Origin of the sequence: Paenibacillus typhae (assembly GCF_900099765.1) — a bacterium.
GTDB classification, from domain to species: domain Bacteria; phylum Bacillota; class Bacilli; order Paenibacillales; family Paenibacillaceae; genus Paenibacillus_AQ; species Paenibacillus_AQ typhae.
The window spans coordinates 1-57,671 of record NZ_FNDX01000002.1 but is presented as its reverse complement, the minus strand read 5'-3'; the positions used below and the strand labels follow the sequence as shown (position 1 = coordinate 57,671).

The 57,671-nt window shown below is 50.0% G+C and carries 50 protein-coding genes and 1 riboswitch (1 of these 51 running past the window's edge); of the genes, 8 read left to right on the top strand and 42 right to left on the bottom strand.

Features of this window, described 5'->3' with window-relative positions:
• The 3 genes from deoD to BLR64_RS01880 form a co-directional block, all read right to left on the bottom strand.
• On the bottom strand, positions 1-388 hold the 5' portion of the coding sequence (gene deoD, locus BLR64_RS01890; protein ID WP_090711676.1) for a purine-nucleoside phosphorylase. It extends 332 nt beyond the left edge of the window; only the first 388 of its 720 coding nucleotides appear in the window; it begins with the start codon at positions 386-388; its stop codon lies off the left edge, out of view.
• Positions 389-456: 68 nt separating this feature from the next.
• Positions 457-556, bottom strand: a riboswitch (purine riboswitch).
• 41 nt (positions 557-597) lie between these two features.
• Complete coding sequence (locus tag BLR64_RS01885; RefSeq protein ID WP_090711673.1) at positions 598-1,413, bottom strand: AAA family ATPase; 816 nt, start codon at positions 1,411-1,413, stop codon at positions 598-600.
• A gap of 25 nt (positions 1,414-1,438) precedes the next feature.
• Positions 1,439-1,819 carry a MerR family transcriptional regulator gene (locus tag BLR64_RS01880; protein ID WP_167360576.1) on the bottom strand — a complete coding sequence of 127 codons (381 nt, stop codon included), beginning with the start codon at positions 1,817-1,819 and terminating at the stop codon, positions 1,439-1,441.
• Positions 1,820-1,937: 118 nt separating this feature from the next.
• Here BLR64_RS01880 and BLR64_RS01875 point away from each other — a divergent pair, with 118 nt between their 5' ends.
• The gene (locus tag BLR64_RS01875) at positions 1,938-2,588 is read left to right on the top strand and encodes a nitroreductase family protein (RefSeq protein WP_090711671.1); all 651 of its coding nucleotides are present in this window, start codon (positions 1,938-1,940) and stop codon (positions 2,586-2,588) included.
• A 125-nt stretch (positions 2,589-2,713) separates the two neighbouring features.
• On the opposite strand, the gene nagZ (BLR64_RS01870) is transcribed toward BLR64_RS01875, so the two are convergent.
• The 13 genes from nagZ (BLR64_RS01870) to BLR64_RS01810 form a co-directional block, all read right to left on the bottom strand.
• The gene (gene nagZ, locus BLR64_RS01870) at positions 2,714-4,327 is read right to left on the bottom strand and encodes a beta-N-acetylhexosaminidase (RefSeq protein WP_090711668.1); all 1,614 of its coding nucleotides are present in this window, start codon (positions 4,325-4,327) and stop codon (positions 2,714-2,716) included.
• A gap of 29 nt (positions 4,328-4,356) precedes the next feature.
• Complete coding sequence (nagZ, locus tag BLR64_RS01865) at positions 4,357-5,886, bottom strand: beta-N-acetylhexosaminidase (protein ID WP_090711666.1); 1,530 nt, start codon at positions 5,884-5,886, stop codon at positions 4,357-4,359.
• Positions 5,883-7,184: a 6-phospho-beta-glucosidase gene (locus BLR64_RS01860; protein WP_090711664.1), complete on the bottom strand. Its 1,302-nt coding sequence runs from the start codon at positions 7,182-7,184 to the stop codon at positions 5,883-5,885. The genes nagZ (BLR64_RS01865) and BLR64_RS01860 overlap by 4 nt, the downstream gene beginning before the upstream one ends.
• Positions 7,169-8,161, bottom strand: a complete 993-nt coding sequence (locus BLR64_RS01855) for an N-acetylglucosamine kinase (RefSeq protein WP_090711662.1) — start codon at positions 8,159-8,161, stop codon at positions 7,169-7,171. The genes BLR64_RS01860 and BLR64_RS01855 overlap by 16 nt, the downstream gene beginning before the upstream one ends.
• Before the next feature lie 24 nt (positions 8,162-8,185).
• Entirely contained in the window at positions 8,186-9,862 is a 1,677-nt protein-coding gene (locus tag BLR64_RS01850; RefSeq protein ID WP_090711660.1) for an extracellular solute-binding protein, read from the bottom strand.
• Positions 9,863-9,886: 24 nt separating this feature from the next.
• Positions 9,887-10,780 (bottom strand): carbohydrate ABC transporter permease, encoded by an 894-nt coding sequence (locus BLR64_RS01845; RefSeq protein WP_090711658.1) that lies wholly within the window; start codon positions 10,778-10,780, stop codon positions 9,887-9,889.
• Between the two features lie 23 nt (positions 10,781-10,803).
• Positions 10,804-11,667 (bottom strand): ABC transporter permease, encoded by an 864-nt coding sequence (locus BLR64_RS01840; protein WP_415841054.1) that lies wholly within the window; start codon positions 11,665-11,667, stop codon positions 10,804-10,806.
• 169 nt (positions 11,668-11,836) lie between these two features.
• Positions 11,837-12,769: an AraC family transcriptional regulator gene (locus tag BLR64_RS01835; protein WP_090711654.1), complete on the bottom strand. Its 933-nt coding sequence runs from the start codon at positions 12,767-12,769 to the stop codon at positions 11,837-11,839.
• A 227-nt stretch (positions 12,770-12,996) separates the two neighbouring features.
• Positions 12,997-13,791, bottom strand: coding sequence for an ABC transporter permease subunit (locus BLR64_RS01830; RefSeq protein ID WP_090711652.1), 795 nt, complete (start codon positions 13,789-13,791; stop codon positions 12,997-12,999).
• Between the two features lie 39 nt (positions 13,792-13,830).
• On the bottom strand, positions 13,831-14,631 hold the full coding sequence (locus BLR64_RS01825) for an ABC transporter permease subunit (RefSeq protein ID WP_090711650.1): 801 nt from the start codon (positions 14,629-14,631) through the stop codon (positions 13,831-13,833).
• Between the two features lie 4 nt (positions 14,632-14,635).
• Entirely contained in the window at positions 14,636-15,517 is an 882-nt protein-coding gene (locus tag BLR64_RS01820; protein WP_090711648.1) for an ABC transporter ATP-binding protein, read from the bottom strand.
• Between the two features lie 26 nt (positions 15,518-15,543).
• A complete protein-coding gene (locus BLR64_RS01815; RefSeq protein WP_090711646.1) occupies positions 15,544-16,158 on the bottom strand; it encodes a TetR/AcrR family transcriptional regulator in 615 nt (204 codons plus the stop codon).
• A 162-nt stretch (positions 16,159-16,320) separates the two neighbouring features.
• Positions 16,321-17,370 carry an NAD(P)-dependent alcohol dehydrogenase gene (locus tag BLR64_RS01810; protein ID WP_090711644.1) on the bottom strand — a complete coding sequence of 350 codons (1,050 nt, stop codon included), beginning with the start codon at positions 17,368-17,370 and terminating at the stop codon, positions 16,321-16,323.
• 148 nt (positions 17,371-17,518) lie between these two features.
• Here BLR64_RS01810 and BLR64_RS01805 point away from each other — a divergent pair, with 148 nt between their 5' ends.
• Positions 17,519-17,920, top strand: coding sequence for a MerR family transcriptional regulator (locus tag BLR64_RS01805; RefSeq protein WP_090711642.1), 402 nt, complete (start codon positions 17,519-17,521; stop codon positions 17,918-17,920).
• Here BLR64_RS01805 and ppsA read toward each other — a convergent pair.
• From ppsA to BLR64_RS01785, 5 genes are all read right to left on the bottom strand, one after another.
• Positions 17,912-20,527: a phosphoenolpyruvate synthase gene (gene ppsA / locus BLR64_RS01800; protein WP_090711640.1), complete on the bottom strand. Its 2,616-nt coding sequence runs from the start codon at positions 20,525-20,527 to the stop codon at positions 17,912-17,914. The genes BLR64_RS01805 and ppsA overlap by 9 nt on opposite strands.
• A 348-nt stretch (positions 20,528-20,875) precedes the next feature.
• Positions 20,876-21,802, bottom strand: a complete 927-nt coding sequence (locus BLR64_RS01795) for a serine hydrolase domain-containing protein (RefSeq protein ID WP_090711638.1) — start codon at positions 21,800-21,802, stop codon at positions 20,876-20,878.
• Positions 21,803-21,951: 149 nt separating this feature from the next.
• Positions 21,952-22,524 carry an NAD(P)-dependent alcohol dehydrogenase gene (locus BLR64_RS30685; protein WP_244157582.1) on the bottom strand — a complete coding sequence of 191 codons (573 nt, stop codon included), beginning with the start codon at positions 22,522-22,524 and terminating at the stop codon, positions 21,952-21,954.
• On the bottom strand, positions 22,473-22,976 hold the full coding sequence (locus BLR64_RS30680) for an alcohol dehydrogenase catalytic domain-containing protein (protein WP_244157581.1): 504 nt from the start codon (positions 22,974-22,976) through the stop codon (positions 22,473-22,475). The genes BLR64_RS30685 and BLR64_RS30680 overlap by 52 nt, the downstream gene beginning before the upstream one ends.
• Before the next feature lie 168 nt (positions 22,977-23,144).
• Positions 23,145-23,624, bottom strand: coding sequence for a GyrI-like domain-containing protein (locus BLR64_RS01785; protein ID WP_090711635.1), 480 nt, complete (start codon positions 23,622-23,624; stop codon positions 23,145-23,147).
• 108 nt (positions 23,625-23,732) lie between these two features.
• On the opposite strand from BLR64_RS01785, the gene BLR64_RS01780 reads away from it, so the two are divergent.
• A complete protein-coding gene (locus tag BLR64_RS01780; RefSeq protein ID WP_090711633.1) occupies positions 23,733-24,683 on the top strand; it encodes a helix-turn-helix transcriptional regulator in 951 nt (316 codons plus the stop codon).
• 207 nt (positions 24,684-24,890) lie between these two features.
• On the opposite strand, the gene BLR64_RS01775 is transcribed toward BLR64_RS01780, so the two are convergent.
• From BLR64_RS01775 to BLR64_RS01765, 4 genes are all read right to left on the bottom strand, one after another.
• Positions 24,891-31,286 (bottom strand): rhamnogalacturonan lyase family protein, encoded by a 6,396-nt coding sequence (locus tag BLR64_RS01775; protein ID WP_090711631.1) that lies wholly within the window; start codon positions 31,284-31,286, stop codon positions 24,891-24,893.
• Positions 31,287-31,647: 361 nt separating this feature from the next.
• Complete coding sequence (locus BLR64_RS01770) at positions 31,648-32,055, bottom strand: MerR family transcriptional regulator (protein ID WP_090711629.1); 408 nt, start codon at positions 32,053-32,055, stop codon at positions 31,648-31,650.
• 12 nt (positions 32,056-32,067) lie between these two features.
• Positions 32,068-32,214: a lmo0937 family membrane protein gene (locus BLR64_RS29935; RefSeq protein WP_139171896.1), complete on the bottom strand. Its 147-nt coding sequence runs from the start codon at positions 32,212-32,214 to the stop codon at positions 32,068-32,070.
• A gap of 130 nt (positions 32,215-32,344) precedes the next feature.
• Complete coding sequence (locus BLR64_RS01765) at positions 32,345-34,153, bottom strand: methyl-accepting chemotaxis protein (protein WP_090711627.1); 1,809 nt, start codon at positions 34,151-34,153, stop codon at positions 32,345-32,347.
• A 192-nt stretch (positions 34,154-34,345) separates the two neighbouring features.
• Between BLR64_RS01765 and BLR64_RS01760 the strand changes: the two genes are divergently transcribed.
• A complete protein-coding gene (locus BLR64_RS01760) occupies positions 34,346-36,058 on the top strand; it encodes a glycoside hydrolase family 13 protein (RefSeq protein WP_090711625.1) in 1,713 nt (570 codons plus the stop codon).
• 60 nt (positions 36,059-36,118) lie between these two features.
• Here BLR64_RS01760 and BLR64_RS01755 read toward each other — a convergent pair whose 3' ends face one another.
• The 3 genes from BLR64_RS01755 to BLR64_RS01745 all read right to left on the bottom strand — a co-directional run bounded on the left by BLR64_RS01755 (position 36,119) and on the right by BLR64_RS01745 (position 38,789).
• Positions 36,119-36,835, bottom strand: a complete 717-nt coding sequence (locus BLR64_RS01755; RefSeq protein WP_090711623.1) for a transglutaminase-like domain-containing protein — start codon at positions 36,833-36,835, stop codon at positions 36,119-36,121.
• Positions 36,836-36,865: 30 nt separating this feature from the next.
• Entirely contained in the window at positions 36,866-37,627 is a 762-nt protein-coding gene (locus BLR64_RS01750) for an AraC family transcriptional regulator (protein WP_090711620.1), read from the bottom strand.
• Positions 37,628-37,808: 181 nt separating this feature from the next.
• A complete protein-coding gene (locus BLR64_RS01745) occupies positions 37,809-38,789 on the bottom strand; it encodes an aldo/keto reductase (protein ID WP_090711618.1) in 981 nt (326 codons plus the stop codon).
• A gap of 276 nt (positions 38,790-39,065) precedes the next feature.
• On the opposite strand from BLR64_RS01745, the gene BLR64_RS01740 reads away from it, so the two are divergent.
• A complete protein-coding gene (locus tag BLR64_RS01740) occupies positions 39,066-39,614 on the top strand; it encodes a TetR/AcrR family transcriptional regulator (protein WP_090711616.1) in 549 nt (182 codons plus the stop codon).
• 152 nt (positions 39,615-39,766) lie between these two features.
• On the opposite strand, the gene BLR64_RS01735 is transcribed toward BLR64_RS01740, so the two are convergent.
• The 3 genes from BLR64_RS01735 to BLR64_RS01725 form a co-directional block, all read right to left on the bottom strand.
• Entirely contained in the window at positions 39,767-40,486 is a 720-nt protein-coding gene (locus BLR64_RS01735; protein ID WP_090711614.1) for a gamma-glutamyl-gamma-aminobutyrate hydrolase family protein, read from the bottom strand.
• A gap of 163 nt (positions 40,487-40,649) precedes the next feature.
• Entirely contained in the window at positions 40,650-41,288 is a 639-nt protein-coding gene (locus BLR64_RS01730) for a serine/threonine-protein kinase (RefSeq protein ID WP_090711612.1), read from the bottom strand.
• Positions 41,289-41,358: 70 nt separating this feature from the next.
• On the bottom strand, positions 41,359-42,270 hold the full coding sequence (locus BLR64_RS01725) for a glycerophosphodiester phosphodiesterase (protein WP_090711609.1): 912 nt from the start codon (positions 42,268-42,270) through the stop codon (positions 41,359-41,361).
• Between the two features lie 278 nt (positions 42,271-42,548).
• On the opposite strand from BLR64_RS01725, the gene BLR64_RS01720 reads away from it, so the two are divergent.
• Entirely contained in the window at positions 42,549-43,724 is a 1,176-nt protein-coding gene (locus BLR64_RS01720; protein WP_090711606.1) for a serine hydrolase domain-containing protein, read from the top strand.
• A gap of 139 nt (positions 43,725-43,863) precedes the next feature.
• Here the strand turns inward: BLR64_RS01720 and paiA are convergent, their stop codons facing one another.
• The 8 genes from paiA to zwf all read right to left on the bottom strand — a co-directional run bounded on the left by paiA (position 43,864) and on the right by zwf (position 51,832).
• Positions 43,864-44,379 (bottom strand): spermidine/spermine N(1)-acetyltransferase, encoded by a 516-nt coding sequence (gene paiA / locus BLR64_RS01715; protein ID WP_090711604.1) that lies wholly within the window; start codon positions 44,377-44,379, stop codon positions 43,864-43,866.
• Between the two features lie 29 nt (positions 44,380-44,408).
• The gene (locus BLR64_RS01710) at positions 44,409-44,861 is read right to left on the bottom strand and encodes a MarR family winged helix-turn-helix transcriptional regulator (protein WP_090711603.1); all 453 of its coding nucleotides are present in this window, start codon (positions 44,859-44,861) and stop codon (positions 44,409-44,411) included.
• A 156-nt stretch (positions 44,862-45,017) separates the two neighbouring features.
• On the bottom strand, positions 45,018-45,629 hold the full coding sequence (locus BLR64_RS01705) for a sugar O-acetyltransferase (protein ID WP_090711601.1): 612 nt from the start codon (positions 45,627-45,629) through the stop codon (positions 45,018-45,020).
• A 22-nt stretch (positions 45,630-45,651) separates the two neighbouring features.
• Positions 45,652-46,869 carry an MFS transporter gene (locus tag BLR64_RS01700; protein ID WP_090711599.1) on the bottom strand — a complete coding sequence of 406 codons (1,218 nt, stop codon included), beginning with the start codon at positions 46,867-46,869 and terminating at the stop codon, positions 45,652-45,654.
• 96 nt (positions 46,870-46,965) lie between these two features.
• Positions 46,966-47,967 carry an ROK family protein gene (locus BLR64_RS01695; protein ID WP_090712198.1) on the bottom strand — a complete coding sequence of 334 codons (1,002 nt, stop codon included), beginning with the start codon at positions 47,965-47,967 and terminating at the stop codon, positions 46,966-46,968.
• 119 nt (positions 47,968-48,086) lie between these two features.
• Positions 48,087-49,505, bottom strand: a complete 1,419-nt coding sequence (gene gndA / locus BLR64_RS01690; protein ID WP_090711597.1) for an NADP-dependent phosphogluconate dehydrogenase — start codon at positions 49,503-49,505, stop codon at positions 48,087-48,089.
• 34 nt (positions 49,506-49,539) lie between these two features.
• Complete coding sequence (gene fsa, locus BLR64_RS01685; RefSeq protein ID WP_090711595.1) at positions 49,540-50,208, bottom strand: fructose-6-phosphate aldolase; 669 nt, start codon at positions 50,206-50,208, stop codon at positions 49,540-49,542.
• A 112-nt stretch (positions 50,209-50,320) separates the two neighbouring features.
• Complete coding sequence (gene zwf, locus BLR64_RS01680) at positions 50,321-51,832, bottom strand: glucose-6-phosphate dehydrogenase (protein ID WP_090711592.1); 1,512 nt, start codon at positions 51,830-51,832, stop codon at positions 50,321-50,323.
• Between the two features lie 105 nt (positions 51,833-51,937).
• Here zwf and BLR64_RS01675 point away from each other — a divergent pair, with 105 nt between their 5' ends.
• Positions 51,938-52,822: a LysR family transcriptional regulator gene (locus tag BLR64_RS01675; RefSeq protein WP_090711591.1), complete on the top strand. Its 885-nt coding sequence runs from the start codon at positions 51,938-51,940 to the stop codon at positions 52,820-52,822.
• A gap of 179 nt (positions 52,823-53,001) precedes the next feature.
• Here BLR64_RS01675 and BLR64_RS01670 read toward each other — a convergent pair whose 3' ends face one another.
• Genes BLR64_RS01670 through BLR64_RS01660 form a run of 3 tightly spaced genes read right to left on the bottom strand, consistent with a single transcriptional unit; the run spans position 53,002 to position 56,439 of the window.
• Positions 53,002-53,607 carry a glycosyl hydrolase family 28-related protein gene (locus BLR64_RS01670; protein WP_090711589.1) on the bottom strand — a complete coding sequence of 202 codons (606 nt, stop codon included), beginning with the start codon at positions 53,605-53,607 and terminating at the stop codon, positions 53,002-53,004.
• Positions 53,600-55,225, bottom strand: a complete 1,626-nt coding sequence (locus tag BLR64_RS01665; RefSeq protein WP_090711587.1) for a glycoside hydrolase family 43 protein — start codon at positions 55,223-55,225, stop codon at positions 53,600-53,602. Before BLR64_RS01665 ends, BLR64_RS01670 begins: the two co-directional genes overlap by 8 nt.
• Before the next feature lie 56 nt (positions 55,226-55,281).
• Positions 55,282-56,439, bottom strand: a complete 1,158-nt coding sequence (locus BLR64_RS01660) for a glycoside hydrolase family 88 protein (RefSeq protein ID WP_090711585.1) — start codon at positions 56,437-56,439, stop codon at positions 55,282-55,284.
• A gap of 215 nt (positions 56,440-56,654) precedes the next feature.
• Between BLR64_RS01660 and BLR64_RS01655 the strand changes: the two genes are divergently transcribed.
• Positions 56,655-57,071 (top strand): GNAT family N-acetyltransferase, encoded by a 417-nt coding sequence (locus BLR64_RS01655; protein WP_090711582.1) that lies wholly within the window; start codon positions 56,655-56,657, stop codon positions 57,069-57,071.
• Positions 57,072-57,671: the final 600 nt, after the last annotated feature.

Sequence of the window (57,671 nt, the reverse complement as noted above, 5' to 3'; positions counted from 1 at the left end):
CCGGCAGATTAAATTGGGAAGCGTAGTTTGAGTTGGTCGATGCCCCCATCCCGAAGACGATGTCATACAGATTCAGATTGTCCTGCAACGCACCGGCCGAGCCGATACGGATCAGGTTCTTAACACCGAATACATTGATTAACTCCCATGAATAAATACCGATACTCGGAACGCCCATCCCTGTACCCATGACAGAGATTTTTTTACCTTTATAGGTCCCGGTATATCCGAGCATTCCACGGACTTCGTTGAATTGTACCGGATTCTCCAGATAGGTCTCGGCAATAAATTTTGCACGCAGCGGATCTCCAGGCAGCAGAATCGTCTCGGCAATTTCTGCTCCGTTTGGCTTGATGTGCGGGGTTTCTTTAAATGGGGAAGAACTCATTCGTAAACAGCTCCTTTAATCATTATGGTTTACCGTTTTGACAAAAAAATCCTGATTACAAATAAAATGTACGATGTACACCCGCTTGTAATCAGGATTTTACGGTTCCTAGTAGAGACCCTCATACCATATCTACGAGGTTATACGATAAAAATTATAAATGGAATATAAGTAATTTGCAATAAGGGCCGGGCTGAAGGGCTATTCAGCTATCCGTTATCAAACAAAGGCCTATGCTTGTCAAAAAACTGCTGAAAGAAGCGGACATTATCCAGCTCGTACCATTCGGCCGTTTGCAGCGGATTAGCATCCAGATTGTAAATTTTAGCCTGCAGCGTGCCTAAGACGAACGGAGAATGCGTAGCAATAATAAACTGGCTGTCCAAATAACGGGCCAGCTCGTTGATTTGTTCGGCCAGCTTGATCTGATTCGCGGGAGAAAGTGACGTTTCCGGCTCGTCCAGCAGATACAATTGACCGGGCAGCAAATATTCCTCAAAAAACTGCATCGAGGTTTCCCCGTTTGAGTATTTTTCCTGGGAGAATTGGATGTTCTTCACCTTCTGCTGAAACGCATATGAACCTTCATATTGCTCCGCCTCCGTCTTGCTCATCCCGTTCTTCCTCTTCTCATGCATTAACCCCTCACGCAGAACGGAGGCCTGCTGTATCTTCTTGATCTCATACAAAATATCCTCGGATTTCATATAACGGCTTCCTTCCGGAAGCTGCTGCAATTCCCGCTCCTGCTTGTCATAACCTAACTGGCAGCTGCTCAAATCAAGGAATTGCTTAACAAACAGGCTGTAACCATAGCTTGTCATCGGCTCAGCCCCCGAAATTCCCAGCTTGTTGGCAATGACATTGAGCAGGGTGGATTTACCGCTGCCGTTATTGCCGTACAACACCGTTACCTTGTCAAACAATAAAACCTCTCCGGCCATGTGCTTGAAGACATGATCGGGGTAAATGTTAGGATTTCGGCTGATATGATCAGACAGCTTGAAGCTCCTCAGATAGATCATTGCTGCACTCCTTTTGCATATTGAATCAGCTCACGGTTCTATCATACTTTCCGAACCCGTTCTCACAGGTGATATCTGTTTGCAGGAGTCCGTAGAGCGTTTGTTTGGCATTCTCCAGATTTTTCTGGGCCGCTTCTATCTCTGCTATTTTTTCTTTAATGATGCGTGCTTGCTCTTCCTTTGATATTCCCTTTAACGAGATCATAGATTTAATGTCGTTGATTGTAAAACCGACCGCTAAACAATTTTTCACAACCTGCAGGTAGTCAAGGATTTCAGAGGAATAATTCCGGTAGTTGTTCTGTTCCCGCAAGATGTACTCATCCGTAATAATTCCCATTTTCTCATAGTAACGGATAGTGGATATCGGCAGTTCAACCCTTTGTGCTACTTCACTAATTTTCATAAAAATCACCTCATCTAAACTCTTGCTATAAAGTATACTTCATAGTTTACAATCCTTCTAGTGAGCATAAGGAACATTCACACACCTCACAAATCCAATCCTGAAGGAGCCTGTTTATATGAGTACAATTACCGGGAAATACCGTGAGACAAATGATTTTAATGAAATCGTCCTGGAGCGCCGGTCCGTTAAAGTGTATGATCCTGAAGTAAAAATCAGCCGGGAGGAAATGACTGAAATACTGGCAGAAGCATCCCGTGCTCCTTCCGCAATAAATATGCAGCCATGGCGTTTTCTTGTCATTGACACACCTGAAGGGAAAGAGAAGCTTGCGCCGCTGGCCTCATTTAACCAGACGCAGGCACTGACTTCCTCAGCTGTAATTGCAGTATTTTACGATGCCAACAATACCGAATACATGGATGAAATTTTCAGCAAATCCGTTGAGCTTGGATATATGCCTCAGGAAGTTATGGACATGCAGCTGCAGCAAGTGAAGCCTTATTATGCCAATATGTCTGCAGCTGAGCTGCGAGATGTGAACCTCATCGACTCTGGCCTTATCTCGATGCAGCTAATGCTTGTCGCCCGTGCTCACGGCTATGATACGAACGCAATGGCCGGTTATGCCAAGGAACAGATTGCCGAAGCCTTTGGCCTGGACAAGACCCGCTTTCAGCCGGTAATGCTAATCTCAATAGGTAAAGCAGCCAAAACGGGCTATCCGTCCTACCGTTTGCCGGTTGGTACGATTACAACCTGGGCATAAACCGCAGTTGCCCCTAAATAGAAAGACCCGTAATAAATACGGGTCTTTTTAAATATAGAATTACTCTGCCGGAGCAGCCGACATCTTTTCACTTTTTACAGATGCGCTCGAGGATATTCTAATAATCAGCTTACAATACCCGATCCATAGGCAAAAGCTCCAACCGTTACCGGAAGTACACCGCGGGTGAAGCTTAGTCCTGCCAGCACCTTGGCCACAGACTGCATTGCCAGTGGTTTGTTCTCATATGAAGCAATATAGGTTCGTATCCCGGAAACAGCGGTAAAATCATAAGGGTTGCGCACTGCCACAACGATTAGCCTGCATCCTGTCCGTGCTGTAAACTCCTGCAGAATCTGGCGTTGACCGGGCGAAAAATCGGCGTTGTAGGTCGCTGCCACAATCTGAGTAAAAGAACGGCTCTCCTCCAGCACCATTGCGATCTCTTCAGCCGAAGGGTCAACGCCGATAATCCGTTCAGTGACCCCGTCATAATATGGCTTCAATGCCTTTCCAAGCGTCATTTCCTCCTGCAGCGCTTCGACTACCTCATGATTGACTCGGACCTCCGGCCATATGACATAGATGCCTTCATGTTCTGCCAGCGGAAGCTGCCCGTCGTCACATAATAAGGTAATGCTCTGTTCGCTGAGGGTACGGGCTACTTCATGCGATGCTTCGGAAGCCAGCTGCTGTTGTATAGCCGGGAAGGCTTGCGGCTCTGCTCCGGTAATTCCCCGTTTAGCCTTAAGGCTTGCCAGCCGCTGCACTGATGCATCGATTCTGGCCTCGGAAATCTCTCCGCGGATAACAGCCTCAATTACAGCTTCTATCGCCTCAACCTGCCAGCTATAAGTATGGCTGACGAGGATCAGATCGGCCCCGGCCTTCACCGCCTGCACGGCTCCCGCACCCACTCCGACGGTCTGTGAGATCGCGTTCATCTCCAGACAGTCTGTTACAATAACGCCGTCAAAGTTCAGCTCCCCGCGCAGCAGCCCGGTCAGAATATTCTCGGACAAGGTTGCCGGTATAACGTCATCCTCATAGGCCTTAAATACGACATGCGCAGTCATGACTGCATCGACCCCGGATTCTATAATTCGCTGAAACGGCAGCAATTCGACCTCCGCCAGTCTTTCGCGGTTATGGCTGATAGACGGAAGGGCCAGGTGAGAATCCGTATCCGTATCTCCGTGGCCCGGAAAATGCTTGATCGTTGCCGCCACTCCCGCTTCCTGATAGCCTGCAGCAGCTGCGCTGCCCATCTCGCTGACCAGCAGCGGAGATTCGCCATAGGAACGCACGCCAATGACCGGGTTGGCCGGATTGTTGTTCACATCGACACAGGGGGCAAAGTTCATATTTATCCCCAGGTGGCGCAGCTCTGCTCCGGCAATGGCCGCAGCCTGCCGGACCCCTTCCGGATTGCGGGTTGCCCCCAGTGCCATATTGCCGGGCATCAGGGTGACTCCGTCCTCAATCCGGGCAACCATGCCTCCTTCCTGATCAATGGCGATCAGCAGGGGCTCGGCTGCAGCCCGCTGCAGCGCCGCTGAACAGGCGTAGACCTGCTCAGCCGTTCCGATATTGCGCCGGAAATAGATAATGCCGCCGATATGATAATCCTGAATCAGTGTCAAAATATCCTTGTCCGGGGATGTGCCCATAAATCCGCACATGAACATCTGTCCTACCTTATGGCGGATACGAAGCGTTTGGTCCTTTGCAGCATTCATTGATGAGCTACAGCTCCTTTGTTCTCGGGTTATAGTGTTGTTTTTCCGGTAGTCAGGACATCGGCCAGCGACTCCAATGAATAAACAGAGGTTCCGCAGACCAGGATGACAGATGCAGAAGAAGGCAACCGTTCAGCGTCATACGGATTGCGGAGAACGGCGGCAATTAGCGGCTTTTCGCGGTTAACAGCTTCGGCCAACTCCAGCTGTCCGCTGAAAATATGGGCATTCCAGGTGCCCAGGATGACTGTGTCGTATTCCTCAAGCCCGGCTATGATCTCATGAATCATACCGGAAGCAGGATTGTTCGGAATATACTGTACGGTAAGATTAAATCCCCGGTCTGCCATAAGCGCCCCCAGCTCAAGAGCCTTGCTGTCAGTATTATCCGCCAGGGTTAGCCTCTCCGGCTGCGGCAGCAGCAGCAGGTACCGCAGCTCTGGAGAGAGCGGCAGCCTCTGCCGTGGATCACGCTGCAGCTTTACCGTTGAGCGGGTCAGCTCGGCTGTCCTGCTAACCCATTCTGCACGCGGCACCGGGGAGGCGCGTCTGCTGTGCAGCTGCATCCGCTCCTGGAGCCGGTCAATCCGCTGCAGGGATTCATCAATTCTGGCTTCCGTTATCCGGCCTTGACGGACAGCTTCGGCTATCCCCCTGATGACCCGGTCCTGGAATTCAGGCGTATGACACATCAGGATCATGTCATTGCCGGCAGTGACTGCCAGCTCGCCGATCAGCTCCGGCTCAAAGGTGTTCCGGATGGCTCCCATCTCTACATCATCTGTGCAGATGATACCCTGGAACCCCAGCTCATTACGCAGCAGGTCTGTAACAAAATAAGGACTTAGAGAAGCCGGGAGGCCTTCGGCCTGCGGGATTTCCGTGAAGACGATATGTGCCATCATGATCGCGTCGCAGTCTGCAGCTATGGCAGCCGTGAACGGAATAAGAGGTCCGCTCTTTAGCTCCTCCAGGGGCAGCCCGCATGACGGAAGCTCGATATGCGAATCGCCATCCACCTGTCCGTGGCCGGGAAAATGCTTGGCCGTAACGGCTATGCCTGCTTCATGCATCCCCTTGATAAATGCGGTGCCAAGCTCTGCTACTTTAGCCGGCTCTTCACCATAAGAGCGGACACCGACTACGGGGTTCAAGATATTCGTATTCACATCCAGCACCGGTGCCCAGCTCATCGGGATGCCTAGTACGGCCAGCTGGCTGCCGATAAGCTTTCCCTGCAGAAAGGCTGCAGCAGGCTCACCGATCAGGCCCACCGCGCGGTTGCCCGGCACATGTGGGAACATCCCCTTCAGATTAGCCAGACTGCCTCCCTCTTCATCAATGGAGAGAAGGTAAGGTGAAGTGAATCCGAGCCGGCCGGCAGCAGCCGTCACACCGTGGACCAGCCTGCGCAACTGAGATTCGTTGTCTATATTGTGCGGAAACAAACCGAGCCCGCCTGAAGGCAAGGCTCTTAGCCGCTCCTCAAACGAGGAGTCCGCTGCCTTGGAAGGCAGCCCGGTGACACACATCCGGGCAATTTTCTGTTCCAGGTTCATTTGAAAAACCCCGGGAGATAAGCTTTGTTCTGCTCCAGCATCTCATCCAGCATCGCTTCTGCGTCATTGGCTGAAGGTACCAGCGGATGATGGGCAAGAGCAAGTAAGGCGGTCGAACGGCTGCCGGTTACAGCAGCTTCAATTGCCAATCCCTCATAGGTTTTGACCGCATGGATCAGACCCTTGGCCGCTTCCGGTACGGCAGTAACCGGCATGGCAACGGGTCCGTTCTTATGCACTTTGCAATTGACCTCAATGCAGGCGTCGTCCGGAAGGAATCCGAGAATGCCCTGATTAGGCACATTCAGGGTCTGAATATCGCCGGAATCATTATACAGTGAATTCATCAGCCGGACTGCGGCTTCAGAGTAATAAGCTCCTCCCCGCTGCTCCAGCTGCTTCGGCTTTTCGGCCAGCTCCTCGTCCTTGTACAGCTCGAACAGCTCATCCTCAAGGCGCTGGACGGTTTCGGCCCTAGTCTCTCCCCGGGCTGCAGCTCCCTGCTGCTCCGCCAGAATTTCGCGGTGCAGATAGAAATACTTCAGATAATAGGAAGGAATCGCCTTAAGCGCTGACAGCAGCGTCGCATTCCAGTCATACTGCGGAACATTGCGGGCGGAATAGCCGTCCCGGTTCGCCAGCAGCTCAGGCAGCTTGGACTCACCGTCAATAGTAATGGTGCTGATCCAGTGCAGATGATTCAGGCCGGCAAATTCACAATAAATCCGTTCAGCCGGCACCTGATACAGCTCAGACAGCCATTTATAGGCGGCGATCGGAGAATTACACAGCCCGATGGATTTGATGCTTGAGTGCTTATGGATAGCCTCGGTCACCATGCCCGCAGGATTTGTAAAATTCAGCAGCCACGCATCCGGGCACAGCTCCTCCATATCCCTGGCGACCTCCAGCAGTACCGGAATGGTCCGCAGTGCCTTCATCATCCCTCCCGGGCCAGTCGTTTCCTGGCCGATCATCCCGTATTTCAGCGGAATGGTCTCATCCCAGCCGCGGGCTTCGAGCCTGCCCACACGCATCTGTGTAGTGACAAAGCTGGCATCCGTAAGTGCCGAGCGCCGGTCCAGTGTGAGACTGAGCTCAATCGGCAGCCCGGATCTGGCAATCATCCGCCGGGCAAGCTCCCCGACGATGGACAGCTTGTGGAAGCCCTCCTGTATATCAACGAGAACAATTTCTGTTACCGGAAAAGTAGCGTAGTTCAGGATAAACCCCTCAATTAATTCCGGAGTATAGGAGGAGCCTCCCCCGATTACCGCCACTTTCAGTCGTTCTGCCATACTGCATTCGCCGCCTTTACGGATAAGGTATGTTGTAACTGCTCATAGACCGCTTCCTCCACCTGAATCCCCGATTTCTCCATTGCCATAAGCAGCGCTCCTGCTACCGGCTCTTGTGACAGCATTTGCAGGGTACAGCCGGGAGCAACATGGGATACTGTCTCTGCAATATAAGGGACTACATACCTGCTCTCCCCGCGGGTCAAAATGCTGCCGGCCAGCACCAGATCGAAGGTGTCCTGCTGCATGCCGAGCCTGCGGATCACCGCACTGGCCGCAAGCCCCAGCTCCTTTCCTTGCTTTTGCAGAATAGTACGCGCGGTTTCATCCTCTGCTGCGACCTCGAAGATCAGCTTGGCAATCTCGTGCGGTACACGCAGCCCGTGATCGAGATAATAATGAAACATCGCTTCTTCAGATGCATAGCCAAGCTTGCCCAAAACAGCCTGGGCCAGCCGGGTAGGCCGGCCGCGTCCCTCCCAGGCGCGGATCACGCTGCGGAAGGCTTCAACTGCCAGATCGGAGCCTCCGCCGAAATCGCCGAAGGTATACCCGAAGCCGCCAACCTGCAGCTCCTGCCCGCTGCGGTTGATACCGTAGCAGTTGGTTCCGGTCCCGCAGATCACCACGGCGCCGTAGGACTGCCGGGTCCCGGCCCGAAGGCCGATAACCGTATCGCATACGATAGAATGGGGTTCCATACCCAACCCCGCTATCATCGGACGCAGAATCTTAAAGTCAGCTTCCCGGTCAGCTCCAGCGAGTCCGAATAATGAATAGGTGACTTGCTCTTTGCGGAGGCCCGCGTGGAGGAGAGCTTCCTCCACTGCCTCCCGGATGTTGATCTCGGCCCTTGCAGCCCCTGTCTGATGGTTACCGCATCCGCTTGTGCCGCGTCCCACAATCCGGCCCGCGGCATCGGATATGACGGCCAGTGTTTTACTGCCTCCGCCGTCAACGCCCAAGTAATAGTTCACAGTCTCCCGCTCCTGTAGATCAGTTTATTTTCCTAATTTGCTGCGGTTCTCCTGCCATTTTTCCGTTTTGTATTTGAGCAGCTCACTGTATCCAACCTGCTGGGCATCCGCTTCAGCCTTATCCAGAATGGCCAGCACCTCAGCCTCATTTTTGGCATTGAGCACAGCCTGTGCTCTGGCTTTTTCGTAAATTTCGCCTACACTCTGCGAGATGATTCCTTCCTGGGAATCGCCGGCAGGTGCCAGATTTACGAATTCAGTCGTATCAAACTGTGTTTTCCAGGTAATTTCGGACTGCCACTTGGTCTCCCAGCTCTTCTGGTCTTCCGGCAGCGTAGATTCAAATTTCATTTTGGAATTGTCCACATACACTGTGTTGCCGTTCCATTGCAGATTGACCGTAGCGTTCATCAGCTCATCGCGGCCTTTGGTATCTGTTGTGAAAGCCTCAGTGAACAGCGGAGCTCCTTCTTCATCTGTTCCGTCCCAGTACTTGCCTTCAGGTCCCCACATAATAATCCGCTGGCCTTCCGGTCCGGTGAACCAGTCGAGGAAAGCAAAGACAGCTTCCGGATCCTTGGCGGCAGTGGTAATGACACTCACATTCCAGCCAAGCTGATTATAGGCACCCGGGAAAATCTTGTTCTTATCCAGGCCTGCCTTATGAATCGGCCAGACCATGATATAGCCGGCCTCCGGATCCTGCTCCTTCAGCAGCGAGTTGCCGATTGCGCCATACTCTGTCGGACTGGAGGCGGCGTATACCGCGATCTTGCCGGTAATGATCTTCTGCTCCACCTGCTCAAGATTCTGGGTGAATGCATCCTGGCTGATCAGCTTATCCCGGTACAGCTGATTCGCATACACCAGTGAGGAACGGAACGCATCGTCTTTAAATACGGAGGTCATTTCATTGCCGCTTGGAATCGCCATCATGCTGAGGGCGCTGAACACATAAGGACGGTTCTCGGCAAAGGCGGACGACAGGACATCAATCCCTTCCGCGCCTTGTCCGACCTCAAACGGAACCACGTCAGGGTACTTCTCCTTGACCAGCTTCAGGTAAGCATACAGATCGTCGGTAGTCTCCAGAGGCGGTGTGCCCAGCTCATTATAGATTTTTTTGTTGACCAGATAACCGGTATTTCCGTTCGGCTGAGTGGTGTACCAGTTCGGGAACTGATAGAGCTTGCCGTCGGAGGAACGCAGCATATCCAGTGTCTCCTCGCCTGCCCATTCCTTCAGATTCGGGTATTTGTCGAGATAATCATCAAACGGTACCAACGCTCCGGCAGCCCGCAGCTGCTCGACATCCGCTCCGCGTTCCATCCAGATGACATCGGGAAGCTCGCCGGAGACGATCATGGTGCTTAGCTTTTGCTTGGCATTGCCTCCGGAGCTGACAGGCAGGACATTCACCTTTTTATTATCCTTAATCCATTTGGAGGAGAGATCCTCACCCCAGTTAGGCATTGTATACCAGTCATAATGGCCGTAGAAGGAGAATTCCAGCGGCTGCTCACCAAGCACATATCCCCCGCCTCCGGCAGCATCCGGACTGTTATCTGCTGCTGCATTAGCGTTGTTTGCGGAATTCGAAGTATTTGAAGGACTGTTGTTGCCGCCTGTACAGCCCGTTAAACCAATCATAAGACTAAGAACAGCCGCTAAAGCGGACACCTTTGTTTTGCCTGAGATCATTGGTTAATTCCCCCTTGAGTTCCTTTATTCTTTTAGTGAACCGACCATAACGCCCTTAACGAAGTATTTTTGCAGGAAAGGATACACGCATAAAATCGGAATCGTAGCGACCATCATGGTAGCCATGGACAGGGATTTGGTTGTGACGGCGCGCATTTTGTTCATCCGTCCCTGTGCAGCCGCGTCCAGCTGGGCCATCTGTTCGGACATGATGTTAGAATTGAGGATCTGCTGCAGCTTGGTCTGAATCGGCATTAAATCAACATTGCTGAGGTAGATGCTGGGTGTGAACCAGTCATTCCAGTGGTAGACCGCGGTGAACAGCGACAAGGTCGCAATGACCGGCCCTGACAGCGGAAGCACAATGCGCAGCAGTACTCCCCAGTTGGAGCAGCCGTCGATTCTCGCGGATTCCTCCAGCCCTGCCGGTATTCCTTTGAAGAAGGTCCGGAAAATAATCATGTTCCAGACACTGATCAGTCCCGGGATGACCATAACCCAGAAGGAGTTGAACATGCCCAGCTCGCGGATCAGCAGAAAGCTCGGAATCAGTCCGCCGCTGAAATACATCGTGATGATACAGAAAACCATATAAAACTTGCGCCCCATCAGCTCTGATTTGCTCATGCCGTATGCAAAAATTGCAGTGGCGGCAATCGAGGTGAAGGTGCCGATTACAGTCCGCAATACGGAGATTACGAAGCCGTTAATCAGTCGGCTGTCCTGAAATACCACCGAATAATTCTCAAGTGAAAATTGTCTTGGCCAAAAAGTGACTCCTCCGCGCATTGTGTCTGTTCCGTTGTTAAAAGAAATAACGGCAGCGTTCCAGAAAGGATAAAAGGACAGAAAGGCTAGTATTGCTAGTAAAATGTAGATCACCGTTACGAGTACCCGGTCCCCGGCTGTCAGCTTCATCTATATCTGCCCCCTTTCATGCTTCACCATAGGCTGTTTCCGGATTTGCGTGCGGCATAGTTCGCCCCGACCAGAAGGAACACGCCGATCAGCGATTTAAACAGGCCGGCTGCCGTAGCATAGGAGTAACGGTTGTTCTGGATACCGATCCGGTATACATAGGTGTCTAAGACATCGCCCACGTCGCGCAGCACGGGATTTGCGCCGAGGAGCAGGATGTCCTCAAAGCCAGCGCTGAGCAGATTGCCGATTGCAAGAATCAGAAAGACAATAATAACCGGTAAAATGGACGGAAGTGTAATGGAAAACATCTGTCTCAGCTTGCCTGCACCGTCTATTGAAGCCGCCTCGTGCATATTCGGATCAATACCGGCAATTGCTGCGAGGTAGACGATGGAGGAAAAGCCGATTTCCTTCCACACTCCGGTTGTAACGAGGATGGTCCAGAAATATTCCGGCAGCGACAGGAAGTTAATCGGATCCTTGATCAGATTCAACTGCTGAAGCAGCATATTCACGCTTCCGTTCTCTGTGGAGAGCATGGACATTACAAAGCCGGAGACAATGACCCAGGACAGAAAATGCGGCAGATAGCTGATGGTCTGCACGGTTCTTTTGAACACTCTGCTGCGAACCTCATTCAGCATCAGTGCCAGCAGAATCGGTGCCGGAAAGCCCACCAGCAGCTTAAGCAGACTGATTACAAGCGTATTGCGCATGACTGTCCAGAATTCAGGTGCGGCAAAAAACATCTCAAAATGCTTGAGTTCCACCCAGGGACTGCCTGTAAACCCCTTGAACAGGTTGTAATCCTGAAATGCCATCAGCACACCGTACATCGGAATGTAACTGAATACAAGAATAAAGAATAAGGCCGGCAGCACCATCAGCTGAAGATCCCACTGCCGGGCAAAGCGTTTGAAGGCATTTGGCTTCCGGGTCTTCTCTTTTGTCTCAATGTGATAGGCGATCTTCTGCATTTTAACCTCCTTTTCCATATACTTCTTGTTAATCCTAATAACTAATGTTGTTATATTTACTGACTTGATCATAACCCTATTCTGTTTCAGGCACTCCGCCTAATCGCTCAAATACTGACACTATCTTACTGTCGAGCAGGGTTTTCTGAGTGCGGACGTTCCGCGGCTCAGTTCCAATATGCCGTTTAAACAGCCGGTTGAAATTGGACAGGGTGCGGAAACCGCACTCCATGGCGATATCGAGGATTTTACGGTCGGTGGTCTGTAAAAGGGTATAGGCGTTCTCCAGGCGCAACTGGATTAAATACAGCAGCGGAGACATGCCGGCTGTGCGGCGGAAGATATCACTGAAGCGTGAAGGGCTTAAATAGACCAGGGCTGCCAGCTCTTCAAGCGTCCAGGGGTAAGCAGGCTGCTCCTCCATGATGCGGGTGACCTGCCAGATTTTTTCGAGCTGGGTGGTCGTTACTGTGGATTTGCCGGGCTGCAGGGAGTCCATCCGGAAGTAGCGGTTCACATAAACAAAAAATTGCAGCAGAAGGGCATACACAACCGAGGTGTAAGACCTGCTTTCTGTTTCATGCTCCTCCTGAATCTGCAGCAGCAGCGCGCGGAGAGCGCCGATCTGCCCGTTCTCCCGGTCCAGCAGATTGCTGAAATGAAGGCCCATATCCTTGAAGGGGGCCAGCACATCCGGATCACAGCGCACCATGCCCATGAACCAAGCAGCATCAAACGTAATGACCTGCATAATCAGATTTCCGGTTTCATAAGCACAGTGCAGATCATTGGAGTTAATCAGCAGAATGTCCCCCTCCCGGAAATCATACCGCTCCCCGTTGATGATGTAATACCCGGTCCCTGATTTAATCATATTGATCTCAAGCGCATCATGGGCGTGCAGTCTTTGATAAGTTGAAGTGACTCCAACCGTATCGCCCAGGATGACGGGATATTGCCGGGAAAATACAACCTTTTCCCTGAGACTGTTCTGACCACGCGGCTGCATCTAGGTGGCCCCCCTTATATAGTGTGTGAATCTGGTGGAAACTTACTGTATCTTGCTGGAACATAGGCAAAATTAACTTATATTTATCCTAGTAGAAGCTTATTTATGTGTCAATAATACTCACATCAATATCCTGATTAATATAAAAAAAGTGCCGTTCAGGCTGACAAGCCCGGACTGCACCTTCGGTTCAGTTAAATTATTTATGCCAAAAGGCTTCGTCAGCCTTAAAGCTTTAGCTCGCGTTTTCCGTACCAGAAATAAGCGGATGCTGCCATTCCAGCGGCCAGCAGGACAGACAGGAGCAGAATAAAGGCGTTTAGCCCGTCCCCTTCCACAATCCGGTTATAGCTGAAATATTTGAAGGGTGACAGTACCTTCAGTACAGCCAGCTGGTCTGACAGATCTGTTATTTTGGATATGACAAAGGAGCCGACCAGTATACCCGCAGCAGCTGCACCCGAAGATTTCGGATTGCTTATTCCGGCTGCAAGCAAAGCGCCAAGCGTGAGAAAGAGCAGCTGTACGATGAACATGCTGATCAGGAACAGGATGATTTCACCAGAAATGTCCTTGCCCTCGTTGTACGCAGAAACCATTAGAATTGAAGAAATCAAAGTTACAAGATTAAGAACCACAATCTGAGCCAGGGCAGCAAGCAGCTTGGATGTCACAATGGCTGACCGTGAGACCGGCTTGGCAATCAGAAACTCGGCGGTCTTCTCCTTCTCCTCCTTGGCGATGATGCTGCTGCCCAGCAGAACGGCGTGTATAGCGGCAGTCAGCTCTATATACAGAAACAGCATGGCATAAAATCCGCTCATAACCGTAACATCCAGCGTGCCGATTCCCAGCAGTGCCTTTACAGAAGACGGCATCTGGTTAAAGATGTCACTGCCTGCTCCTCCCGAGGAATAGGCGGTGTATTTGCCCATACCGCTGACGACCAGCAAAAGCATACATATACTCCATATAATTAATGCTTTACGGCCCGCCGTAAGCTCTCTCCAGAACATATTCATATACTGGCCTCCTTGGCATTAAATCCATTATCCGCCTGACTACACTGCATGGATATCTTTTTTGATATACACCCGGTAGCATACGGATACCGCAGCTGCAACAATAAGCGCGCCGGCAATCAGGTACTGCAGTTCAAAGGTGTGATGTTCAATAATATAGATGCTGTCAAAATACTGAAACGGTGAGAGATAACGTGCTAATTCCCCTTCCGATCCCGCAGCAAGCAGGGCACCTGTCATGTATAGCCCGAAAACGACGCCTAGCGTAAGAGGCAGCACATTTTTTAGCCTGCTGAAAAATACGGAAGCAACCAGGCCCACCGCCAGAAAAATAAGCTGAATAAACAGCAGGGGCAGGTTGAGCATGAAGAACATAGAAAGACTGTAATTTGCAGTGGCTACGGCACTTGCTATAATCGCTGTCACTAAGAAGTATACAAGATCGGTGACCAGGATCACCGTTAAGGCTGCGAGCAGCTTGGCGCTGACAATCCTTGCCCGTGAGACAGGCTTGACGAGGAGGAAATCTGCCGTACGCTCCCGTGCTTCCTTCGAAAGGATAGAAGCTCCGAGGTGCATAGCCTGAATACCTCCGCATAATGCAATATAAGCGAACACCATTGAATAGAAGCCCAGTATGGAGGTTATATACTCCAGATTAATGCCAAGCATGGCTCTTACAGAGGCGGGATAGCCCTCCAGCAGACTGGTGAAATCGGCTGAGTCGCTCACCATGCTGGGATAAAGGGACAGAAACAGCGCGGCGAGTGCGATCATGGCACAGGCCCAGCCTCCGCCTGATTTGCGGAGGGCTTTTAGCTCATGCAGATACATATTCATGCCGCTAATCCTCCTTCACATAATAATGCATGAAGATTTCCTCCAGATCGGGTTCTTCAATGGAGATATTACGCAGCTCTGTTTCGGATAGCCGTTGCATGATGGTGTTAATGTTTCCTTTGAAAATAAAGGATGCCGCAGTTCCGTTGACCTCAAGCCTGCTCACACCGCTGATATCGAAAGCCTCCTTACTGATGGTTGAGACCCCTTCGATATTGATCCGTTTGTAATTGTTCTCCTGCAGTGTGCTCATTTTTTCCAGCTTGATGATTTCCCCTTCTTTGATGAAGGCTACCCGGCTGCACATCTTCTGGACCTCGCTGAGGATGTGTGAGGAGAAGAAGACGGTAGCACCTTTACGGTTCTCCTCCCTCAACAGATCAAAGAACTTCTGCTGCATCAGCGGGTCAAGCCCGCTTGTAGGCTCATCCAGGATGATCAGCTTCGGTTCATGAAGCAGTCCCTGCACAATTCCGACCTTCTTTTTGTTGCCGAAGGACAGATCGTCGATTTTCTTCTTGAGGTCGAGGTCCATGATCTCCGCCAGCTCCCGGATCCGTTTCGTGCAGTCCTTTTTGTAGAAGCTGGCTGAATATTTGAGCAGGTCGATTACCTTCATGTTGTCATAATAAAATACCTCTGAAGGCAGATAGCCAAGCTCCTTGCGGATTTCGGGATGCTCCGTGCAGTTCCGGCCAAAAATGGCGGCACTTCCGCTTGTCGGATAGATCAGTCCAAGCAGTGTGCGGATGGCTGTTGATTTTCCGGCACCGTTAGGTCCGATGAATCCGAAAATTTCCCCTTCCTCTACACTCAGGTTAATGTTCTTAATGCCGCGTGACTTGCCGTACTGTTTAGTCAGATGATTCATTTCAATGACACTCATAGTGGCACCCTCCCAAAGGTAGCTAATCAGAGATATTCCTCTTTATACAGATTATTTCTGAGCAGACGGATACACGCTTGAAACTCATTGTTAATTGCTTCCACGTCTAACGCAGCATGATTCGGCAGCTCATTGATATGCCCTTCCGTATACCTCTGCACCAGCTTCATGACCAGCTGCGGATCAACGCCCTCCTTGAACTTATGAAGGTCTATTCCGTCGTAGGCCAAACTGCTTCTGAAGCTTTCTCCTGCTGCCAGAACAGCTTTGATTTCCTGCTTCACCTCAGGGTCCTGTTCAAAATATATGCTGCTCAAAAAAGACAGGCTTGCCGGATGCTTCTCCATCGCTGATATTTTGATGCCAGCAGTCATGGTGATCCGGTCAAAAAAGTCAGTGATGCTGCGGTCGAATCTCTCCTGGATTTGGCTCATAATCAGATTGATGCAGTAACCGATCAGATAAACATACAATTCCTTTTTGGTGCCGAAATAATGAAATACCATCGCTTTGGAAATGCCGGCCGAAACAGCAATGTCACTGACCGATGTTTTCTTGTAGCCGTTCAGGCTGAAGGATGCCAAGGCCCCATTAATAATCTTGCTCTGCTTCTCCTCCGGCAGGCCCGTAAACTTTTCCAAATCATCACCTCCATCCTTTCGCGTAAACCGAATCGGTTTATGCCACCAGTATATTCCTGTAAACCGAATCGGTCAATATAAAAAAACACCTTCAAGAGAGAAGGTGTTTGCTCTGTGGCAAAGCCTCTTTCACTTGAAGGTGTCTTGAGATAAACTGACTCTTTATTCCTGGTTCATTGTGCTGATATCAATTACGAACCGGTAGCGGACATCAGAAGCAAGCACACGCTCCCAGGCTTCATCAATCTGGCTGGCGGAGATAACCTCAATCTCGGATGCAATGTTGTGTTCTGCACAGAAATCAAGCATTTCCTGTGTTTCTCGGATGCCGCCGATCATAGATCCGGCGAACGAGCGGCGGTGGCCGATCAATGAGAATGCGTTAACAGCCAGCGGATCTGCAGGCGCACCGACATTGACAAGTGTTCCGTCCAGCGCAAGCAGTGAAAGGAAGGCATCAATATTGATCTGTGCACTTACGGTATTAATTATCAGGTCGAACGATCCGGCCAGCTGCTTGAAGGTCTCCTGATCGCTTGTTGCGTAATAGTGATCCGCTCCCAGCTGCAGGCCGTCCTCTTTTTTCTTCAGGGATTGAGACAGTACAGTAACCTCAGCACCCATAGCGTGGGCGATCTTCACTGCCATATGGCCAAGCCCGCCAAGTCCTACTACGGCTACTTTTTTGTCTGGGCCGGCTTCCCAGTGGCGAAGCGGAGAGTAGGTGGTGATTCCGGCACACAGCAGCGGTGCTGCAGCATCCAGCGGAATGCTGTCCGGAATGCGGACTACGAAGTTTTCGGTAACGACGATATGTGTGGAGTATCCGCCTTGGGTATAGTGCCCATAACGGTCAGTAGCACCATAAGTGCCAGTATTTCCGTGCAGGCAATATTGCTCTTCCCCTTTATGGCAGCTGCTGCATTCTCCGCAGGAGTCAACCATACAGCCTACCCCTACACGGTCGCCAACTGCATATTTGGTTACCTCTGCTCCAACCTGGCTGACAATCCCGGCAATTTCATGCCCTGGTACGAGCGGATATTTCACCGGTCCCCATTCCCCGCGGGCGGTGTGGATGTCAGAGTGGCAGATACCGGCATATTTGATTTCAATTAGCACATCATGAGGCTGAAGCTCCCGGCGCTCGATCGTAGTCAGCTTGAACGGGCCCTCCGGATTAAATGTGGCGCGTGCATTAGCTTGAATCATAAGTGTGTACCTCCTGAAATGTTTGGTTGTGAGCCTTGGCTATAACCGTTTGTAAAAAGCTTCCGGCATGTCCGGCCTTTACAAAATCAATGTTATTACTTAAAGTTAACTCTAAGTCAAGAAGTAATTTGAACATAGGAGACAGATCATGAAGACCTATACCATTAACGAAGCAGCGAAGCATTTTAATCTGACCCCGCATACCTTGCGGTATTATGATAAAGAAGGTCTTATGCCCCATTTAGAGCGCACTGCCGGCGGCAAACGGATTTTTAATGATTCCGATCTTGACGGGCTAAAGGTCATTGAATGCCTGAAGGCATCCGGAATGCCGATCAAAGAAATCAAACATTTCATAGAGTGGTGCTCAGAAGGTGATGCTACACTGCAGATAAGATACGATATGTTCCTGGAACGCAAAGCATCCGTAGAAGCACAGATGGAAGAATTGAAGAAAACCATGGAAGTCATTGAGCATAAGTGCCACTATTATGAGACAGCCCTTGAGTGCGGCACAGAGGAGATCCACAAAAAGAAAAAACTACAATAATTCAATATATCCCTCTGTTCCATGTACACGGATCATCTGCCCATCTTTAATCCGCTTGGTAGCCTGATCTACACCGACAACGGCAGGCAAGCCGTATTCCCGGGCAATAACAGCTCCATGGGTCATCAGTCCGCCGACTTCGGTAACAAGGCCCTTAATGGATACAAATAAGGGTGTCCAGCTGGGGTCCGTGAACAGTGTGACCAGAATATCCCCCTCCTCGAGATCCGCCTGCTCCATATTGATGATGACACGTGCCCGGCCTTCAATGACTCCGGACGAAACCGGGAGGCCGACAAGGGAATCGGCCGGAAGATCAACGCGCCCATAGTCACCGTTAATCCGCTCGCCGTCGGAGGTAATGACCCGCGGCGGAGTAAGCTTTTCATACCGTCTGTAGTCTTCCCTTCGTTTCTCAATGATCCCGTAATCCAGCCGGCGTGTGCAGACGCCTTCGCGGAGCTCTTCAAAGGTAAGGTAGTAGATGTCTTCGGGATGCTCAATAATGCCTGCATCAACGAGCAGACCGGCTTCCCTAAGCAGGGCCTGCTTATAAATATAGTAGCGGCTGATCATACCGTATTTCGGATACTCCCGGTAACCGATGTAGCCGCGGAGCAGGCGGATGACCCGTTTCGTTTCAGCCGCTTTCTGCACGCCATCAGGAAGCTGCTCCAGGCGGCCCAGGAGCTCCCGCTCCTTATTTAGGGCTTCCTGCCGGCCCTGCTCGAATTTCTGCCTGCTGGCGCCCCGGTTGAAATGCTTGATATTATTCAGAAGCATCGGGACTAGGATTTGCGGATTTTCGCTCCAACGGGTTCTGGTCAGATCAATTTCTCCGCTGCAGCGCATTCCGTACTGCTCCAGATAGGAACGGATAGCATCGCCGGCTTCCTGTCCCCCTTCCATATTCGTTAACTCATCCAAAAAGTCATCCTGTGAGACCTGCTGCAAATACCGGATAACTTCAGGATAAGGCCGGATAACATCTGCAACATCAAGCAGCGCCAGACCCATCTCAGAAGTAATGTTGTCCGCTACCGATTGTGAAAGCACATCGGCAGCATTTTTATCACCTAACCATTCGTTCATCCGGTCATTGATCCAGGAGGAAGCATCCATAGCTGTCATAATGACAGCCGAGCTCTGCGGATCGAAGAGCAGCCTCTTCAATTCCTGCATATCCTCGATAATAAAATCAAACAGAGCTGGTCCGGATTGCGTCCGGATACGCAGCTTTAGTTCTTCAACGGATGCCTGATTACGCTTGATTAAAGCAGGTACAATTGCCGGATCGAATTCGATCCGTGCGTTGAACACTCCGGGATCGGTATTTTCATTATTTTTCAGTGAATAGGGAACTTTCGGGTTCTCTTGTGTAGGCTGGATGAAATCTCCGCGCTCTACAAGGGACATAAGGGCGTTTTTAATCAGCGGATCAGATTTTCCGAGAGCGCTGATGACTGCTGCTCCGGTGTCCGGTGATGCCAGAAGGGGCGTCACATCGACAAACAGTCTTCCGCCGGCGGTACGCATAGGTGCAGGTGTCGTCAGCAGGTAAAAGGACAAGCCGAGGGGCTTCATGGCATCCGTCATCATCTGCTGATGGCCGACGGATAAATAGACACGGTTCACCTGGTCTCCCGCTTCAGGGGCCGGAAATAACGTAGTGATTGGCCGGCTCTGGACAATATAAAAGACGTTGTCAGCCAGACACCATTCAATGTCCTGCGGGCAGCCGAAATACGCTTCGATCTGTCTTCCAAGCGAGGCAAGTTCTATAATCTGCAGTTCACTGAGTGCTGGGGTGGTCTGCTGTTCCGGGTCGAGCCCATGCGTCCGGATTCCGCCTTCCTGGCGGCCATACATAGCCAGCTGTTTAGCGGCTATTTGTTTACTGATGATTACCCCGTCCTGGACTTTATAGCTGTCGGGAGATACCAGGCCCGAGACCAGCGCTTCGCCCAGGCCAAAGCCGGCATCAATGGATACCACCTTCCGGCTGCCGGTAACCGGATCAGCAGTGAACATAATTCCAGAAGCCAGCGGAGTAACCATCCGCTGGACGATAACGGACAGAAGCACCTGAGTATGGTCAAAGCCATTTTGTATCCGGTAGATTACCGCACGGTCTGTAAAGAGCGAAGCCCAGCATTTGCTGATGTGCTCCAGAATGGATTTCGTCCCGCTAATATTCAGATAAGTGTCCTGCTGTCCGGCAAAGGAGGCATACGGCAGATCTTCAGCGGTTGCACTGGAGCGGACGGCATAGGCATGCTGCTCCCCCAGCACGGAGATATATTGAGTGACAGCTGAGGCAATGTCCTCAGGCATTTTCACGGCTTGAATGTGCCGGCGGATTTCTCCGCTGATCTCAGCGATCTGTTTCCGGTCTTCGGCTGACAGTATCTTCAACTGCTCGAGCAAATCCTGGTACGTCCCGCTGCTTGCTACAACTTGGCGGTAAACGTTTGTAGTCACACAGAAGCCATCGGGCACCAGTATCCCTTCAACCCTGGATAATCTGGCCAGATTCAATGCTTTTCCACCAACGAGACTAAGCTGTGCATCATCCATTTCCGCAAAGCCGAGAACCAAAGAAGTCATTCCATATCTCCCCTAACATTTGATTTGAGAAAAAAACATTTGACAAGAGCATTCCAGCGTGGTAAATTTAAAATATAAGATGAGATTTTTATGACTTATTGTACGATTATAAATAGAGGTAGGCTGATTATATCACCGGTCCTTTACATATGCAATAAGAAAGAACCTGGCCTTTTGGTCAGGTTCTTTTATTTTCCTTATAGAAGCTTAGAGCTTCATGTGTTTATTGAAAATAAAGGATTAGACTGCCGCCGTTGTTGTTGAAACTGTTGTTTCCCGTTAGCTCAATAAGCACCAAAGCCGTTTTGCTTGAATCAGTATCATGGCTAAACCCAGTTCTCAATAATATTATAGTTTCTCTATTAAGGTATCCCATGTAAGTTCAAGTACCCCTGTCATATTTTGTGGTTCATCTGAAATATATGTTATAACTGCATTCTTCTCTGGCAGCATTACAACATATTGACCATATAAACCATCCATACGATATGAATTAGAATATGAGTTCATCCATATTTGATAACCGTAACCTTGATGATGGTCTGCCGTAGCAAAATACGGGGTGAAATCATTGGTTTTTATTTGGACAGATGTTGCTTGTTCGATATAACTTGAAGGAATAAGTTGCTTACCCTTCCACATTCCTTTATCAAGAATCAATTGACCAAATCTCGATAATTGCTCTGCTGTTAAATATAGCCCTGAAAATCCTTGAGGAATTCCTATTGGACATGTATCCCATTTAGGTTTCGGTATATCTAAATGTCTGAATATTTTTTCATCCAAATATTCATTTAGGTTGCTCCCCGTTGTACTGCTTATGATTTTTGAAAGCATATATGTTGAAGCATTGTTATAGGTAAAGTGGGTACCTGGTTTGAATATAACCGGTTCTTGAAAAAACAATTGAGAAATATCCCATTCTTTACCGTTATTCCAATCTGCCTTCATAACTGGGCATTCTGCATGTCCAGTTCCCATACAGAGCAAATCATGAATAGTCATCTCATTTAGATATTCATTAATTGGGACATGTTGAATATCCGGAAAAAAATCTATAACGAGGTCACTAATTTTAAAGTAGCCTTCATTAATAGCAATACCGACTGCCATTGATGTAAACGTCTTACTTACTGAATACAAGAGAGTAGGCTTTTCTTCTTCAAAATCATGTTTTGCAATTATATTACCATCTTGTCTAACAATTACATTCAGCACATGAAGATTCTGGCTTTTTACGGACAACACTAAATCATTCAATAATTCATTATTCATATTGTAACCTCTTCATCATTTGATAATTAAAAGGGTTTGCCGATTTATGGTTTGAAACGTTTAATGCTCCATTTATCTTGTTCAGCTAATCAGCCCGTTAGCTTAACGATGTAGTGCCAGTCTAATGCTTTGTTTTCTCAGTCTAGAACTTAATTTTCTTTTGACATCATATTGACGACGGTTTTGCCCTTCACGGAACCTTCTCCAATATCACGGACCGCCTGGGCAGCTTCGCTTAATGGGTACTCCCGGTCTATTACCGGAAGTATCTTGCCAGCTTCAGCATACTCCTTCCAGAGCAACTGGTCGTTATGGTTCGGCTTATGGATCAGAATGGTTACTTTTTTCTTTTCAAACAGAGAAATAAACGGTGAACATAGCAGATTCAGGAGGATGTGCGGGGTCGGTCCGCCGATCATCACATAGGTGCCGTTATACTTGAGCGCACGCTTCAAGGCGATTATGGAGCGATTCCCGACAACGTCAAGGATCAGATCGTACTTCTTCCCGTTTTTGGTGAAATTCTCTTGTGTATAATCAAGCACATAATCTGCCCCGATAGCCTGCAGCATCTCCAGTTTTCCGGCGTTATCGACTCCAGTCACTTCTGCCCCGTGCAGCTTGGCATATTGGATAGCGAATGTCCCGACTCCTCCCCCTGCGCCATTAATCAGAACCTGCTGCCCCTGCTGCAAATGCCCCTTGTCACGCAGACCCTGCAAGGCCAGAACAGCAGCCTGGGGGCCTCAACAAAGCTGAGTGTTGCAGGTTTGAGTGTCAGAGCAGTCTCGGCCGCGCAGACATATTCGGCAAAACCTCCCCAGCCGCAGCCGGACAGATCACCGAACACCTCGTCTCCAGGCTTAAAGCGTGTGACGGCTGCTCCGGCTGCAATGACTGTCCCGGCAATGTCCGCCCCAAGAATCCGGTAACGGGGTGATCGGAACGCGCCAATTCTGTTTACATAAGGTTTACCGCGCAGGAGATCCCAGTCCCAGGAGTTGACTGAAGCTGCATGCACCTCGATCAACACTTCATGGTCTTTAGGTTCAGGGATCTCTACCTGTTCAATCCGGAGGACCTCTGGTGATCCATAAGTATCATAAACCATCGCCATCATTGACCCGCCGCCTCTTTTGCCTGGTGCTCCTGAATTGCTCCGTATTTCTCCCATGTTCATCTCCATTCCATAACCATCTTGTATTTGCCTTTCTCTAACTAAAACGCTGGCCGTTCCATATGGTTTCATGCTTATTCGCGACAGAATAAAAACAGCCCAATGACCGGCTGTGCCGTTCCATTAGGCTGTTTCGTGTGGTGCCCGGAAAGGGCGTTGACTGTATTATTTTTTCACAACGGGAATCCACATTTCACCATACAGCAGGCCGTTTCTCCGCCCCATCTCTACAGTCGTGTTAGGTCCGCCGACATAAGCGTAATCTGCTGCCTCGGGCAGGGCTTGACCAAACGCAATACCGGTAAGCGTATGATTCAGTTCCTCTGCCGTCTCCGCTTCCCCTTTAACGACTACATAATCCCCTGCGGGGAACTCGATTACTCTGGCTTCTTCCGGGGCTGACTGATCCGAAATAACACCGGCATAGTGCATCATTTTGTTATTCACCGCTTCGTTGACGGCAAAAATGTAGTCATTTGCGGCGATTTCTTTTAAATAATCAAGTCTTCCATCCTGGCTGACCTGCTGCCAAAAGTCCGCTTTTTCTTGATTGATGCCAGCATAGTCTGTATAGTGGCTCTTAAGCTCAGTGCCCAGACCAATAACGGTGAAGCCTTCTTTTTGTTCCAGTGTAAATTGTGCCATTGTGAAAAACTCCTCTTCTGTGGATTTGTGAATGGATTTGTCTTCTTCACTTGATATGGTTATGATAACCTTAAATCATGTCAAAAAATGATACTGTTTAGGAGCCCGATGAAAAAAGTTGAACGGATCAATATCATCATGCGTTATATTAACAACCGCGCCCACTTTACCATTTCAGAAATTATGCGAGAGTTCCAGATCTCCCGGTCTACTGCAATCAGAGATATACGGGAAATTGAGGCGCTTGGGATGCCGCTTGTGGCTGAGGTCGGAAGGGACGGGGGCTATTTTGTTATGCGTAACTCGGTCCTTCCGGTTGTCCGCTTTACTGATAGTGAAGTCAAAGCCCTATTTATAGCTTTCATGGCCACCCGGAATCAGCAGCTTCCTTACCTTAAGAGCCGCCAGTCTTTATCCGAAAAATTACTCGGGCTTATCTCCGAGAACCAGCAGGATGACCTGTTTCTTTTGAATCAGCTTCTGCTGTTTGAAGGAACCAATCCAAATAATCCGGATTTGCTTGATCTGGCTGACCTCCCCCACCCTATGTTGGAAAAGCTGATTCAGCTTCTGCTTACGGACTGCTACTTATTCATTTCTATCAATGGAGAAACTTATCCCGTTTATTTGTTGCACCTCTACCGCGAAAAAAGTGTCTGGTTAATTGAAGGCTTTGATCTGCAGGAAGAGAAGCTGCGGATTTATCCGGTCGACCAGCTTATAGATGTCATGCCCTATCCGGTAAAAAACAGCCTAAGCCGAAAAAAGATATTAGAGAAACTAAATAAGCAGAAAGAAGCAGTCAATGTCGTCCTTGAACTGGGTCCGGATGCAATTGCCCAATTCAGAAAATACCATCCTGTAAAAGCTTCGCTCTCCTATACCAATCCCTATCAGACAACAGCGATCTATGAGACTTTTATCCATGCTGATAATCCTGATGAAGTGAGCGGGATTACGAACTGGCTGCTTTTCCTGGGAGAAGATATCAAGATTAGGGAAATGCCCGCCGAAGTGTTAAAAAGCATTCAATCTAGACTGAACATATACGGCCAGTAATCTGTTTGAACACCTGCAGCTGCAAGTAGAAACGGCTACGCCGTCCTTAAAAAGTCGGCAACCGTTTCTGCGGGAAATATCAGACCTGTATAGATCTGCAAGTTTATACTTTCTGATATTTTAAAAAAGCCCGATGAAACGGTTAGACCGTATCCTCGGGCTGTGGAGCGTAAATTCAGTTCAGTAACGTCAAGCTGTCTCCCTTACTTATTTCCGTACCTTTACAGTCATCTTTACGGTCCGGGTCTCACCTGCGGCGTTGCTCAGCACCGCTTCGTATTCATAAGTGCCCGCCGCTTTGCCGGATATTGCTGTTACTGCCGACTGGGCACCAGGTGTACGGGCCTGAAGCGATTGCGTGTCAACCAGCTTTCCATTTTCGTAAAGCTTATATTCGGTAGCGTTGGTGCCCCACCACAGGTTCATCGTGACGTTAAAGCTGCCATCTCCATCCCAGTTGTCGTTAGACAATACCGCTTGACCCGGAGCTGCATCGGTAACAGTCACAGTCAGTGGCGCACTCTTCGTTGTACCCAGCGAGTTGATCAGTTCACCGGTATAAACGTAAGCTCCGTTCTGCTTGCCGATAATGTCAATCTTCACGGATTGAGCAGACGGGGATTGGTCAGGCAGTGAGACTTCTTTGACCAGCTTGCCGTCCTCGTACAATCTGAACTTAGTGCCGTTATTTCCCCACCAGAGATTCATCGTAATTGTATAGTCTCCGTCTCTCAGGCCAGTGTCATGACCGTTATTATCGGACAACACCGGGGTGCCTGGTGCACTGCTCGCCAGCGGGGTCGCCTGGCTCAGCCATGCTGACCACTTAATCAGCGCATCTGCCTGTTCAGCCGTAAAGACAGTGTTTCTGGCCGCATTAACATCATTGCTGTAAGTGTTCAGGAGCTGGCGGGCCTTTGCACCATTATGTGCTGCAGCTGCCTGTTCAGCCTGCTGCAGCTTATCCGTAAGCTGACCGGAAACCGTTGCTGCACCAGGGTCCTCCGATCCGGCTGCAAAGGTGCGGGTAAGCTCTGACAGACTTGTAAAAGTAGCAGTAACGCCAAAGCTGTAGTCCAAAGCGGTTGTTTGGCCTGCGCGGTCATAGACAAGTGCAGTTACTGTATTCAATCCCGGCTCCAGCGTATAGGCCGGAGTGTTTAATACCTCTCCGGCCGGCTGTTCGACACCGGAAACGGTATCGGCAGCGGAATAGCCAATCACAACCTGCTGGTCAATGGTGTATTCGGACTGTCCCTGAATTTCAATGACCGGAGGCGCAAGATCGACCGGCACGGAAAGGGTCTGTTCCGCCTCTTTGTTGCCGTCAACGTCAACGCTCCAGAAAGTAACGGTATGGTTGCCCTCTTCACTAAGGGTCAGCTGCGTTCCGCTGACTGCTTCGCCGTCATCAACCTTGAAGTAGGTCACTTCCACTTCCGAATCTTCATCTGTTGCTGTCAAAGTAACTTTTACAGCCGAAGTATACCAGCCGTTAAACAGATCGCCTTCCACCGCCGCTGTTGTGTGCGGCGCTTTCTGGTCTGACGGCTCCTCTTCCAGTGTGACGAGTTCAGACAGAGGGATGTTCAGCTCCTGTACCAGCTTAGCCACCATGCCGGATACCTTGATCGCACCGTTCATCTGCAGATGGGTGTTGTCTTCGGTTGTCCCTACCCACATAAAGATCGATTTGGTGCCTTCCGGACCAAGCTCCTGGAAATACTCCCAGCTTGCCTGGTTCAGATCAATCAGCAGCGTTCCGGTTTCCTGTGCGGTTTCCTTCATGGCCTGCACATATTCCGGGAAGCTCTTATTGAGGACTGCTCCGCTAAAGTCTCGGCGGTTAACCGGTGTAACCAGAACCGGAATTGCGCCTCTTTGTACTGTACCGTTAATGTAATCCTTCAGGTACACCTTGAATTGCTCCGGTGTCAGATAACGTTCCGGCCGCGAAGGTGTGGAATCGTTGTGGGACCACTGCATGAACAGGTAATCGCCTTCGTGAATGTTCAGCAGGATATTGTTCAGATAGCCGCCTACCAGGAAGGTTTTGCTGCTGAGCCCGCTGACCGCACGGTTGTCAATGCTGATCTTATCCAGATCAAAGTAGCTGCCCAGCTGTTCGCCCCATCCGGCCTGCGGACGATAGCTTTCTGCATAATTGGCCACTGTGGAATCGCTCGCCAGATAAATGACCGGCTGTGTGCCAGCGCCGTTGTCAGGCAGGCGTTCGATAGTCAATGCATTAATCTTTGGTGTGCTGCCGGAGAACTCAAAGTTAAATACACCATCAATCAGGGCGATATCATAGGAGACCTCTTTGAATTCGCCTTTGGCTACGTTCGTAATCGGAAGCTTCGGCATTTGCTCTACAACCACGCCGGTACTGGTCGATTCCTGTGCATCACCGGTGGTCAAAGTTACTCTGTAATTGGCAGGCTCCATTTCCACCAGGAAGGAGGTGCCGTTCACGCGGGTGAAGTCTTCCTTCAGGGGATCACCGGTCTGACGGTTTTCGTCCTGAACAAGGGCGGTATCGGCAAAGCCGTAGCCATTGCCTTCGATATAAGCCCGCTTGGCATTTACACCAATGAATCCTTCTGCGGCAGCGCCGGAGCCGAAATCAAAGGAGTAGCTGCTGATCACACCTGCCGGTTCCGCAGATAATGAATCCTTGGCAACCGTCAGCATGTTAAACACATGATCGACCTGAGCCTGTGTCGCCTCCGTACCGAGGATTGCTTCAACAGCCGTCAATGCTTTGTTCAGCACAGCTTTGGAAGCTTCGGTGTAAGCTGACAGATCCAGTGCTTTTACTTCATTATGCAGGGCAATTAACGCCTGCTGATCGCCGGCAACCGGCGGTAGCTTCTTGCCTTCAATCTTCACGTTATCAATCTGGGTGGTCCAGCTGAGTGTGCCGCCTCCGCCTTTTCTTGTTCCAAGGAAACGCAGGGCCCTTACATTATTGGTATAAGCGCCTGGATTCATCGGAATGTCCTCAATGGTCTGCGTGAGGCTCGGGTCCGCCTTGCTCGTCAAAGTCAGGTCCATGGTCTTTTCAGCAAAATTAATGTTGACGTCCACATTGACCCACTGGTTCTTAAGCAGATTGGTGGCAATGCCGCCATCCGGTACTGCTGTAGTGCCTGTTCCATAATCCGGTGTATAAGGGCCAACGAAGTAATGGATTTTGTTCCCCGGACTTGCAGTACCGGTCTTAGTCAGCAGTGTGAGAATAATATTCTCATTCGCGTCCAGGATGGACAGATGTCCCTCTGATGGAGAAGCGCTGACATTGCCGGAATGCCAGTCAAAGTTCACGTTGACAATATCGCCGTTCACGGCATCGAACAGCCGGAAGGTCTTGGCACGGTTACCCGAGCCTGATCCGTTAACGGACAGCACTTTGTTCCCGTTCTGGTCGACAACGGTTCCCGTCATTGTACCGGCGATTCCCGTAGAATTGGCCATCGCATACTGGACGGCCGCAGGGTCGCCATCAAAGTTCTCCTCATACACCTGGATTTCCGGTTCCGGTTCCGGTTCGGTAATGTCCGGGTCAATCACATAAGAAGAGATACCTATTTCCATTTCTTTTACCGCTCCTGCAACCAATGCGGCAATGACCTGTGCGCCGTAGCTGCTGAAATGGGTGTTATCGTTCACCCCGTTAGGGTACTTCGGATATTCGCCCGGGTTGGCATACAGGAAGACCTTTTCCGAAGCAGTGAGGCCGATTTTATCGTAATAAGCAATACTTAACTGGCTGAGGTCAATCAGCTTGACATTCAGCTCTTCCGCTACTTCTTTGGCAGCCTGCACATATTCCGGGAAGCTTACGTTAAATTCTTGTGTGATGGTGTTAAAATCTCTGCGGCCTACCGGAGTAAGCAGGACAGGCTCGGCTCCGCGCTGTCTGGCCCCATTGATGTAACGGGCCAGATAGGTTTTGTAATCCGCCGGCGACGCATACCGCTCCGGAATACCAACACTGGCATCGTTATGGCCGAAGGAAATAAAGAAATAGTCGCCCGGTTTAATCCGCTGCAGGATAGAATCCAGGCGGCCGTCCACCATAAACGATTTGCTGCTTCTGCCGCCGATCGCATCATTCTGGACTACGACGCCATTAGCGAAGTAACGGCCGAACTGCTGGCCCCAGCCTTCCTGCGGTGCCTGCTGTGTACTGTAAGATTGCATAGTGGAGTCACCGGCCATGTAGATCGTCGTGTGGTCGCCTGCTGTCTTCTCCGGGTATTTCGAAATCGTAATTTCCTGAACGTCAATGGCTGTTCCGGTGAAAATAAACTCCAGTTGACCGTCAACCAGTGCGACATCATAGGAATATTCACGGGATTCTCCGGCATTAACGCTGGTTACAGCAAGCTTTTGTACAAATTCGGATTTGACGCCTACGTTTGAGTTGCGGGCATCCTCCCCTACTTTTATCGTAACCTGATAGTTGGCATTCGGGAGATCGACTGCGAACTTTGTATTATCCGGCAGAGCCACATGGTTTGCGCCTACCGTAATTCCGCTTGCATTTTCAAAACCGTAGCCTGACTCCTGCGAATAAGGAGTGTCCTGAACAGCAGTTGTTCCCGCAGCAGGCTCCGTACCGAATGCAAAATGGTACACCTGCTCCGGCAGCTGCTGTGAGCCGGTCAGCGCCAGGTTCGCTTTCGGGAATGAGGTGGCCTCCGTTCCGAGATAGAAGCCTGTGTGAGGCGGCTGATTGTAGCTTACATTCTGCCAAGCAATACCTAAGCGGTATACAGGATCCTGCATCAGCGTTGGGATTTTGTAGGCTGTAGGAATAGTAGTCGTGTAGAGTCTGTATTCACTACTATCCTCACTGCGCAGCAGCAGCTCCTCGCGCCAGTCACCCAGAATGTCCGCCTGAAGGGCAGGATTTCCCTTCGTATGGTTATTAGTTAAAGCGCCAGTAGCCCGGAAGATTTCCTTCAGCTGCTTGTTTTCGTAATCCCATTTGTAAACAAGCGGAATACCTTTTGCTGTCGTATTATTCCATTCATGGTCGAACAGCTCGCGCTGCAGGTCCCCGTCCCACCAGATTGCAAAGTTAGCACTCTTTGGCACTTCGTTCTGTTCATAAATGACGTCTCCATTGGCAGCATAGCCCTTCGAGAGAGGGTCCATTTGACCGTCGGTAATCGTGGATGCCCAGGATTCATATCCCGGAAAATTCGGATCAATATCCGCGGACATTCCGCGTCCGGTATCTTTACCTGTGTATTGGCCCCAGAGAATTTCGCCTGTAGCGGCGTCACGCATCTCCAGTCCATACTCGGCATTTGTATGCTCATGTACGCTTACAACCTGATAACCGTCCCGGTTCGGATCAAGCTTGCCGGCATGAATCGCATCGCCGTGACCGAGTCCGGTACTGTATATTAAGGTACCGTTATCATCGATTGCCAGTGAACCATACATGATTTCATCCTTGCCGTCACCATCGGCATCAAGAACGCTGAGATTATGGTTACCCTGTCCTTCGTACTCTTTGCCGGCTTGGTTAGTATCAAATGTCCAGCGCTGTACCAGCTGGCCGCCGGTGAAATCGTAAGCGGTCAGCACAGTACGTGTATAGTAACCGCGGGCCATCACCACACTAGGTTTCACTCCGTCGAGATAGGCAATGCCTCCGAGGAAACGGTCCACACGGTTACCGTATCCGTCACCCCATGCGGCAACATCGCCTCTTGGCGGGATATAATCCACCGTGGATACAGCCGCTCCGGTCTCCCCGTTGAACAAGGTCAGATATTCCGGACCTGTCAGAATATATCCGCCGTCGTTGCGGTAATCCTTCGTACCGTCACCGATTACGGTGCCTTGACCGTCCTTGGTACCGTCTGCTGTCTTGACCACAACTTCAGCTTTGCCGTTGCCGTCCAGGTCATAGACCATCAGCTGCGTATAGTGGGCTCCGGCCCGGATGTTCACGCCAAGGTCAATCCGCCACAGCTTCGTGCCGTCAAGCTTAACAGCATCAATATAGACATTGCCGGTATAACCGGCCTGGGAATTATCCTTTGAATTACTCGGGCTCCACAAGAAAACGATTTCATATTCTCCGTCGCCATCGAGGTCCCCTACTGAAGCATCCCCTGCATAGTAAGAATAGGTTCCGCCATCCTTTGTCCGGCCGTCAGCGGGCTTATCCAGCGGGATCGGCAGGTAATTGTTATGCCATACTGACACCGTCTCCGGCTGAATTACTTCCTTACCGTCAATAACAGTAGAAATCTGATACTGGGAGCTGTCTGCTCCTGTTGTGTCCAAATAATTCGTAGAATTGCTGATAGGTGAGCTATTTACTTTATAGCCGTTTTTATATACATTGAAAGCGATTTCATCTGAATCCGTATTTAAGTATCTCCAGCTCAAATACACACCGCTGCTGGTCAGAACCGCTACCAGACCCCGGTCGAGATATTCTGCCTGCCGGGCAAGCGGACTGTCCGTTGCTGTTGCGGCATACCCCGGAGCTGGAGGAACGGCTAACGAAAGGATCATGAGAAATGACATAACGAATGCAAGCACCGATTTCCTGACGGAAACTCTTTTACCCATGTACTTAACTCCTCCTATTTGTCTAAAATCAATTTTTAGAAACCAGGGGAAATCTAAACATGAACCCGGTATACCTGTACAGCTACAATCCTCCAATCATAAGTCTTGAATGTTGTTAGAATCATCACTCCCTTCAATACGGCGTTTATATAAGCGGGTTCTCCTATTGGACTCCAAATCTGCTGCAAAACTCGATCCCGCCACTAAATATGCACAAGTGTATCAAATAATGGGAGCGCATTCTTAGCAAAAAAATGCATATTAAGCTTAAAATCGACTATTTTACTTTTTTGATATATTTATTTTCATTATTATCGTGTGTATACAAAAAAAGCCCTGCAACAGATTGCAGAGCTTTCCTTCAATGCCGTCTACAGCCCCAGCCCGCTTTTCCTACTTGCCCGAGGAAAACACTGGATTTGAGCGGACTGCTGTTCTCCAGATGCCGGATCCACATTTCCAGATTATCGCTGCGGCGGATGCTCTGCTTCAGTATGATCATCGTCCGTTCAGGCAGCTCTGTGAGCCGTACTGTATAAAGCTCCTCCGTTTTGGCCGCATCTTCAATCTGATGAATCCGCTGGTCTATTTTCCTTTGGATCTGTTCAAATTCCCTTATTTTTTCTTCCGTGCGGCTTCGCTGCTCTTTTAGCAGAAGCAGAATATCATCGAGATTCCGGTTATGTACGAATTGTCTGATTTCTTTTAAGCGAAAAGAACCGCAGCCTCTCATGAACACGAGGCTGCGGTTCTTGATCAAAGCACTCATGAATGAGTGCAGCTAACTTCGGGAACGACCGCGGAACAGGTTGACCAGAAAGAGAACCACGGCGACAACGAGCAGCAGATGAATAAGATTGCCGACGACATTAAAGATAAAGCCGAACAGCCATAATAGTACCACTAGACCGATTAAACCCCATAGCATAACAATTACCGCCCTTCTCCTCAGGAGTATTTGTCTCTTAATACCCGTATGAAAGGAGAGTTAAACGTCCTTTATACTTTAAGCCGTCGGGCAGTTTGTCTCCCTGGCATTTTCAATTGAAAAGAATTTCTTATAATTTAAACGAGTTCACTGACTCCCGGAGCTCCGTTACCACCTGCTTCAGATCATCAGAAGAATGGACTACGCCGGATAAAACCTCCTTTTGTCCCGCCGCCTCGGCATTTACCTTTCCTGTCATCTGCGAAACGGATTCAGCAGCGCCGGTCAGCTCACCCATTGTCGCGGCCACCTCTTCGGAAGAAGCGGATAACTGCTCAGTAAAAGCTGAGGCTTCATGCAGCTGGCTGGTAATAGAGGCAATCGAACCGATAATTTCCTGAAAAACGGCATTTACTTCCCCTGCTCCGGATGTCCCCTCCTTGATCTCTTCAATGCTCCTGTGCATCAATTCGGAGGCCTGTGTTATATCAGTGACTGTGTTCTCCAGAATCGTACTTATCTCTTCTGCTGCCTGTCTGGAGTGGTCGGATAGACGTCTCATTTCTGCGGCAACTACCAGAAATCCGCGGCCGTGCTCGCCTGCCCGGGCCGCCTCGATTGAGGCATTCAGGGACAGCAGGTTCGAGTTCTGCGCAAATCCCGTGATGTTCGCGACAATCTCATTCATATGTACGGTTTTACTGTTAAGTGAAGCAATCACGTTCTCTAATGCTGAAATAACGCTTGAAATATTGTCCATTTGAGCCGTCAATGATGTGATCGAATCCAGGCCATGAGCAGCCGAAGACTGCATATCAGAGGAATAATCTGCAATCTGGGAAGCGGTACCGGCAATGCGGTTAACTCCAAGCGCCATTTCTTCAACTGCGCGGTTCGTTTCGGTAATGCTGGATAGCTGATTGTTCATATGTAAGGCCATGTTTTCCATGTTGTCTACTACGTTCTCTGTTTTGGCAGATGCGGTCTGTGATCCGAGCAGAACAGCCTGCATTGCCTGCTCTGTAGTGGATGAGCTGACAGCAATATTGGAGATCAGCTGTCTCAAATTACGGATTGTAGTGTCTACCGACCGGGACAGCAGGCCCAGGTCATCCTTTGGATAGCTGTTCGAAGGTACTGCAGTCAGATCCCCATTGGTTACATTGGACAGCTTGGTATTGACTTTGCGCAGTGTGCTAACGATATGCCGGATTGTCAGTCCTGCCAGAATAAGAGTTGCCGCCTCCACCAGGAACAGCATGACAAAGCCGAAACGCTCTTTACGCAGAGCCTCATTCTTGGCTGCAGTAATGTTCACCTTGGAGTAGTTTTCTAAGGATGAGGTTATTCTGGTCATGGCTGCATCTATGTCAGACAGCTGTGCATCAAGTTCTTCTTCTGACGGGACTGAACCTGCGGGCCAGGTAATATCTGCAGACCATACCTGAAGCCGGTCCGTCAGATCGGCAAAAAGCATATTCAGCGTCTTGTCGGTATCCCGGTACAGGATGCTGTCCAGCACACCCAGCTGATCCAGCTCTGCCCTGGCAATCGAAATTTTATTAATAACCGATTGTGTGTCTGCGGTAGTTGGTTCAGAGCCGGTTGTTCCTCCGGTGTATATGTATTTTTTATGCTCGAGTGAGATATGCTGCAAATTGCTGTTCGCATCGGATAATTCAGCAGCAGAACGTATCGTCATGCTGTAAAGGGCGGTTGTCAGGCTGTTAATGTCCCGCTTTCCGGTCTCCACCATATAAATCATGGCTACAGCAAATGAGATCAGACTGACAGAGATCATTAAGTACAGCTTAAGTCTGACAGACAGATTCCGCCACAGGTTAAAGCCGGTCATCCACCCTTTTTTTAATAAGAATGCCTCTCTTTCCCTTACGGAAAATGTAACCTCTCCGTTCGCTGCTTTCGTTAAATGACTCATGTGCTACCTTCTTTCTGGATGATTGGTCTTGTAATGGATCATGTAACAAACAAATGCGCCTGTTAAAAGAAATACGTACAGGCTAATTTTACCTGCTCCCAATGATAAACCGCTGACAGAGGGTTTTTTAAGAAGTTTCAATTGCTTTATTCGGGTAATGAACTACGAGAAAGATAGTGAAAGGAGCAGCTTATGTACCAAACCTACTGGAAAGAAAGCGTAATATACGAAGTTTATTTGCGGAGCTTTAAAGACAGCGACGGGGACGGCATCGGTGATTTAAACGGCCTGATCTCCAAAGCGGACTACTTCTCTGAGCTTGGGGTCGATACAATCTGGCTGTCTCCTGTCTATGTGTCGCCGAATGTGGACAATGGTTATGATATAAAAGATTACTGCGCGATCCAGCATGAATACGGAACGATGGAACAATGGGAACAGCTGCTGGACGAGCTGCATAAACGGAATATCAGGCTGATTATGGATCTGGTGCTCAACCACACCTCGGATGAGCATCCCTGGTTCGTAGAGGCCAAGTCCTCCAGGTACAGCAGGTACCGTGATTTTTATATTTGGCGTCCGGCTGCGGCGGATGGCGGCCCGCCCAACAACTGGACATCTTATCTGGGCAAGCCGGCCTGGACCTATGATGAAGAGAGCGGTGAATATTACCTGCATTTGTATAACGCCAAGCAGCCTGATCTGAACTGGGATAACCCTGAGCTTCGGGCGGAGATGCACAAGATAATGACCTTTTGGCTTAATAAAGGGATTGACGGGTTCCGCATGGATGCGATCAACTCGATCTCCAGGGATCAGAGGTTTCCGGATACGGATAAGACGAAACTGCAGGCGAACGGCGAGCCTTATACCAAAAACGGACCGAGGATTCATGAATTTCTGCGGGAGATGAATGATAAGGTGTTCTCCCGTTATGAGATTTTTACTGCAGGTGAGACCTCCAAGGTCAATGAAGATGATGTGCTGATGTACACCAAGCCGGAGCGGCGAGAGCTGAGTATGGTGTTGTCGGCTGAAGCCTCCAAGCTGGCCGATTGCGAGGAAGACCAGTGGCAGAGCAAGGAATGGGGTCTGGATGATCTGCGTGAGGTCATGAAGATGTGGCAAAAGGACGTCGGTGAACCGGGCGGCTGGTTCGGACTCTACTTGAGCAACCACGATCAGCCCCGCATGGTCGCAACCTTCGGGGACCAGGGCCAATACAGGGCAGAATCTGCCAAGTTGCTGGCGATTCTGCTGCATACGTTAAAAGGCACGCCGTTCATTCTGCAGGGTGAGGAGCTGGGAATGACCAATCATCCGGGCCTGATCCGGATCGAAGATTTTAACGAACAGCAGGCTCACTCGTATTATAATGTTATGGTTAAGGAACGCGGTGAGCCGGAAGAGCTCATTATGGAGCGGATCAGACAGAAGTCACGGGATCATGCCCGGACCCCCATGCAGTGGGACGACAGTACGAATGCCGGTTTCACCGATGGCCAGCCCTGGTTACCCGTGCACCCTGATTATAAAGAGGTCAACTTAAAAGCGCAGCTGGAGGATCCGGATTCCGTCTTTCATTTCTATAAAAAGCTGATCCGACTGCGCAAAGAGCATCCGGTAATGGTCTACGGCGATTTTGATCTTATGCTTGAAGATCATCAGCAAATCTTCGCCTACACACGCCATGATGAAGCTGAGGAATGGCTGGTTCTGCTCAACTTTTCTAATGAAGAAGCCCATTGGAAGCTGCCGGAGCTGGAGGCTGAGCGGCTTATGGGCGCAGACTTTCTCTTCGGCAATTATCCGGGTGAGATTGAGCCAAAATGTCACCGTCAGGGCACGCTTAGGCCTTATGAAGGACTGGTGTACCGGAGGTATCAGGAAAACAGTACAGATTAAAACACCAAGGTTGCGCAGTCAAAAGCCCCTCAACAATTGAGGGGCTTTATTGGGGTTGCCTTACGCTCCAGTCGCGGCAGTTCCCTGCCTTATCTTACTAACATTACGGTTCATCAGATGCCGCACAATATATACAAACACGGCTTCCCGCAGCGGGCCAAACTTCTGGCGGTGTACCGCAAAAAAGTCATCAGGGCTGTCAAAGATTCCGAAATCCTGTACAATGCCCTCTTTCTGAATGTACGTGTTCCCTTCATCCCAGTAGACTTCCGGGTTAGACAGGTTGTTTGTGGCAGCGCCATAGCCGCAAAACCCTTCCGGGCAATCGGCGAACTTGTCCTGAAGCCTACTTAAATAAGCAATATCAAGAATAAAGCCCTCAATATTCAGCCACTTGTCCTTGTACCAGACCTCCACCCAGCTGTGGATAATTTCCTGCGGGGAGAGCCGGTAATACCACCCCTTCATCGCGCCCTTCTGCAGCTCCTTATCAATGGTGAAGCCATGCATCCGGCACGGAATGCCAACAGCACTGAGCAGTGTCATAAATAGAATACCTTTGGTGTTACACTGGCCATAGCCGTCCTGTAAGATTTCAGATGCCTGAATGACATCTGCGCGGTTATAACCGAACTTAATTTCATCACGGACGAAGTTGTAGATTTGCAGAATCTGTTCCTTAACGGGAAGCAGTGCCCACTGCCGGTCACGCAGCAGCTGTTGAATCCCGGGATGAGAGTAGTTCATCAATTTTGTCTCTGTTATAAGTACAGTCATGGTATGACACCTCCTGTACTTATAGTAAGGTTAATGCAGGCACGAAACTTTCAAAAAAACGCTATCCTTGCGGATTTCTCTTGCAGCCATTCCAAGCATCCGTTTGCTTGTAGCAGCAAAATGCGATGGGCTGTCAAAGCCGGCGGCCATTGCCGCTTCCGTAATCGGGGCTCCGTTAAAAATCAGATAAACGGCTTTTTGCAGCTTATGCAGGACAATATAGCCGCTCAGTGAGGTTCCCGTATTTTCCTTGAACAGATGTGCTAATCTGCTGCCCGAAAGCCCCAGCTGGTTAGCGTACTTACCGACTGAGTGCTCGGAATCCCGGCAATCCTTCATAAGCCGTATCAATTCCTGTATCCTGTAATCCTCTACTGCCGCCTGAACCTCAAGCCGGAAGAGCTCCATCAGCTGCATATAAAAGCTGCGGTAGCTGCTGCTGTCCTTAATGCTAGCGTAGTGAGCCTGAACGAATCCGGCTATGGTTTTGACTTGATCAGGCTGTAGCTGACAGTAACCGGAATCGCCTATTTGTTGTCTGAAGCCGGCCGCAATTTCCGAGGTTCCGTCAATCAGCAGAAGCATTAGCTGCTTCCCCGTCCCGTCCAGGCGGTGGCGGATGTTGGAGTCAATCGCAATCCCGCTGCAGCGCATACTCCTGCCTTCCACCTTGATGTCCAGCTCACCCTCAAAAGCCAGCGTTATCTGTACAAATGCATGGGCATGATCATCTGCATCGATGGTATCGGACAGTACAAGCAGGTGGTGCTCCGCTCCGTACAATTTCATCATTATGTATCTCCCCTTAAGTACCAGTCACTCTCCTATACCGGAACATTATATCAAAAAATAGCAAAAGAGCCTGCACGCGGCAGGCTCCTGTATTTATTTAATGCTCTATTCCAGACCTTTTTTACCGTAATCGGTCATAAATTAAGTTGTTAAGTGTTACATATTCCATTATTATTCCTCCTTATTGGGCACCGACTACGCGGTGAGGGATGTACAGCTCTTCAAGAAAAGCTACCTCTTCCTCTGTCAGTTTCACGGATAGCGCGCCTACAGCATCCTCGAGCTGGGTTAGCTTGGTTGCCCCTATAATCGGAGCAGCTACCGTTTCCTTCTGCAGCAGCCAGGCAAGGGCGATATGAATACGCGGCACGCCGCGCTTTTCCGCAAGTGAGGCTACCCGCTCAATGATCAGCCTGTCGGCCTCTGCAGTCGCATCATATTTGGATTTCTGGATGTGATCTGTTTCTGAGCGCAGCGTGGTTTCGGACCAGTCACGGATCAGTCTTCCGGATGCCAGCGGGCTGTACGGTGTTGATGCGATGTGCTGGTCCTTGAGGAGCGGCAGCATTTCACGTTCCTCTTCCCGGTAGATGAGATTCAGATGATTCTGCATCGAGACGAACCGGGTCCAGCCATTTTTTTCTGCGGTATGCTGCGCCTTCTGGAATTGCCAGGCATACATTGCGGAAGCGCCGATATATCTGGCTTTTCCCGCCTTCACTATATCATGGAGTGCTTCCATCGTTTCTTCAATCGGCGTGTCGTAATCCCAGCGGTGGATGATATAAAGATCGACATAGTCGGTTTCCAGCCGCTTCAGGCTTTTGTCAATCTCACTCAAAATAGCCTTCCGGGAAAGTCCCCCGCCGTTTGGACCCTTATGCATACGTCCCCAGACCTTGGTAGCCAGCACGATTTCATCCCGGTCTGCATAATCCTTGAGAGCCCGTCCGGTGAACGCCTCACTGGTGCCATTCGCATAAATGTTGGCTGTATCAAAAAAGTTAATGCCCAGCTCAAGCGCCCGCTTGATGATTTCACGGCTGCGTTCCTCATTAAGCACCCACTGGTGCCATTCTGGCATTGCTTCCCCGAAGCTCATACAGCCCAGACAAATCCGCGAGACATCCATTCCGGTATTGCCGAATTTAACATACTCCATTTGACAATCCTCTCTTTCATTGTAATAGTAACAATACTAGTCATTGTTACTATAATGATCTGACGTCTATTATTATACCCGCATTAATTTTGTTTCCAATTGCCAATTTCCTGCGTTTTGTACATTAATGAATAGATTACCCGAAATTGTTCAATATCTCAGACTTCCAGCGATTATCGTACCCTTCATTTCCATTGATAAAATACTATACACCTGTTTATAATTATAAAAATGTACAGTATCTAAAATGGATATCAGGAAAGTCTGGTGCGTAAAATGACAAAAGTGGACAGAAGAATTCTCAAAACCCAGGAAGCGCTGAAAACAGCAATTATCGAGCTTATGACCGAAAAAAGCTTTGATGATATCACGATTCAGGACCTTTCCGATAAGGCTAACGTCAGCCGCGGCACCATCTATCTTCATTACATGGATAAATACGATCTGCTGGATAAGCTCATTGAGCTTCATATCAATGAACTCCGGATACGGTGCCAGTCGGTAGCGGAGCTGGATTTTGTCACCGGATCCATTGTCTGGACCGAATATTTCGAGCAGAATTATTCCTTTTTCTCCACCATGCTGGCCAGTAAAGGCGCGCCTTTCTTCCGCAGCCGCTTTCAGGCTTTTCTCTTTGAGGAGTTCCAGGATGAAATTGATGTGACCCGCGGCAAAAACAAAGGATTAAACAAGGACCTGGTCGTTCAATTTGTAGCGTCCTCCTATGTGGGTATTGTGGAATGGTGGTTCACCAACGAAAGGCCGGTTTCTCATCAGGTTTTAGCTGAGCAGCTGGGTACGTTGCTGGAACGGATCTGTGAGTAGAATTGAGATAGCAGCTGGAAAGGAAGTTACAGATGGATGAAAAGGATTGGCTCATACTGGATGTACTAGGCACTGAACGCAATTGCCAGCAGCTTCTTTTTCCTGGGCGGGACACTGCTGATCAAGCCGCCGCGGAAGGAATAACGGACCGCCTAATTTGAAATATGACAGGCATTCACAAAGGCTGAAAACAGCCTTCTGCTGTTGCTGTCTGCTGTATAACTGAATTCCGGATGCCACTGTACAGCGAGAATAAATCTTTTATTCTCCATCGTTACCGCCTCAACCAGCCCGTCCTCCGCAGCAGCCGCGGCTGTCAGGGCTGCCGGCAATGTTTTGATCCCCTGATGATGATAGCTGTTCACTTCTATGTGCTCTGTCTGTAAAATGTCATGCAGCAGAGTGCCTTTACAGATATGTACGGAATGGGAAGGATCGGCATACGGCGGTTTCTGTTTATGGCTGACGGCAATCTCTGCTACCATCTGGCCCGGTATATCCTGATACAGGCTGCCTCCGCTTAACACGTTAAACAATTGTAGCCCGCGGCAGATTCCAAAAGCAGGCTTATTTAATTCTGTTACCCGGTCAAACAGCAGTTTCTCCATTTCATCGCGTTCATCACACCATTCCCCGCAGAACTCTTCCGCTGTCTCCTTATACATTTTAGGATTGATATCATGGCCGCCGGTGAACAGGAATCCGTCAAAGTTTTCTGCCAAGGCTGTAATGTTATCCATATCGGTTGTCAGGGGCAGGATTACTGGAATTCCGCCTTCCTGCTCAATTGCTTTCATGTACCCCGGGAGCATCCAGTAGCTGTCTTTTCCGGAATCGTATAAAGGCAGGACTCCTATCATCGGTTTTTTCATTGCTGCACCTCCATTATTTATTGTCGTTTATTATAATAGGCGGCTTATAATAAAACCATAGAACACCTGACGCTTTATGTGAGGAAGTTGGATCTTTTTCATTTCTATAGCATATTACAAAAAAAGCAGGACACCATGGTGTCTCTGCTCTATCGGATTTTGTCTATCGGCGGTTATTCCTTTTACGCCACTTGTAGGCTTTCCGGACGATCTCCAGTATTGTTCTAGGAACCGGAAATATCCACCGTGAGGCGATCGGCCTATATAGACGGTAATAGGCTTTCTTATAATCCTCCCACATGCTGCAGTCTTCCTGCTTGAGGAAGTCTGATACATCCACTATCAAGCCTCGGCCGTCCCTGATCATCACATTTTTGGCATGAACATCGTGCGGTTGCAGTCCCCGGGAACGGGCATAGTCCAGTGCATAGTCAATATCGCGGATCGCCTGCTCTGTAATAAGGATCCCCTGCTTCATCGAGTCGTAAAAGGTAACCCCGTGCAGCCGGTCAAGGATAAGAAAGGTACTGCCTATATAATAACACCGTGCATATGCCGGATGGTGTCCCAGGAGCTTGTATACCTCCGCTTCCTCCTCCAGACCGGGTCTTCCCGGGGCGTAGATTTTGACCGCATAGTCTTCATAATCGGGATGGCAAAAAACAGCGGCATAATTGCCGCAGCCCAGCACGCTCCAGGGAAACGGGACATTGCTGACTTTTACAGGCTCCTGCGGATCAATACTCTCTATAATGGCTTTTAACATTAAATCATCAGTAATCAGTTCCCGCAGCTTCTCCATACCTGCTTCTCCCTGCAGCCTGTCCGGCATTTTGTTTCTATTAATATATCATATGTTCCCTGGAATAATGCTACCACTGCCCATTCTCCCTGTTGGTGTCAATGACCTCCTGAAAACGGTCGGGGTAATTCGTATAGACGCCATCCACGCCCCATAAATAAGCTTTATCCATGTTGACCTGGTAATTAACCGTATAGGGCATGACCTTGAGGCCGGCATTTTTCACCTGAGCCACAAAAGCTGCTCCGATTCCCTGAAAGTTAGGGCTGATTCCGACGGCATAGGTCTTCACATTCTCAAGATAAGACGCGGGTACCCTCGCGGTGGTATAGTCATTCCATACAAGCTGGTACAGCGGGATCTCCGGGTTGATCGCATGAAGCTTGCGTAAGCTGGCACTGCTGAAGGAGTGAACAGACACAACATCCTCCAGTTTATATTTTTCAATCGCTTCGTTCAGTAAGGCTTCGATCTGGCTATTCGACCCAGGCTCCTTGATTTCAATCATGTAACGGGTCTTGTCGCCGAACGTCTCAAAAACCTCATCCAGTGTAGGTATGGTAATACCAGCATACTGTTCCCTGGCAAACATCGGATAGGCCTCATTAAACCATGAGCCGGCATCCAGCTGCTTGATCTGCTCCAGGGTCAAATTTCTCACATACCCCCTGCTGCCTGTAGTCCGGTTCACCGTCTCATCATGGATAACGACAGGAATTTTGTCCTTGGTCAGATGGATGTCGAGTTCAATATAATCCGCCTGCATTTCAATCGCCAGCTCTATTGCCGGGATGGTGTTCTCGGGAGCATAACCTGAAGCACCGCGGTGAGCAATCGTTAGCACCTTATCCGCCGGATCAATGATCTCTTTGACCTTCACCTGTATCCATGGAAAATACGCATATAGTGCTGAGAACAAGAAAATAAACATTAAAACATGAACACTGATAAAATAAGCCTTATGTCTAAAAAGTTTCGTCATCCATCTGCCCTCTTTACTTTTCTAATCCTTAATAGCATAAATAATATATTAACATGCCGGACGGGTTAAGCGTTACCCATTCCTTGAGGTCGCTGATATTTTTTTATTATATTCCGGTGAGAATCATATGCGAATATAAAAATTAGCTTATCCCCGCAGAAACCAGCCACACCAAAACTACTATACAACCTTCATAAAAGCGCTTAATATTTGATTAGTCAGGTGGTTAACACTTTTATAGACTCAGAGAAAATGATGATAAAGGAGAACGACAACCCATGCTGGAATCAGGCACAACCTCACAGCTGAAAAAAACACTCAGCACCAGTATTGCAAACAAAGAAATCGCCGGGGCTAACTTTATGGTGATTAAGAACGGGGAAGAGGTCTTTTATCACGAGGACGGTCTAGCCGATATGGAGACGGGGAATCCCATTGCTAGGAACTCAATCTTCAGGCTATATTCGATGAGCAAGCCGGTAACAGCAACTGCCGTTATGAAGCTGCTGGAACGCGGAGAAATCGATCTGTTCGATCCTGTAAGCCGTTACATACCCGAATTCCGTAGTCAGATGGTTGAAAAAAACGGCGGGCTGGCTGCCCCCGAACGCGAAGTTAACATCCATGACCTGCTGAACATGACATCAGGACTTGTGTATGGCGGTCCCGGCCTGGCCGGACAGTATACCGAAAGCCTGCTTCAGGAGCTCGGTACCCGTCTGCTTGGAGCAAATCCGATGACCACTAAGGAATTTGCCGGCCGGCTGGGGCAAGGTCCGCTTGCTTTCGAGCCGGGAGCTTCCTGGGAATACGGCACATCCGCTGATGTGCTTGGCGCTGTTGTGGAAGCAGCAAGCGGCATGCAGTTTGGGGAATTTCTGAAGACGGAAATTTTCGGGCCGCTCGGAATGGAGGATACCGGGTTCTGGCTGACGGAAGAACAGAGAAGCCGGCTCGCCAAAACCTATCAGGATGACAGTGAAGGCGGTTTGAAGCTGTATGCGGACAGCCATCTGGGAATTAATCATCAGCTGGACCGCGAACCGGCCTTCGAGTCTGGCGGAGCCGGACTGGCCTCCACTATTGACGATGCCGCGAGATTTACGACAATGCTCATGAAGGGCGGCAGTCTGGACGGCGTTCAGCTGCTCAAACCGAGAACTGTTCAGTATATGACCTCGGCGGGTCTGACTCCACCCCAGCAGCAAAGCTTCGCCTTGTGGCAATCCCTGTGCGGGCACAGCTACGGCAACCAGATGCGGATTATGACTGAGCCGGGCCAGGCCGGACATATCGGCAGCAAAGGCGAATACGGCTGGGACGGCTGGCTTGGCGCCTACTTCATGAATAGCCCGCAGGATGCGCTGACTATACTGTTTATGGTCCAGAAAAAGGACGCCGGTACCCTTCCTGTCACCCGCAAGCTGCGGAATATTGTGTTTAGTAGTTTGTAAGGATTGAGATTGATAACAACGGCAGTCAAAGACTCTTATTTAAAAGGTCTAGACTGCCGTTTGTTATTCTTTATCTTTAGTTAGATTGTGTTATGACATTGCCATTTCCGCAAGCCCTTTCATTACAGTAATTCCGGTTTTACAGCGCCTTTTCCATAATAAAATCGGTCTGTGCTTCATCACCCATCTGGAAGATATGTGTGCCAGTCTGGACAAAGCCCATTTTTTGATAAAATCCGATCGCCGGACCGTTCTTTTCCCATACTCCGAGCCAGATCCGGGTTTTGTTGTACTTACCGGCGTTATTGTGCGCATGGATAATCATGTTTTTTCCAAGCCCCATTCCATGATACCTGCTGCTGATGTATATCCTCTCGATTTCGAGCGTGTCCGCGCCCATAGCTTCGGATTGGGCTTCATCTATATTTAGCTTAAGATAGCCGGCCGGCTCCCCGTTCACCATGGCAAAAAAGAATTCAGAACCAGGCCGTGTCAGCTCCTGCTCCAGCTTCTCAGCAGAAAAAGCCTTGTCCAGATAATCCTTCATAACCTCCGGCGAATTCTGATCTTTGAACGTCTCATCGAAGGTTTCAATACTAAGGGCTTGCAGTTCCTTCAGATCGTCCAGGGTGCATTGTTTGATCGTGATATTCATTTTGTTAGCGGCTCCTTTACTGAATGCATTCAATATTCGCGTTTGTTGCCCTTCTTTACCGATTCCCAGTCCATTTCCACATTCTTTCTGACCCGCTGCAAAAGCTGGAACAAGACATCTGTCTCCGTTTCCGATAATCCAGCCAGAGCGACGTTATCCGAATGCGCATGTTCTCTCATAATATAAGGAAAAACCTGCTCTCCCTTAGCAGTGGGAAAAAGCCGGTTAATCTTCCGGTTATGCGGATCATCCCTCTTCTCGACCAGACCGTTATGTTCAAGCTTCTGGATCGCCCGGGCAGCAGTAGTACGGTCAACCTTGAGCATTTCAGCCACCTTCTCCTGTATAATCCCAGGGTGCTCACAGATGCGCACAAGGTAGAGGTATTGCCCTTTTGTCAGGTCGAACTCTTTGAATTCTATATTGCTGATCGAATCAAGGGCTCTGGCAATCATCCCGATTTCGCGCAGAATTTCCTTCATGGCGGCCGCTCCAATCCTTTTTTAATATCATTAATAATATCTCTTATTTGTTGTAAATACAACAAATGGTCATGCAAAAAAATGCATCCGCCCTGTCAGCAAGCCGCCAACAATACAGATGCACTTTGCAGTATAGTCTTTGATTCCCCTTCTATTTTACATGTAATCCTCGACATCAAACTCCCTGTCCTTGAAATAATATTTCCGGTCATCTTCTGTAATCTCACGGATCACTCTGCAAGGATTACCTGCGGCAATCACATTGTCCGGAATATCCTTCGTTACCACACTGCCTGCCCCGATTACAGCATTGCTGCCTATAGTAACACCAGGAGTGACGACCACGTTTCCGCCTATCCAGACGTTGTCACCAATCGTGATGGCAATGCCATACTCATAGCCGGAGTTCCTTGAATCCGGGTGAATTGGGTGGCCTGCCGTATAGAGAGATACATTAGGGGCGAACATGACATTGTTGCCGATCTTAACCTTGCCGACATCGAGAATTGTACAATTGAAATTGGCATAGAAATTGTCGCCCGCCTCGATATTCAAGCCGTAATCGCAAAAAAATGGAGGCTCTATGTGTACTCCCTTGCCGGCCTTTCCCAGAATACTGCGGATGAGTTCCTCCTGTCTGGTCCGTTCATCCGGGCGCAGCTGATTGTACAGCTGAACCTTCCGCTTGTTCTCGGTACGCTCTTCCATCAGACCATCCAGCCAGGCTTTATAAGGCAGTCCGGCCAGCATACGTTCCTTTTGATTCATTGCTATCGTCTTCCTTTCATTATTAAATTCCAGTCCGTTTGGCGCGGATGACCCGGTTAACATTTTCGGCACTGAGAAACATCAGGCTCAGGAACAGTAGAACCGTGAACGGGAAAATGGCCACAGTAGTCTTAGCTGCAATAAAACCGAATAACGGGGGCAGCAGCGTCGTTCCCGTATAGGCCACAGCCATCTGATAGCCCATGAGACGGGTGGAATTTTCCTTGCCGAAGCGTGCCGGTGTCTCATGCAGCAGTCCCGGATAAATCGGTGCCAGCCCGAGGCCGATCAGGATCAGGCCAACCAGCAGAAAAGAATCCAGGAGCGGCAGCAGCAATAGTATACCTCCCGCCATAGCAATAAGCTGTCCCGAGCGGATCAGTATTTTATTGTTCACCTTTAACGTAATGAATCCCGAGAGTAGACGTCCGATGGTAATCCCGCCGTAATACATGGAGATCCACGCGGCGGCAGTCTGTGCATCCAGTTCCCTCGTCCCTACAAGGAAGCTGGCTCCCCATAAGCCGACGGTCATCTCTACCCCGCAATAGAACAGAAAAGCGATCAGGGTCGTTTTTACCCCTTTAATCCCGAAAATGTTGGCCTTGGCGGGTGCTCCAGTTGTACTTTTGTCATTCCCGTATTGTTCCGCTTCCGGCTCCTCTCCTGCCTTGTTCTGCTCATGGACAGCGGCGATCCTGGACCATAGCGGCAGCGTTACGAGTAAAATAACAACCAGCGCGAACTGGATTACCGCAACTGCTGCATAACCGCCGCGCCAGGAGCCCTGGTCCGCCATGTAGAAGGACATAATGATTGGCCCCATTGTTGCCCCTACTCCCCAGAAGCAGTGCAGCCAGTTCATATGATGCGCTTTATAGTGGGCTGCAACATAATTGTTGAGTGCCGCGTCAACCGAGCCTGCTCCCAGTCCTAAGGGAATCGCCAGCAGCAGCAGCCACAATAGCGAAGGAGCGGCTGAGAAGCCAAGAAGCGCAGCTGCCGTCATTAAGCAGCTGATCAAGGTGACTTTTCCGGTGCCCAGCCATTCAATCATCTTCCCGCTGGCGAGGCTGGATACAATGGTTCCAGCAGCGATAATCATGGCGATTACACCTGCCGAATCCAGAGATGCATTCAATTCAGGCTGCATAACCGGCCAGGCTGAGCCAAGCAGGGAATCGGGTAGCCCCAGGCTGATAAAGGCCAGATAAATAATGACAAGAAACCAGGTTGCCATACCATCCCTCTTTCACAACATAATCATTTATTATAACTACTTTATAAAGTATCTTTATTTAATATGCGCTACCATCCGTCCTTTGTCAATAAATTACTAAAATTGTACCGGCACAGGATCAAGCTTTTGCAGAGTCAGCATGCGCATCCCCGCTTCGTAATCCGCCTGAAAAGTATTGCATAGGATCACTTCAGGATAATGAGGCATCGGTTCCTGAGACTGATAGCCGTTCCAGAAATGATTCCAGCGTTCAGCACCTGTCATCTCCTGATAGATCACAATCTGATCAGGGGCAAGAACGGCGTTAACGCTCTGAATAATCCGGCAGGCCGCCTCCAGTAATACTTCTTCCTTCATTTCAGCGTACCAGTCAATCCTTTGCGGGAGGAATTTAATCTCTCCGGCCATGCCGTTTTTGCCTCTGATGATATTGCCGTTCAGATAAATGCCCATACCAGGCGGATACTTCTTCGGAAAGTAGATCCCTGTTATACATTGCCCGTCTGCTTCTCCCCGGGAGGCCTGGTAGCCGAACACTGCAGCGTTGACATCATTCTCTACCATAACCGGAAGCTGGAACTGCTGCTCAAGCTCCTCAATCAACGGAGCTCCCTGCAGCTCGTGATGGCTTGCTACAACAATTCTGCCGTTAACAATCTGCCCCGGAATGCCCATGCCGATCACTTTCACCTGCGGACAGGCAATTAGAAAGCCACGGATGATTTCAGCAAAATACTTCTGTTCAAAGGCAGGCAGCACATATTCATTTTGGCTCACAATCCGGTTTTCCAGATTGATTACAGCCGCAGAAGCAACGCGCTGCCCTTGATTCTCCTTCAAATAAATCACCAGCGCCTGGCTATGATCATAGTTGAACCGGTAGGTCAGGGCCGGTCTGCCTCCGCCGGATGCTGCTGTCTGGTCTTCAATAATCTCCTTTGATTCAAGCAGCTCCTTGACGAGTGAGTTGACCGTAACCACGCTAAGCTGAGTCAGCATTGCCAGCTGCGGCTTGGTTGCAGTCCCGGCACGCTTCATCACTTGGCGCACGTTATTCAGATTAATTTCCTTCATCAGATTGGCATTTGCGTTTTTCATAATAACCTCTTCCTGGGTCGTAATAACAAGATCATAGCATATAAGCCCTATCAAGTCTTGATCCCCCTCAAAAGGAAAAAGCCCGGGTCGAAAGACCCGGACTTCCTACATCTATCAGATTATTCGCCTTGGCTCATCCACTGGAAATGGAAGCTGCCCGGCTTGTCAAGACGCTCAAAGGTATGTGCACCGAAGTAATCACGCTGTGCCTGCAGCAGGTTGGCAGGAAGTCTTTCGGAACGGTAGCTGTCATAGTATGCAAGACCGGAAGCAAACGCCGGAACCGGAATACCGCGTTTAACAGCCAATGCCACTACTTCTCTCCAGGCATCCTGGTAGTTATGGACAACATTGCTGAAATACTCATCGAGGAACAGGTTCTTCAGCTCAGGATCACGGTCATAGGCATCCTTGATATTCTGCAGGAAGCCGGCACGGATAATGCAGCCGCCGCGGAAGATCATTGCGATGCTGCCGTAGTTCAGGTTCCAGTTGTATTCGTCCGAGGCTACGCGCATTTGGGCGAAGCCCTGGGCGTAGGAGGCGATTTTGCTGGCATACAGCGCTTTGCGGACAGCTTCAATGAATTCCTTGGCATCCCCGTCAAAGCTCTTGAACTCAGGTCCCTGCAGACGTTTGCTGGCCGCTACACGCTCTTCCTTCATCGCAGACAGGAAGCGGGCAAAGACGGATTCCGTGATGATGGACAGCGGCACACCGAGATCCAGTGCATTCTGGCTGGTCCATTTGCCTGTCCCCTTCTGGCCGGCGGAATCAAGGATAACATCGACCATCGGCTTACCGGTTTCCGGGTCTGCCTTGGCAAAAATGTCGGCAGTAATCTCGATCAGATAGCTGCTCAGCTCGCCGCGGTTCCACTCGGCAAAGATTTCGTGCAGCTCGGCAGTGTCCAGACCCAGCACATCCTTCAGCAGCTGGTAAGCTTCGCCGATCAGCTGCATATCGCCATACTCGATGCCGTTGTGAACCATCTTGACATAGTGTCCGGCTCCGTCCGGTCCGATGTAGGTCGAGCACGGATCGCCGTCCACTTTTGCGGAAATAGCTGTCAGAATCGGTTCAACAAGCTCGTAGGCATCCTGCTGGCCGCCCGGCATAATCGCCGGCCCTTTCAGTGCGCCTTCTTCGCCGCCGGAAACGCCGGCTCCAATGAATCGGAAGCCCTGAGCCTGCAGCTCCTTGTTGCGGCGCTGTGTGTCAGGGAAAAAGGCGTTTCCGCCGTCAATCAGGATATCGCCCGGCGAAAGAAACGGAACCAGCTGCTGAATCGTATCATCAGTCGGCTTACCTGCTTTAACCATAATCATGATTTTGCGCGGCAGCTCCAGCGATTGCACGAACTCCTCAATGCTGTATGCTCCGACGAAGTTTTTGCCTGCTGCTTCAGCCAGCAGTTCATCTGTTTTCTCACTAGAACGGTTATATACGGCTACCGAAAAACCCTTGCTCTCCATATTCATGGCCAGGTTCTTACCCATTACGGCCAGTCCGACCACGCCAATTTGCTGTTTACCCATCCTCAATTAGCCTCCCTTTGTATATTCCGGATTATTAAACCTGCGGAGCTTTCTTCCAGTCAGCTGCGAACTTCTCCAGACCCTGATCAGTCAGAGGATGCTTGGAAATCTGCTCAATTACGCTGAACGGAATAGTAGCGATATGCGCACCAGCCATGGCTACACGGGTAACATGGTCCGGATGACGGACGGAAGCGGCGATAATCTGGGCATCCAGCTTGTGAATACGGAACAGCTCAGCAACTTTTACAATCAGCTGAACCCCATCCTCGGAGATATCATCCAGACGTCCCAGGAATGGCGATACATAAGTGGCACCGGCACGGGCAGCAAGCAGCGCTTGGTTCACGGTGAAGATCAGCGTTACGTTTGTTTTTACGCCTTTTTGCGTCAGGTAACGGCAGGCTTCAAGACCCGCAATGGTCATAGGCAGCTTGATCGTAATATTTTTATCATAATTGTTGATCTTGATCAGCTCATCGGCTTCGGCAATCATCTGCTCTGCTGTAATAGCGTCAGGAGTTACTTCAGCGGATACGGATTCCACATCAGGCACAGTCTGAAGAATTTCAGCAATGCGGTCTTCGAATTTCACGCCTTCTTTGGCAACGAGCGACGGATTGGTGGTAACCCCGGACAGGACTCCGATTTTGTACGCTTTTTTAATGTCTTCTACATTTGCTGTGTCGATAAAAAATTTCATTGTGGTAACCTCCAGTTTTTAGTTGAACTATATAAAATGAACTTTTGGCAATCTATAGGAGCACTCTTCCCTAATTTGGTATACTTCAAGTTCATTTTTATCAATATTCGATTTAAAAATTTGAAGCATCTGGCAGAGTAATCTCGCTTGCCTCGTCAACCGGGGCATCCAGCCACCAGTGATGTCCGTCCTGCGCCAGCAGCTGGTCAGACTCAGCCGGGCCATGTGAACCTGCGGCATAAGAATATAACGGCACCGAATTGCCGGCAAAAGCGTTCAGGATCGGCTGCACCCATTTCCAGGACAGCTCTACCTCATTCCAGTGGGCAAAGAACGACGGGTCCCCGTTCAGTGCATCATGGATCAGGTTCTCGTACGCCTCCGGCACCTCGATGGAGCTGGTATGGAAGTCGATATGCACGGCCTTGAACTTGCCTTTGTTCCGCGGATCTCTGGCCTTGAGCTGCAAAGTAATGCCTTCATTCGGGCTGATCTCGAACACCAGCAGATTAGGAATATCATCCTCTTCTACGGTTGAGCTTTGCTTCAGCGGTTCTTTGAATTCGATGACGATCCGCGTCGACTTCTCCTTCATGCGTTTGCCTGTCCGGATATAGAAGGGAACGCCCTTCCAGAAAGGATCATCAATCTGCAGTCTGGCGGCAATAAACGTATCGTTCATCGATCCGGCGGAAATACCTGCCTCAGAACGGTAGCCCGGAACTGGTATACCCTTTATAGCGCCTGCTGTATATTGGCCCCGGATAACACTGGCTTCTATATTCGCTTCGTCCAGCGGCTCGAGGGCTTCCATCACTTCTCTTTTCTTAAAGCGGACCTCGTCAGCAGAGCTGTCCTTCGGCAGGCGAATCGCCAGCATCATCAGCAGCTGCAGCATATGATTCTGGAACATATCCCGTAGCGCACCTACGTGATCATAATATCCGGCTCTTTCCTCGACTCCGACCGTTTCGGCGGCGGTAATCTGGACATTGGCAATGTAGCGGTTGTTCCAGAGTGCATGCAGCACCGGGTTGGTCTGCTGGAATACGTCCAGCTCCTGCACCATCGGTTTGCCCAGGTAATGATCAATCCGGTAAATCTCTTCCTCGGTAAAAGCTTTGCTGAGCGTCAGATTCAGCTCCTGCGCAGACTGCAGATCATGCCCGAAGGGCTTTTCGATGACTAGCCGCTTCCAGCCCTTGGCTGCTCCGAGTCCGCTGGCTTCAATATTCAGGGCAATCGGCTCAAAAAACTCCGGCCCCACTGACAGATAAAACATCCGGTTAGGCGTGCTGCCCATGCCTGTCTCAACCTGTTCTACCCGTTCCAGCAGCTTCACGTAATCTTCGGTGTGCCCGACATCCAGCACATTATATCGGAAGGCCTTCAGGAAGCTGCGTACGGACGCTGTGTCCTTAACCTCACGCCGGGAGAAATCCCGGAGCGAACGCTCCACCATGGCCTGGTAAGCTTCATCAGTGACTTCTCTTCTGCCAAGACCAATTACAGCGAAGGAATTATGCAGCTTGTGGTCGAGAAACAGGTTGTAGAGTGCAGGATAAATTTTTCTGCGGGCCAGATCTCCTGTTGCTCCGAATAAAACAAATGTGGTCGCCTCCATCTCGATTCTCCTTCTGCTCTGGTTTATCTTTCCTTGTTACACTATAATACAAATACGAGCTATACAAGTAATTAATATATCTTACAGGAGCTATAGACTGTGTCTATGAACAATTTCGAATTATACAAGGTTTTTTATTGGGCGGCCAAGACCGGAAGCCTGTCACAGGCTGCAAAGGTGCTGTTTATCACCCAGCCGAGCGTCAGCCATGCCATTAAGCAGCTGGAGGACAGCTTCGGGCTTACCCTGTTCAACCGCAATTCCAAAGGCGTTGCCCTTACACCGGAGGGAGCCACACTCTACTCCTATATTGAACAGTCCCACATCCTCATCACCCAGGCGGAGAAGAAGATGGCCGAGCTCAAAAATCTCGATAACGGCGAGCTGCGCATCGGCGGCAGTGACTCCCTGTTCAAGCATTACCTGCTGCCTTTTATTGAAACCTTTCACCAGCGTTATCCCGGCATCCGGCTGCATCTCATCCATGGAACCACCCCGGAAGTCATCTCTTATCTAAAAGAGGGCCAGGTCGATCTGGGCGTCGTCCGCATTCCGATCGCCGATCCCCAGCTCGAGGTGTGGCAGGGGCTCCAGCTGCAGGACTGCTTCATTGCCGGAAGCAGCCATTACCCGGAGCTTAAGGATAAGGTGCTTACCATCGAAGAGCTGCTTCGTCATCCGATCATTCTTTTCTCACGCAGAAGCCGCGCCCGTACAGCCGTAAGCGACCTGTTCCGGGGCTACGGCTATGAGCTGAAGCCGGAAATAGAGGTCGGCAGCGTCGGACTGCTGATCGAATTCGCCCGTAAAGGGCTCGGTATCTCCTTCGTCACCCGCGAGTTTGTCTCCAAGGAACTGGAGGAAGGCTCGCTGTTCGAGATTAAGCTGGATGTTCAGCTGCCCCCGGCACAGGTGGGCATCATGACCATGCGGAATATGCCGCTGACTACGGCGGCAAGCAAGTTCATTGAGATTACGGGGACGGTCTGAGGCTGTTTGCGGAATTCACAAAAGACTCAGCCGGGATCGGCTGAGTCTTCTTTTGTGATTTTCATAAAATCATTCGTCGTATTATCCATAGATTCCTCATCCTGGTGCCTACTGTTCTTGTTCTGCCCTGCTGAGCCCCTGTCACGGATAATACCAGCTTGAGGTATTACTTTCTTCTATTATATATAATTTCCGCGTATCCCCCGCAGTGCGTGGAATCTGATTACGTCTACGGTAAGCCTCTCCACATTCTGGATATCCATGAAGTTGGCCCGGCTCCAGTCAGGATAGTAATTCTCTGCAACTGCCTCCGGATGCTCCAGCCGCATATCAATGGACCTGCGGGTAAGCAGCCGACATCTGCTCTTGTACGCCGCCGGCGCAAGTATCGTCCAGGCAGTAGAGTTATAGAGTCTCATTCCGGTGACATGAATGTTTCTGCAGCGCAGAAAACGCATCATCATCGGCCGGTAGATACTGCCCTCATTAGGAAATTTCTCGGCGTTGCCGTTAATCTCACCCTGTCCGGAAATGCTGACATTGACGACATCCTCCGCAAAATCGCGGATGTCCGGGCTGGCAAGCAGCAATGCGGAAGGACTGAGCTGCAGGTTCACATTCGATTTGAGGAAAATCGTCCCCGAAACAAACGTTCCGCCGCTTAGCACGACAGTCCCGCCGCCGGACCCATGGCATTCATCAATGGCCTGCTGGATTGCACGGGTATCCACCGTTACCCCGTCGCCAGCGGCGCCGTACCGCTTCACATCAAAGGTATCATTCATGGCCGTTCGCAGAGCCCGCCTGCACCCTGTTATAGTACTCAAAATAATCAAAATCGGCCGGCTGGCGGAAGCCGGTTAAATCCTGGCAGCAGATGCCGGCAAAGGACCCGGTGAACCAGCCCTCCTGGCAGGCTTCGTCAGACAAAGTACTTGCATCAAGCACTGGTCCGATAAACTCATATTCTTCTTCACCATCTACAGAATAGGAGAACTGAAGCTTGTCATAATCGACCTCAGCCCGCAGCAGAATCCGCTTTGCGTTATCCGGCAGCGGTATATATCCGGCAGGCTCCGAATAGCTGTTGTTAACGGCGGAGAGAATGCTGATGCACCGTCCAAGATCCTCATGATGTGTGACATGGAGATAGTAATAGTTCTGGGTATCGTAGATCAGGATCTGGCCGGCCATCTGCTTGAAGCTGGAGGGCTCGAATTCAAGCGCTGCCGCTGCCGTGAAGCGATGCTCCTCCCAGCGTCTGGCAATCAGGCTCTGCCGGAACTTCGAGCCAAGCCCTTCGCGGCCGTACAGCCGCAGATAACCGGGCCGTTCGCTCAGGGAATAGAAGGTGGCGTCAAGCGGAACCCGCAGGGACTGAAAGCTGATATCCAACTCAGCACCGTCAAAATCATCCCTTGCCGGCTTCACCGGGAACGGGTGCAGCGGCAGGTCAGGAGCTTCTACCTCGGTATCAGGCAGCACCGAGCCGTTCGCCAGGCGCAGCCAGCCGTCTTCGGTCCACTCTACCTTTTGCAGCGCCGTTTCACGCCCGAGTGTATATTTTCGCTCTCCTTTTTCCGTACGGTTCTCTAGGGGACGGCCGCATAAATGCACCATGTACCATTCCCCGTTTTGGGTTTCAACCAGATCACCGTGGCCCGCCTTCTGCAGCGGAAGATCGGGATTGTCCCGGGAGGTCATCAGGGAATTGCCCTGGTACGCTTCGTAAGGCCCGAACAGCTCTCTGGATCTCAGCATGCTCTGGCCATGGCCTTCCCCTGTTCCGGTATCCGCAGCGAACAGGTAATAATAGCCGCCCCGCTTATAAATATGCGGACCCTCCAGGTATGCATCCTGGCTCGCATAGATGGTTACAGGCTCACCAATCATTTTCTGCTCCTCAGCAGAATACTCATGGATGACAAGATGCCCTTTATAGCGTTTCGTTACCCGGTGATCGGTTACCATGCTTACAATGTACTTTCGGCCGTCCTCATCATGAAACAACGACGGATCGAACCCGTAGCTGTTCAGGTATACCGGCTCAGACCACTCACCGCGGATATCCGTCGCCGTAACGAGATAATTAGGTGTATCGTACATTTTGACATAAAAGGAATTCACTACGGTGTATATGAGATAGAACGTGCCGTTATCATAAGTCAGGCATGGCGCCCAGATACCCTGGGAAGCGCCGATGCCGCGCAGGTCCAGCTGGGAGACCCGGTTAAGCGGACGGGTAATCAGCTCCCAGTTGACCAGATCCCGGGAATGATGAATCTGCACACCTGGGAACCATTCAAAGGTGGAGGTGGCGATATAATAATCATCCCCGACCCGCAGGATGGACGGATCGGGATTGAAGCCCCGCAGGACCGGATTCTTGATCATGTGGCTCATAGTATTGATATCCTCGCTTTGCTTTAGAGTCGGGTCAGCTTGCTTTGTCTGCTTATCTACCACAAATACAGGTCATTTCCCTTCAGCTTGAATATGGCTTCCATGAAATAATAGTCCCCGTAAATAATCGCATGATGATGCTGGTTGCGCGGCTTGTGATAAGCCTCAGATCCTCTTTGAATAATACAGTCATTGTTGTCCGACCAGTCGGAACGTTCATCAAGTGTCCGCAGCAGCTTTAGTGCAGCATTCAGATACAGTTCACGCTCCAGCTCGCCGACAGCCTTGGCGATCTCAATCAATCCGCAGGCGGCAATGGCCGCAGCCGTATCATCCTCAAGCTTAGGCTCAGCCGTCTGGCGGAAATCGAGCGGAATGACACCGTCCTCCGGGATATTAGCCATGAAATAATGGGCGATCTGCTTCGCGGTCTGGAGATATTCTTCTTTGCCGGTATGGATATAGCTCATCATGAAGCCATACAGCGCCCAGGTCTGTCCTCTGGTCCAGGAGGAGCCGTCCGCATAGCCCTGACCTCCAAATGTACGTACTACACCGCCGTTAAAAGGATCGAACTCGACAATATGGTGCACGGAGCCGTCCGGCCGCACGAAGGTGGACATCACCGTATCGGCATGCCGCATGGCAATCTGTTTAAACCGGGGATCACCGGTCTCCTCGGTCGCCCAGTACAGCAGCGGAATGTTGAACATGCAGTCGATGATGGCCCAGCCTCTGGTATCGCCTTCGTCCAGGTCATTCCAGGCACGGATGAAGCCCCCTGCCAGATTAAACCGGCCGGCCAGCAGATTGGCGGCATGCAGCGCTCTTTTGCGGGAATCCGGATTCTTGGTCACCTTGTAGTTGGCAACACTCGTAGGCAGCCACATGAAGCCCACATCATGATGCAGACCGTAGAAGTCCTGAAAACACTTGTCGAGCAGCTCCTCGGATATATTTGCGATTTCCTTGTATTTGTTATTGCCGGTCTCATGGTACATCAGCCACAGCATGCCGCCCCAGAAGCCGTTCGTCCACCAGCAGATGCCGTCTGCATCGAAGCCGCTTACATTTTGTGACGCCTTGTCATCATGCGTTCCGTTAACGGTAGTGTACGGGATTTTGTGGCGTGATTTTTCGCTGACGGTATCCAGCTTGGCTGTGATTTTTCCGATTACGGAATCCACCCAAATGCGGTCTTTACTCTGTAGCATGTCTCTTTTCCTACTTTCTCTGTTTAATATGCGGATTTGACTTCATTGTAGGATACCTGTGCCGGGATTGGTATGCGACTTTTTCAGGTTTTCCCGCTATTTTTTAAGGAGTTTTCCGGTTAAACAGGGAGAGCGGTTCTACTGAGAGTAGCTAACTAGGTAGCTCATCACAGCGGTAATGGTATGTTATAGTTAGGCAGAAGGAGTGAGCACACATGAACATTATAGAATTGGACGCCGTACACAATCAGCGGGAAATAACGAGGTTACTGGAAGAGCACCGTCATGGTGCAGATAGCAGCATCCCACCCTATGAGCGGACAATGCTCTCCCTTGCAGCATACGAGAATGACAGTTTTGTGGGCGGGGTAACAGGAGATGTGGCTTGGAACATTCTTAATGTAAATCTGCTGGCAGTCGATCCTGCCTGTAGAGGAACCGGCCTTGGGGCTGCCCTGCTCGCAGAAATTGAAAACCGGGCCCGGCAGCTCGGCTGCAAAGTAAGTGAGCTCACCACCATGAGCTGGCAGGCGCCGCATTTCTATCAGAAGCAGGGCTACGAGATTTTTGGCGAGATCAAGGATTGCCCGAATGAGGGGCATACGAAGTACTATCTGAAGAAGCGGCTTTAAGGACCGTTTCTTTGGGGATTTGCTTTGCTCTGCTCGGAGGAGAGCCGCTGCGGGTCAGACTGGTATGGAGTGAATCAAAGGGATTTTTCCCTTTGATTTCGTCCGGCCCGCCACAGTGACATTTTTATATTAAACGCATTCCACTCTTTCTCTCCTATATACTCTCTACTCTACTCTCTATTTATCTCTCCCTTTCAGCCTCCCACCATTCCCCCTACTCCTCCCCTGGCATTTCTTCCTCCCTTCACAAGCACTAGAGTAAAGGGCTGAATAAATTCAGCCCCTCCTCATCAAACCGTACGTGAGGTTTTCCCTCATACGGCTTTCCGATGTTCGTCATTCATGGGCATGCAGCATTCTGGCCTTGGCCCATGACCTAGTTTCCCCTGTCGAGTTCTTGAGTGTTTTCTTGCGTGTCGTTAGCCGCTTTGGGCATTCACGGACTCGTACCTCTTGGTGAAACATGAACAAAGCAGGGCTCCTTCCCTCCCTAAGGTTATGTTGTCCTTAGGTTCCTTGGTACTATGAGCCCCTCGGACTCCCTTCCCACAGACGATTCACTTCGTCTTCTGGACTTATAGAACGTCTCTTTACGGGTTT

Bases quoted from the DNA above. Each gene is read 5' to 3' on its own strand.
- BLR64_RS01885 (WP_090711673.1), bottom strand. From the start codon at position 1,413: ATGATCTATCTGAGGAGCTTCAAGCTGTCTGATCATATCAGCCGAAAT.
- BLR64_RS01880 (WP_167360576.1), bottom strand. From the start codon at position 1,819: ATGAAAATTAGTGAAGTAGCACAAAGGGTTGAACTGCCGATATCCACT.
- BLR64_RS01875 (WP_090711671.1), top strand. From the start codon at position 1,938: ATGAGTACAATTACCGGGAAATACCGTGAGACAAATGATTTTAATGAA.
- nagZ (WP_090711668.1), bottom strand. From the start codon at position 4,327: ATGAATGCTGCAAAGGACCAAACGCTTCGTATCCGCCATAAGGTAGGA.
- nagZ (WP_090711666.1), bottom strand. From the start codon at position 5,886: ATGAACCTGGAACAGAAAATTGCCCGGATGTGTGTCACCGGGCTGCCT.
- BLR64_RS01860 (WP_090711664.1), bottom strand. From the start codon at position 7,184: ATGGCAGAACGACTGAAAGTGGCGGTAATCGGGGGAGGCTCCTCCTAT.
- BLR64_RS01850 (WP_090711660.1), bottom strand. From the start codon at position 9,862: ATGATCTCAGGCAAAACAAAGGTGTCCGCTTTAGCGGCTGTTCTTAGT.
- BLR64_RS01845 (WP_090711658.1), bottom strand. From the start codon at position 10,780: ATGAAGCTGACAGCCGGGGACCGGGTACTCGTAACGGTGATCTACATT.
- BLR64_RS01840 (WP_415841054.1), bottom strand. From the start codon at position 11,667: ATGGTGCTGCCGGCCTTATTCTTTATTCTTGTATTCAGTTACATTCCG.
- BLR64_RS01835 (WP_090711654.1), bottom strand. From the start codon at position 12,769: ATGCAGCCGCGTGGTCAGAACAGTCTCAGGGAAAAGGTTGTATTTTCC.
- BLR64_RS01830 (WP_090711652.1), bottom strand. From the start codon at position 13,791: ATGAATATGTTCTGGAGAGAGCTTACGGCGGGCCGTAAAGCATTAATT.
- BLR64_RS01825 (WP_090711650.1), bottom strand. From the start codon at position 14,631: ATGAATATGTATCTGCATGAGCTAAAAGCCCTCCGCAAATCAGGCGGA.
- BLR64_RS01820 (WP_090711648.1), bottom strand. From the start codon at position 15,517: ATGAGTGTCATTGAAATGAATCATCTGACTAAACAGTACGGCAAGTCA.
- BLR64_RS01810 (WP_090711644.1), bottom strand. From the start codon at position 17,370: ATGATTCAAGCTAATGCACGCGCCACATTTAATCCGGAGGGCCCGTTC.
- BLR64_RS01805 (WP_090711642.1), top strand. From the start codon at position 17,519: ATGAAGACCTATACCATTAACGAAGCAGCGAAGCATTTTAATCTGACC.
- ppsA (WP_090711640.1), bottom strand. From the start codon at position 20,527: ATGACTTCTTTGGTTCTCGGCTTTGCGGAAATGGATGATGCACAGCTT.
- BLR64_RS01795 (WP_090711638.1), bottom strand. From the start codon at position 21,802: ATGAATAATGAATTATTGAATGATTTAGTGTTGTCCGTAAAAAGCCAG.
- BLR64_RS30680 (WP_244157581.1), bottom strand. From the start codon at position 22,976: ATGGGAGAAATACGGAGCAATTCAGGAGCACCAGGCAAAAGAGGCGGC.
- BLR64_RS01785 (WP_090711635.1), bottom strand. From the start codon at position 23,624: ATGGCACAATTTACACTGGAACAAAAAGAAGGCTTCACCGTTATTGGT.
- BLR64_RS01780 (WP_090711633.1), top strand. From the start codon at position 23,733: ATGAAAAAAGTTGAACGGATCAATATCATCATGCGTTATATTAACAAC.
- BLR64_RS01775 (WP_090711631.1), bottom strand. From the start codon at position 31,286: ATGGGTAAAAGAGTTTCCGTCAGGAAATCGGTGCTTGCATTCGTTATG.
- BLR64_RS01770 (WP_090711629.1), bottom strand. From the start codon at position 32,055: ATGAGTGCTTTGATCAAGAACCGCAGCCTCGTGTTCATGAGAGGCTGC.
- BLR64_RS29935 (WP_139171896.1), bottom strand. From the start codon at position 32,214: ATGCTATGGGGTTTAATCGGTCTAGTGGTACTATTATGGCTGTTCGGC.
- BLR64_RS01765 (WP_090711627.1), bottom strand. From the start codon at position 34,153: ATGAGTCATTTAACGAAAGCAGCGAACGGAGAGGTTACATTTTCCGTA.
- BLR64_RS01760 (WP_090711625.1), top strand. From the start codon at position 34,346: ATGTACCAAACCTACTGGAAAGAAAGCGTAATATACGAAGTTTATTTG.
- BLR64_RS01755 (WP_090711623.1), bottom strand. From the start codon at position 36,835: ATGACTGTACTTATAACAGAGACAAAATTGATGAACTACTCTCATCCC.
- BLR64_RS01750 (WP_090711620.1), bottom strand. From the start codon at position 37,627: ATGATGAAATTGTACGGAGCGGAGCACCACCTGCTTGTACTGTCCGAT.
- BLR64_RS01745 (WP_090711618.1), bottom strand. From the start codon at position 38,789: ATGGAGTATGTTAAATTCGGCAATACCGGAATGGATGTCTCGCGGATT.
- BLR64_RS01740 (WP_090711616.1), top strand. From the start codon at position 39,066: ATGACAAAAGTGGACAGAAGAATTCTCAAAACCCAGGAAGCGCTGAAA.
- BLR64_RS01735 (WP_090711614.1), bottom strand. From the start codon at position 40,486: ATGAAAAAACCGATGATAGGAGTCCTGCCTTTATACGATTCCGGAAAA.
- BLR64_RS01730 (WP_090711612.1), bottom strand. From the start codon at position 41,288: ATGGAGAAGCTGCGGGAACTGATTACTGATGATTTAATGTTAAAAGCC.
- BLR64_RS01725 (WP_090711609.1), bottom strand. From the start codon at position 42,270: ATGACGAAACTTTTTAGACATAAGGCTTATTTTATCAGTGTTCATGTT.
- BLR64_RS01720 (WP_090711606.1), top strand. From the start codon at position 42,549: ATGCTGGAATCAGGCACAACCTCACAGCTGAAAAAAACACTCAGCACC.
- paiA (WP_090711604.1), bottom strand. From the start codon at position 44,379: ATGAATATCACGATCAAACAATGCACCCTGGACGATCTGAAGGAACTG.
- BLR64_RS01710 (WP_090711603.1), bottom strand. From the start codon at position 44,861: ATGAAGGAAATTCTGCGCGAAATCGGGATGATTGCCAGAGCCCTTGAT.
- BLR64_RS01705 (WP_090711601.1), bottom strand. From the start codon at position 45,629: ATGAATCAAAAGGAACGTATGCTGGCCGGACTGCCTTATAAAGCCTGG.
- BLR64_RS01700 (WP_090711599.1), bottom strand. From the start codon at position 46,869: ATGGCAACCTGGTTTCTTGTCATTATTTATCTGGCCTTTATCAGCCTG.
- BLR64_RS01695 (WP_090712198.1), bottom strand. From the start codon at position 47,967: ATGAAAAACGCAAATGCCAATCTGATGAAGGAAATTAATCTGAATAAC.
- gndA (WP_090711597.1), bottom strand. From the start codon at position 49,505: ATGGGTAAACAGCAAATTGGCGTGGTCGGACTGGCCGTAATGGGTAAG.
- fsa (WP_090711595.1), bottom strand. From the start codon at position 50,208: ATGAAATTTTTTATCGACACAGCAAATGTAGAAGACATTAAAAAAGCG.
- zwf (WP_090711592.1), bottom strand. From the start codon at position 51,832: ATGGAGGCGACCACATTTGTTTTATTCGGAGCAACAGGAGATCTGGCC.
- BLR64_RS01675 (WP_090711591.1), top strand. From the start codon at position 51,938: ATGAACAATTTCGAATTATACAAGGTTTTTTATTGGGCGGCCAAGACC.
- BLR64_RS01670 (WP_090711589.1), bottom strand. From the start codon at position 53,607: ATGAATGATACCTTTGATGTGAAGCGGTACGGCGCCGCTGGCGACGGG.
- BLR64_RS01665 (WP_090711587.1), bottom strand. From the start codon at position 55,225: ATGAGCCACATGATCAAGAATCCGGTCCTGCGGGGCTTCAATCCCGAT.
- BLR64_RS01660 (WP_090711585.1), bottom strand. From the start codon at position 56,439: ATGCTACAGAGTAAAGACCGCATTTGGGTGGATTCCGTAATCGGAAAA.
- BLR64_RS01655 (WP_090711582.1), top strand. From the start codon at position 56,655: ATGAACATTATAGAATTGGACGCCGTACACAATCAGCGGGAAATAACG.